This window comes from Paenibacillus sp. FSL L8-0470 (assembly GCF_038008625.1).
GTDB lineage: Bacteria > Bacillota > Bacilli > Paenibacillales > Paenibacillaceae > Paenibacillus_AQ.
The window spans coordinates 1,486,740-1,541,571 of the sequence record NZ_JBBOZM010000001.1 but is presented as its reverse complement, the minus strand read 5'-3'; the positions used below and the strand labels follow the sequence as shown (position 1 = coordinate 1,541,571).

67 protein-coding genes and 1 tRNA gene (2 of these 68 only partly in view) are annotated in these 54,832 nt (G+C 49.2%); 9 read left to right on the top strand and 59 right to left on the bottom strand.

The window, feature by feature from the left end; translation table 11 throughout:
* From NST99_RS07260 to NST99_RS07100, 33 genes are all read right to left on the bottom strand, one after another.
* A protein-coding gene (locus NST99_RS07260; protein ID WP_341090723.1) for a holin crosses the window boundary here: on the bottom strand, nt 1-281 show its 5' portion. The gene continues 7 nt to the left of window position 1, outside the view; the window shows 281 of its 288 coding nt (coding positions 1-281); its start codon is at nt 279-281; the stop codon falls past the left edge of the window.
* An 11-nt stretch (nt 282-292) separates the two neighbouring features.
* Nucleotides 293-1,210, bottom strand: a complete 918-nt coding sequence (locus NST99_RS07255) for a peptidoglycan recognition protein family protein (RefSeq protein WP_341090721.1) — start codon at nt 1,208-1,210, stop codon at nt 293-295.
* A gap of 12 nt (nt 1,211-1,222) precedes the next feature.
* Nucleotides 1,223-1,732 carry a phage holin family protein gene (locus NST99_RS07250; RefSeq protein WP_341090719.1) on the bottom strand — a complete coding sequence of 170 codons (510 nt, stop codon included), beginning with the start codon at nt 1,730-1,732 and terminating at the stop codon, nt 1,223-1,225.
* A 92-nt stretch (nt 1,733-1,824) separates the two neighbouring features.
* Nucleotides 1,825-2,031 carry a CD1375 family protein gene (locus NST99_RS07245; protein WP_341090716.1) on the bottom strand — a complete coding sequence of 69 codons (207 nt, stop codon included), beginning with the start codon at nt 2,029-2,031 and terminating at the stop codon, nt 1,825-1,827.
* Complete coding sequence (locus tag NST99_RS07240; RefSeq protein WP_341090715.1) at nt 2,024-2,131, bottom strand: CD1375 family protein; 108 nt, start codon at nt 2,129-2,131, stop codon at nt 2,024-2,026. Before NST99_RS07240 ends, NST99_RS07245 begins: the two co-directional genes overlap by 8 nt.
* Nucleotides 2,132-2,602 (bottom strand): hypothetical protein, encoded by a 471-nt coding sequence (locus NST99_RS07235; protein WP_341090712.1) that lies wholly within the window; start codon nt 2,600-2,602, stop codon nt 2,132-2,134.
* A 19-nt stretch (nt 2,603-2,621) separates the two neighbouring features.
* The gene (locus NST99_RS07230) at nt 2,622-3,440 is read right to left on the bottom strand and encodes a hypothetical protein (RefSeq protein ID WP_341090710.1); all 819 of its coding nucleotides are present in this window, start codon (nt 3,438-3,440) and stop codon (nt 2,622-2,624) included.
* A gap of 3 nt (nt 3,441-3,443) precedes the next feature.
* Nucleotides 3,444-6,782, bottom strand: coding sequence for a tail fiber protein (locus NST99_RS07225; RefSeq protein ID WP_341090708.1), 3,339 nt, complete (start codon nt 6,780-6,782; stop codon nt 3,444-3,446).
* A gap of 13 nt (nt 6,783-6,795) precedes the next feature.
* Nucleotides 6,796-7,350 (bottom strand): putative phage tail protein, encoded by a 555-nt coding sequence (locus tag NST99_RS07220; RefSeq protein ID WP_341090705.1) that lies wholly within the window; start codon nt 7,348-7,350, stop codon nt 6,796-6,798.
* Complete coding sequence (locus NST99_RS07215) at nt 7,347-8,411, bottom strand: baseplate J/gp47 family protein (protein WP_341090704.1); 1,065 nt, start codon at nt 8,409-8,411, stop codon at nt 7,347-7,349. Before NST99_RS07215 ends, NST99_RS07220 begins: the two co-directional genes overlap by 4 nt.
* A 2-nt stretch (nt 8,412-8,413) precedes the next feature.
* Nucleotides 8,414-8,815 (bottom strand): DUF2634 domain-containing protein, encoded by a 402-nt coding sequence (locus tag NST99_RS07210; protein WP_341090701.1) that lies wholly within the window; start codon nt 8,813-8,815, stop codon nt 8,414-8,416.
* The gene (locus tag NST99_RS07205; RefSeq protein WP_341090700.1) at nt 8,812-9,105 is read right to left on the bottom strand and encodes a DUF2577 domain-containing protein; all 294 of its coding nucleotides are present in this window, start codon (nt 9,103-9,105) and stop codon (nt 8,812-8,814) included. Before NST99_RS07205 ends, NST99_RS07210 begins: the two co-directional genes overlap by 4 nt.
* 2 nt (nt 9,106-9,107) lie before the next feature.
* Nucleotides 9,108-10,073 carry an XkdQ/YqbQ family protein gene (locus NST99_RS07200; RefSeq protein WP_341090698.1) on the bottom strand — a complete coding sequence of 322 codons (966 nt, stop codon included), beginning with the start codon at nt 10,071-10,073 and terminating at the stop codon, nt 9,108-9,110.
* Between the two features lie 6 nt (nt 10,074-10,079).
* Entirely contained in the window at nt 10,080-10,778 is a 699-nt protein-coding gene (locus NST99_RS07195) for a LysM peptidoglycan-binding domain-containing protein (RefSeq protein ID WP_341090697.1), read from the bottom strand.
* Nucleotides 10,778-13,456 (bottom strand): tape measure protein, encoded by a 2,679-nt coding sequence (locus tag NST99_RS07190; RefSeq protein WP_341090695.1) that lies wholly within the window; start codon nt 13,454-13,456, stop codon nt 10,778-10,780. Before NST99_RS07190 ends, NST99_RS07195 begins: the two co-directional genes overlap by 1 nt.
* A 58-nt stretch (nt 13,457-13,514) precedes the next feature.
* A complete protein-coding gene (locus tag NST99_RS07185) occupies nt 13,515-13,979 on the bottom strand; it encodes a hypothetical protein (protein ID WP_341090692.1) in 465 nt (154 codons plus the stop codon).
* A gap of 242 nt (nt 13,980-14,221) precedes the next feature.
* Entirely contained in the window at nt 14,222-14,629 is a 408-nt protein-coding gene (locus NST99_RS07180; RefSeq protein WP_341090690.1) for a phage tail assembly chaperone, read from the bottom strand.
* A 26-nt stretch (nt 14,630-14,655) separates the two neighbouring features.
* Entirely contained in the window at nt 14,656-15,117 is a 462-nt protein-coding gene (locus NST99_RS07175) for a phage tail tube protein (RefSeq protein ID WP_341090688.1), read from the bottom strand.
* Between the two features lies 1 nt (nt 15,118).
* A complete protein-coding gene (locus NST99_RS07170; RefSeq protein WP_341090686.1) occupies nt 15,119-16,435 on the bottom strand; it encodes a phage tail sheath family protein in 1,317 nt (438 codons plus the stop codon).
* Nucleotides 16,436-16,654: a hypothetical protein gene (locus NST99_RS07165; RefSeq protein WP_341090685.1), complete on the bottom strand. Its 219-nt coding sequence runs from the start codon at nt 16,652-16,654 to the stop codon at nt 16,436-16,438.
* Entirely contained in the window at nt 16,651-17,073 is a 423-nt protein-coding gene (locus tag NST99_RS07160) for a phage tail terminator family protein (protein ID WP_341090684.1), read from the bottom strand. The genes NST99_RS07165 and NST99_RS07160 overlap by 4 nt, the downstream gene beginning before the upstream one ends.
* A 2-nt stretch (nt 17,074-17,075) precedes the next feature.
* Complete coding sequence (locus tag NST99_RS07155) at nt 17,076-17,483, bottom strand: HK97 gp10 family phage protein (RefSeq protein WP_341090683.1); 408 nt, start codon at nt 17,481-17,483, stop codon at nt 17,076-17,078.
* A complete protein-coding gene (locus tag NST99_RS07150) occupies nt 17,480-17,854 on the bottom strand; it encodes an ABC transporter ATP-binding protein (protein ID WP_341090682.1) in 375 nt (124 codons plus the stop codon). Before NST99_RS07150 ends, NST99_RS07155 begins: the two co-directional genes overlap by 4 nt.
* A 1-nt stretch (nt 17,855) precedes the next feature.
* Nucleotides 17,856-18,233 (bottom strand): phage head-tail connector protein, encoded by a 378-nt coding sequence (locus NST99_RS07145; protein WP_341090679.1) that lies wholly within the window; start codon nt 18,231-18,233, stop codon nt 17,856-17,858.
* Nucleotides 18,208-18,489 carry a DUF7210 family protein gene (locus NST99_RS07140; RefSeq protein WP_341090677.1) on the bottom strand — a complete coding sequence of 94 codons (282 nt, stop codon included), beginning with the start codon at nt 18,487-18,489 and terminating at the stop codon, nt 18,208-18,210. Before NST99_RS07140 ends, NST99_RS07145 begins: the two co-directional genes overlap by 26 nt.
* Nucleotides 18,490-18,526: 37 nt before the next feature.
* Complete coding sequence (locus NST99_RS07135) at nt 18,527-19,546, bottom strand: major capsid protein (protein ID WP_341090675.1); 1,020 nt, start codon at nt 19,544-19,546, stop codon at nt 18,527-18,529.
* Between the two features lie 21 nt (nt 19,547-19,567).
* The gene (locus tag NST99_RS07130; RefSeq protein ID WP_341090673.1) at nt 19,568-19,900 is read right to left on the bottom strand and encodes a hypothetical protein; all 333 of its coding nucleotides are present in this window, start codon (nt 19,898-19,900) and stop codon (nt 19,568-19,570) included.
* A gap of 22 nt (nt 19,901-19,922) precedes the next feature.
* On the bottom strand, nt 19,923-20,549 hold the full coding sequence (locus NST99_RS07125; protein ID WP_341090671.1) for a phage scaffolding protein: 627 nt from the start codon (nt 20,547-20,549) through the stop codon (nt 19,923-19,925).
* A 142-nt stretch (nt 20,550-20,691) separates the two neighbouring features.
* Entirely contained in the window at nt 20,692-20,847 is a 156-nt protein-coding gene (locus NST99_RS07120; RefSeq protein WP_341090670.1) for a hypothetical protein, read from the bottom strand.
* A 174-nt stretch (nt 20,848-21,021) separates the two neighbouring features.
* Nucleotides 21,022-22,827, bottom strand: a complete 1,806-nt coding sequence (locus tag NST99_RS07115; protein WP_341090667.1) for a minor capsid protein — start codon at nt 22,825-22,827, stop codon at nt 21,022-21,024.
* A complete protein-coding gene (locus NST99_RS07110; protein WP_341090665.1) occupies nt 22,824-24,266 on the bottom strand; it encodes a phage portal protein in 1,443 nt (480 codons plus the stop codon). The genes NST99_RS07115 and NST99_RS07110 overlap by 4 nt, the downstream gene beginning before the upstream one ends.
* 20 nt (nt 24,267-24,286) lie before the next feature.
* Complete coding sequence (locus tag NST99_RS07105) at nt 24,287-25,564, bottom strand: PBSX family phage terminase large subunit (RefSeq protein WP_341090663.1); 1,278 nt, start codon at nt 25,562-25,564, stop codon at nt 24,287-24,289.
* Nucleotides 25,551-25,991, bottom strand: a complete 441-nt coding sequence (locus NST99_RS07100; RefSeq protein WP_341090661.1) for a terminase small subunit — start codon at nt 25,989-25,991, stop codon at nt 25,551-25,553. The genes NST99_RS07105 and NST99_RS07100 overlap by 14 nt, the downstream gene beginning before the upstream one ends.
* Nucleotides 25,992-26,447: 456 nt before the next feature.
* Here NST99_RS07100 and NST99_RS07095 point away from each other — a divergent pair, with 456 nt between their 5' ends.
* Complete coding sequence (locus tag NST99_RS07095) at nt 26,448-26,696, top strand: helix-turn-helix domain-containing protein (RefSeq protein WP_341090658.1); 249 nt, start codon at nt 26,448-26,450, stop codon at nt 26,694-26,696.
* Nucleotides 26,697-26,872: 176 nt separating this feature from the next.
* Here the strand turns inward: NST99_RS07095 and NST99_RS07090 are convergent, their stop codons facing one another.
* The 10 genes from NST99_RS07090 to NST99_RS07045 all read right to left on the bottom strand — a co-directional run bounded on the left by NST99_RS07090 (nt 26,873) and on the right by NST99_RS07045 (nt 35,695).
* Nucleotides 26,873-27,694, bottom strand: a complete 822-nt coding sequence (locus NST99_RS07090; protein WP_341090655.1) for a toll/interleukin-1 receptor domain-containing protein — start codon at nt 27,692-27,694, stop codon at nt 26,873-26,875.
* A gap of 339 nt (nt 27,695-28,033) precedes the next feature.
* A complete protein-coding gene (locus tag NST99_RS07085) occupies nt 28,034-28,636 on the bottom strand; it encodes a DUF1492 domain-containing protein (protein WP_341090652.1) in 603 nt (200 codons plus the stop codon).
* 22 nt (nt 28,637-28,658) lie between these two features.
* Complete coding sequence (locus tag NST99_RS07080; RefSeq protein ID WP_341090650.1) at nt 28,659-29,591, bottom strand: zinc-finger domain-containing protein; 933 nt, start codon at nt 29,589-29,591, stop codon at nt 28,659-28,661.
* Entirely contained in the window at nt 29,592-30,971 is a 1,380-nt protein-coding gene (locus NST99_RS07075; RefSeq protein ID WP_341090648.1) for a DEAD/DEAH box helicase, read from the bottom strand.
* Complete coding sequence (locus NST99_RS07070) at nt 30,968-31,246, bottom strand: VRR-NUC domain-containing protein (protein ID WP_341090645.1); 279 nt, start codon at nt 31,244-31,246, stop codon at nt 30,968-30,970. The genes NST99_RS07075 and NST99_RS07070 overlap by 4 nt, the downstream gene beginning before the upstream one ends.
* Nucleotides 31,247-31,528: 282 nt before the next feature.
* Nucleotides 31,529-33,937, bottom strand: a complete 2,409-nt coding sequence (locus tag NST99_RS07065) for a virulence-associated E family protein (protein WP_341090644.1) — start codon at nt 33,935-33,937, stop codon at nt 31,529-31,531.
* Nucleotides 33,938-33,962: 25 nt separating this feature from the next.
* Nucleotides 33,963-34,115, bottom strand: a complete 153-nt coding sequence (locus NST99_RS07060) for a hypothetical protein (protein ID WP_341090643.1) — start codon at nt 34,113-34,115, stop codon at nt 33,963-33,965.
* A 12-nt stretch (nt 34,116-34,127) separates the two neighbouring features.
* On the bottom strand, nt 34,128-34,652 hold the full coding sequence (locus NST99_RS07055; protein WP_341090642.1) for a hypothetical protein: 525 nt from the start codon (nt 34,650-34,652) through the stop codon (nt 34,128-34,130).
* 118 nt (nt 34,653-34,770) lie between these two features.
* Complete coding sequence (locus NST99_RS07050) at nt 34,771-35,202, bottom strand: hypothetical protein (protein WP_445745016.1); 432 nt, start codon at nt 35,200-35,202, stop codon at nt 34,771-34,773.
* A 187-nt stretch (nt 35,203-35,389) separates the two neighbouring features.
* Nucleotides 35,390-35,695, bottom strand: a complete 306-nt coding sequence (locus NST99_RS07045; protein ID WP_341090639.1) for a DNA-entry nuclease — start codon at nt 35,693-35,695, stop codon at nt 35,390-35,392.
* Nucleotides 35,696-35,773: 78 nt separating this feature from the next.
* On the opposite strand from NST99_RS07045, the gene NST99_RS07040 reads away from it, so the two are divergent.
* Complete coding sequence (locus tag NST99_RS07040; RefSeq protein ID WP_341090638.1) at nt 35,774-36,316, top strand: hypothetical protein; 543 nt, start codon at nt 35,774-35,776, stop codon at nt 36,314-36,316.
* 1 nt (nt 36,317) lies between these two features.
* On the opposite strand, the gene NST99_RS07035 is transcribed toward NST99_RS07040, so the two are convergent.
* From NST99_RS07035 to NST99_RS06985, 11 genes are all read right to left on the bottom strand, one after another.
* Nucleotides 36,318-38,288 (bottom strand): DNA polymerase, encoded by a 1,971-nt coding sequence (locus NST99_RS07035; RefSeq protein WP_341090637.1) that lies wholly within the window; start codon nt 38,286-38,288, stop codon nt 36,318-36,320.
* Nucleotides 38,276-39,142 carry a DUF2815 family protein gene (locus NST99_RS07030; protein ID WP_341090635.1) on the bottom strand — a complete coding sequence of 289 codons (867 nt, stop codon included), beginning with the start codon at nt 39,140-39,142 and terminating at the stop codon, nt 38,276-38,278. Before NST99_RS07030 ends, NST99_RS07035 begins: the two co-directional genes overlap by 13 nt.
* Before the next feature lie 27 nt (nt 39,143-39,169).
* On the bottom strand, nt 39,170-40,369 hold the full coding sequence (locus NST99_RS07025) for a DUF2800 domain-containing protein (RefSeq protein WP_341090633.1): 1,200 nt from the start codon (nt 40,367-40,369) through the stop codon (nt 39,170-39,172).
* Nucleotides 40,369-40,872: a hypothetical protein gene (locus tag NST99_RS07020; protein ID WP_341090632.1), complete on the bottom strand. Its 504-nt coding sequence runs from the start codon at nt 40,870-40,872 to the stop codon at nt 40,369-40,371. Before NST99_RS07020 ends, NST99_RS07025 begins: the two co-directional genes overlap by 1 nt.
* Before the next feature lie 125 nt (nt 40,873-40,997).
* The gene (locus NST99_RS07015; protein WP_341090631.1) at nt 40,998-41,282 is read right to left on the bottom strand and encodes an AbrB/MazE/SpoVT family DNA-binding domain-containing protein; all 285 of its coding nucleotides are present in this window, start codon (nt 41,280-41,282) and stop codon (nt 40,998-41,000) included.
* A 70-nt stretch (nt 41,283-41,352) separates the two neighbouring features.
* Nucleotides 41,353-41,574 (bottom strand): hypothetical protein, encoded by a 222-nt coding sequence (locus NST99_RS07010; protein ID WP_341090627.1) that lies wholly within the window; start codon nt 41,572-41,574, stop codon nt 41,353-41,355.
* On the bottom strand, nt 41,540-42,154 hold the full coding sequence (gene yyaC / locus NST99_RS07005; protein ID WP_341097580.1) for a spore protease YyaC: 615 nt from the start codon (nt 42,152-42,154) through the stop codon (nt 41,540-41,542). The genes NST99_RS07010 and yyaC overlap by 35 nt, the downstream gene beginning before the upstream one ends.
* On the bottom strand, nt 42,112-42,240 hold the full coding sequence (locus tag NST99_RS07000; protein WP_341090625.1) for a hypothetical protein: 129 nt from the start codon (nt 42,238-42,240) through the stop codon (nt 42,112-42,114). The genes yyaC and NST99_RS07000 overlap by 43 nt, the downstream gene beginning before the upstream one ends.
* Before the next feature lie 4 nt (nt 42,241-42,244).
* Complete coding sequence (locus tag NST99_RS06995) at nt 42,245-42,436, bottom strand: hypothetical protein (RefSeq protein ID WP_341090624.1); 192 nt, start codon at nt 42,434-42,436, stop codon at nt 42,245-42,247.
* Nucleotides 42,426-42,707 (bottom strand): helix-turn-helix domain-containing protein, encoded by a 282-nt coding sequence (locus NST99_RS06990; RefSeq protein ID WP_341090623.1) that lies wholly within the window; start codon nt 42,705-42,707, stop codon nt 42,426-42,428. Before NST99_RS06990 ends, NST99_RS06995 begins: the two co-directional genes overlap by 11 nt.
* Complete coding sequence (locus tag NST99_RS06985; protein ID WP_341090622.1) at nt 42,694-42,924, bottom strand: helix-turn-helix domain-containing protein; 231 nt, start codon at nt 42,922-42,924, stop codon at nt 42,694-42,696. The genes NST99_RS06990 and NST99_RS06985 overlap by 14 nt, the downstream gene beginning before the upstream one ends.
* Before the next feature lie 195 nt (nt 42,925-43,119).
* Between NST99_RS06985 and NST99_RS06980 the strand changes: the two genes are divergently transcribed.
* From NST99_RS06980 to NST99_RS06970, 3 genes are all read left to right on the top strand, one after another.
* Nucleotides 43,120-43,755 (top strand): LexA family protein, encoded by a 636-nt coding sequence (locus tag NST99_RS06980; RefSeq protein ID WP_341090621.1) that lies wholly within the window; start codon nt 43,120-43,122, stop codon nt 43,753-43,755.
* Nucleotides 43,748-44,146: a hypothetical protein gene (locus tag NST99_RS06975; protein WP_341090617.1), complete on the top strand. Its 399-nt coding sequence runs from the start codon at nt 43,748-43,750 to the stop codon at nt 44,144-44,146. The genes NST99_RS06980 and NST99_RS06975 overlap by 8 nt, the downstream gene beginning before the upstream one ends.
* A 220-nt stretch (nt 44,147-44,366) precedes the next feature.
* Nucleotides 44,367-45,587 (top strand): tyrosine-type recombinase/integrase, encoded by a 1,221-nt coding sequence (locus NST99_RS06970; RefSeq protein WP_341090614.1) that lies wholly within the window; start codon nt 44,367-44,369, stop codon nt 45,585-45,587.
* An 84-nt stretch (nt 45,588-45,671) separates the two neighbouring features.
* On the opposite strand, the gene NST99_RS06965 is transcribed toward NST99_RS06970, so the two are convergent.
* The 3 genes from NST99_RS06965 to NST99_RS06955 all read right to left on the bottom strand — a co-directional run bounded on the left by NST99_RS06965 (nt 45,672) and on the right by NST99_RS06955 (nt 49,083).
* A tRNA-Gly gene (locus NST99_RS06965) sits at nt 45,672-45,742 on the bottom strand.
* Between the two features lie 73 nt (nt 45,743-45,815).
* Nucleotides 45,816-47,942: a putative bifunctional diguanylate cyclase/phosphodiesterase gene (locus NST99_RS06960; RefSeq protein WP_341090612.1), complete on the bottom strand. Its 2,127-nt coding sequence runs from the start codon at nt 47,940-47,942 to the stop codon at nt 45,816-45,818.
* A gap of 181 nt (nt 47,943-48,123) precedes the next feature.
* Entirely contained in the window at nt 48,124-49,083 is a 960-nt protein-coding gene (locus NST99_RS06955) for an aldolase catalytic domain-containing protein (protein WP_341090609.1), read from the bottom strand.
* 241 nt (nt 49,084-49,324) lie between these two features.
* On the opposite strand from NST99_RS06955, the gene NST99_RS06950 reads away from it, so the two are divergent.
* From NST99_RS06950 to NST99_RS06935, 4 genes are all read left to right on the top strand, one after another.
* Nucleotides 49,325-49,567, top strand: a complete 243-nt coding sequence (locus tag NST99_RS06950) for a FeoA family protein (RefSeq protein ID WP_038587302.1) — start codon at nt 49,325-49,327, stop codon at nt 49,565-49,567.
* A complete protein-coding gene (gene feoB / locus NST99_RS06945; RefSeq protein ID WP_341090608.1) occupies nt 49,564-51,576 on the top strand; it encodes a ferrous iron transport protein B in 2,013 nt (670 codons plus the stop codon). Before NST99_RS06950 ends, feoB begins: the two co-directional genes overlap by 4 nt.
* Nucleotides 51,577-51,619: 43 nt before the next feature.
* On the top strand, nt 51,620-51,802 hold the full coding sequence (locus tag NST99_RS06940; protein WP_341090607.1) for a FeoB-associated Cys-rich membrane protein: 183 nt from the start codon (nt 51,620-51,622) through the stop codon (nt 51,800-51,802).
* A 110-nt stretch (nt 51,803-51,912) separates the two neighbouring features.
* Nucleotides 51,913-52,059, top strand: coding sequence for a hypothetical protein (locus tag NST99_RS06935; protein WP_341090604.1), 147 nt, complete (start codon nt 51,913-51,915; stop codon nt 52,057-52,059).
* A 90-nt stretch (nt 52,060-52,149) separates the two neighbouring features.
* On the opposite strand, the gene NST99_RS06930 is transcribed toward NST99_RS06935, so the two are convergent.
* On the bottom strand, nt 52,150-53,655 hold the full coding sequence (locus NST99_RS06930; RefSeq protein ID WP_341090602.1) for a leucyl aminopeptidase: 1,506 nt from the start codon (nt 53,653-53,655) through the stop codon (nt 52,150-52,152).
* A 149-nt stretch (nt 53,656-53,804) separates the two neighbouring features.
* A protein-coding gene (locus NST99_RS06925; RefSeq protein ID WP_341090601.1) for an ATP-binding protein crosses the window boundary here: on the bottom strand, nt 53,805-54,832 show its 3' portion. 76 nt of this gene lie beyond the right edge of the window; only the last 1,028 of its 1,104 coding nucleotides appear in the window; its start codon lies off the right edge, out of view; the stop codon is at nt 53,805-53,807.

Below are 54,832 nucleotides of genomic sequence, written 5' to 3'. Positions count from 1 at the left end.
CTTGAGTCTTTAGTGGCTCCTTCTCTATTACTGAAGGCCAGCTCAAATAACCCCGTTGCAGATAATCCTGCCAGTCCACCAGCCCAAAGCCGCAGCACCAACGTCAGATCCGTAAATGGGTAAGACGCAGCTCCCACCAATAGGCCAATGATTAGGCCAACAGCCGGTAGTACATTACGCCGCACATTCAACGTACGCTTTACAGCTTCCACCCCTGCCAAAACGAAAACCGAGATCACTGACGCAAATAGCAATACATTCGTTAATACTTCATTTTGCATAATGCCCTCTCCTATTCTGTTGGCATCCCTGCAGCACGCCGCAGATGATTTGCCGTATTGTTGTAATATGTCATGGCCGTCTTATCGCCTTTAACCTTCGCCGCAATCCAGCCCGGGGAAAGCCATCGAAACACCAATTCCTGCACATTACTCTTCGGCAGCTGTGTAAATGGTGCTGTTGATCCTGGCTGTAATGGTATGCGGGCAGCCAGGCGCAGGTTATTGGCGAGATTATGGAGGTGCTGGGCAGTCAAAGCATCTCCAGCCTTACGCACGGCATACCATGCCTGAGAGATGTAATCATCAATGAGCGTCTGAGCCACATTAGCCGGCAGTTGCACAGCTGCAGGAACCACAGTTACAGCTGGCTGCTCTTGCATTTCCTTGGCGACGTCATACAGCAGATCCTTAAGCGTCTTTCCGGCAGTCATCAGTGCCTGATCAACGTCGCTCTTACGTGTCGGGTCCAATTGCTTATGGCTAGGAATGTGCGTCAGCGGGTTAAGCCTCCATTTGTCACAGCAATAGGCCAGATACCACACGAAGCGGTCATATGCTGCTTTGAAGTCAATCTTGCCCCCATAACACAGCTCCACACCTAGAGCAATGTCATTAGCATCGTCACCGTAGAGCTTATTGTCTGTAGTCACGTTGTAAAGAACATGCCAAGCCTTCTCCGCCGGATTCAGACCGGTTCCCGTCGGGATGATCTCCAGGATCTTCTTGTCGTCGATAAAGACTTGTGCGGAGGCTGAGCGGTTAACCAGTGTCTGAAAATAGTTGAAATGGTTATCCGCTGAAGCTCCAGGGTTTCCGGTATCATGAGCAACTAAAAAGCCCGGCGTCCCCGATACTAACCGGGTGCCGGGCCGAACGTTCTGGCGCTTGTTAATGTAGCGCCGTTCAATCGAGTATTTGTTTTTGATCATGTTATTCCCTCCCTATGCTGATTGGTCGTTGTCTGGATGTTCTGGCTTGGCCGGGTTGTTTTTGCTTTTATCTTCACTGAGTTGAAGCAAAAAATCTTTCATCGCCTGCGGCCACGGCACACCAATAACACCGAAATTTTCAATGACAGATAGGCCCTCTCGCCCGGCGTAATAAAGTATTGCGGCCAATCGAAATACCGGCGCTCCAGGTTGAACCCAATCGTCAATTAAGGCAGCCAAACCAACAACAAAAAGGACGGTGATTTTACGCACACCGCCCCAAAACATAATATCGCTGCTGACTGTCTTAGTCTTAAATGCTCCTGCAACCCCACTGACGTAATCAGCCAGCATGAGCACAACAAGAAATTCTAATGGCTTATCATATCCTCCCAACCAGCCCGCAGCCATTGCAAGTAGCCCGGCCCCTGCGCTGGTTGCACCTGTGACAATCTCCCGGCTGCCCGATCCTATGGCCGCCGTGTAGACTGTAGTAACGATATTTTTAATATGATTGAGCATTCCCCCTGCTCCCCTCTGTCTCTAATGAAAACAGTCCCCGGATCGGCTCCGAGGGCAAAATAAAAACGCCTCATTGGGCGCCATCGTTAAATCTATTTAGCTGGTAATGGTTCGCCGTTTTCGTCAAGATCACTCGCGGCCAGATAGGTCTTAACCTCCGGCTGCAGCTTGGCTGGCACTTGAGCATAAGTTTTGAGCCCCTTAATAATCAGCAGCGCATAAATAACAGACATGGTATCACCTCCTCTCATGAGACGTAGACCGCCGGACACCAGCAGCCCCGCCAACCAGTTACGCATTGTCACTCAACAGCGCGGCAACATCCTCGCGGATTACAGCCGGTACTTGTTCCAGCTTTTTAAGTCCCTTGCGGATCAAGCTTGCATATACTTGTGTCATTTACTTAGCACCTCCAGTCAAGGGTAATACCAGCTCGTACAGCTCTGTTAACGCCAATTGCGCACTTACAGCCTCTTTTTGTGCAGAGAGTAACTGCTCATAATTATCAGCGAGAGCCATCTGTGTGCTGGATAGCTCTGTTGTCAGGTCCTTGATCTGCTCGGTTAAGGGCTTCTGATAGACTGGTTCCGTGGGTTCTTCTGGAGCTTCTGGGTTTGTATATAAAAACTCCAGTTCTTCTGTCTCTAAATTCACGCGAAATCGTCCCCAAGACTCGCGAAACTCAACATTATATTGACCGAACTCTAATTCAATCATTCCTACCGTTTCCTCTACACGTTCATTAAGCACCTTGAAAGATGCAAAATCTTGCTCGCGAGGTGTTTTTACAACATCCCCGACTTTTTCACCAGTATCAAGAATTACATTTCCTGTCGCTTTGTCATAATAAATTTTTCTTCCGATTTCCATCTTAATGACCTCCTATTTTTTATTCAACTGCCCGCCATGTGATTGTCCATCCGGTAGCAAACGGTACCGCAACGGTAAATCCCCCTGCAAAAACTGAATTTTGGTTGAAATTTGTAGAAAGCGGTTGGGTTTGATTTGAGTTTGTTACACAAGCGTACCACTGTCCAAATGAGTAACCTGTACGTGTGTGGTTGCTACCATTGCTAAAAGCAACCTCTACTGAAGCGGGTGTAAATCCAAGTCCGTTTACGGTATGTGGTGTACCATTGTCTACGAATGTTCCTGAGGCCGAGCGCTTGCCTTCTACTAAGTTCCCAGCAACACCAAATATATTTTTCCCACTACGAATATTTGATGCAATTAAATCGCCATCTGCAGATTGGAGTTGTGCTAAAGTTACCTTTATTTCACCAGCCCCCGGCCCCCCTTTACGGTATCCCTCGCGTGGATAAACAGCCAATGACCCATCTGGCCATTGCGCTGTTCCTATAGCTACATCATCACCCGCACTAATAACAGGCAGAGTTCCCTGAACGCCGAGTATAATTCTGTCTGATCTCCAGTTTACGGAGTTAAAGTTTGGATCGTTATTTCTTATCCAAACATCCCCTTGGAAAGCTGTAATAGGATCAGTTGGATATATAGGTCTGAAATATATCGCACCGTTTGTTGCATATGTTTCTTTGGACATGTGGTGATTGGCTGAACCACCATCTCCATTTGAGCTATTTTTTAAAGGCATCGTACCCGGTGCGATATATTTGTCTTTGGCACTATATGTTTTACCCGATACCACATCGCCAGGATCTGCTGTACCCGGTACCCATAGAATTGACATTTATTATCCCTCCTGTGTAATGATCGCCGTGACCCAAGTAACATTTGGTACTGAAGTCACCACGGCCACATTAACCCAAGTTCCAGCATTGCAGTTCAATGTAGGAGCTATAAAAGTGTACCGTCCGCCCCCCATCGCGGTACTTGGTAAAATCACGTACTCTCGTGCAATGCTATTAGTGTCAGTGTACTTAACCGATATCTTAACAGTCGCCGAATTGTGTAGAGTTAGGGCTGATTTTACCGTAATTACTGCATTCGCTGCTATCGGAACCTCATAGTAAGCGACAAGCGTTTCACTAGTGGTGGAGAGCGGAGCTTCCTTAGCAACCACTCTATTAGCAGCTACTCCTGGAATTTTCCCAGTGGCATCCGTAGTAACAACATCAGTCCAGCGACTCCAATAATTGGCTTCGGTTCGTGTTCTAAACCTCTTCCGTGGAGTATCAGACCCGACGTTTGTAGCTTCTTGAACCATATAGCCGCTGGAGTTCCTGTACACATTTAACAAACACCAGTCTAACCCAGGACCATTAACATAATCGTTGCTTGCTCCTAAGACGTACATGCCCAGTGCGGTTTTATTGTTTAGGTCTTCCCCTGAAGACGGCAAACTTCTGCTAACAAATGAGTTGCCTGATTCACTAGTCATTACTTCTACCCATGGACTCCAGAGTCCCTGATCTGTACGAGTGCGGTAATACTCAAAAGAGCCAAATACCTGAGTAGCCGTTTGCTTGACGAACCCCCCACTGCCTTGAGCTCTCGAAACTGTCAATACGTAGTATGAGTCCACCGGCGGACGGTGAACATAAGTTGCGTACCAGTCACTTAGGAGCATGTAAGATCCGTTGCCGTGGTAATCATTTAAATCTGAACCAGCTGGAACGCCTCCTCTTTCTTTAAAAAGGCCAACATCATTTTCGGCACTGTACGTTCTAGACCAAGTGCCCCAAACACCCGCTAATTTTCTTCTGTACCACATTCCTGTTCTATTGACGTCAGTAGCATTGATGGGTATGAAAGTTTGCATGGCATAAGAATTGTCAGCGTTCCAGCTAGTGTGCGTAAGATAGCCCTGATTGCTTCCATCTGTTCCAGCCCAAAGACTGCCCGTCCATGATGCAGTGACGACATAGGAGCCATTGTGTACAAGTGTATTGGCATTACCTACAGTTTGCCCCACTCCGAACAAGCCCGATGTGTTTGCACTATTTAGGCTCTTCCTCCAAGCCGGGTAGTAACCCACCCCATTGTTAACGTAAATAAATTCACTACTGTTTGTATCGGCGTCCACAGCGTTGGTCGTAGGTGTCGTAATACGGATTGTATAATTGTCAGAGAGCAGGGAGCCAATTACTTCTACAACCGCCCCTGCAAGATGTATCTTACCAAGGCCTGTGTCGGTAATGTGGACATTATAAGCATAAGACCAATCGCCGCGCCCCACCCAGTATCCTCCCTCGGGTGAATGTGCTCCCATATTCTTAAGCATCGCAATAAACTCAGGAGTCGTAACGCCCGCATCAGTCCCACCAAAAGTAACGTATTTTCCTGTCTTGGCAAATCCTAAGGCGTCCGTACCTGTTAGTACCGTATCCCACGCACCCCATGTGTCGCTGCCGTATAGCGCTTGGCGGTACCTAATTGGAGCAGATATATTATACGGATAAAAATACTGAGTGACTGCGGTAGCCCCTACCCTATCGTTACCCCTGACTGAAACAACGGTGCCATAAACTGCGGGCCATCCCGGGCTATTGTTGACAAAGAAAACTGTTTCTCCTCCGGGGTAGGTGCCTGGGGCGTCAGTCGCTAGTCTAAAATTTTCGGCACTTCTTGCATCCACCCCATCAAATATCGCAGCTCTATTTTGGACGGCGACATTGAGCCATGGACCCCATTCCGTTTCTGTGCGCGTTCGATACCATTTCCCATATGGTGCGGTTGTTTGTGTAGCTTCCTGCACAATGTAACCTTGGCCGCCGACATATACGTTCAGGATACCCCAAGGCGCTGTTAATGGAGGACGGTTTGCGGGGACAGCCCCGTAAATCTGATATATCCCTGGTTTTGTGTATTGGTTATAATCTACATCTACAATCCCATTAGTTTTAAATATTGAATCTCCAGATACCTCTATCCAGTTCCCCCATACTCCCCCAACCTGAATGCGCTCAAACGTAGTTGGTTTTCGTGTGGGAGTTCCATTTAATGTAGTGGCCCGCTGCAAACGGTAGTCCCACTGATTATTAGAATGAACATATGACTCAATGTAAAACCAATCTGTTGAGGCATTTGGAGCATTTACAAAACTTTCTCCGTCAAAAAAACCGTTTACTGTTAAATCATTTAAGTTATACCCAGTAGAAAGATTAATTACTGTCCCAGTCGGGGTTGTTAATCTATGCTTTTGGATCAGATAACCACTTCGCGTAACTGTATCATCTGGTATAGTTTGTACTGCCCTAGGTAATATTGTAGCAGCGCCAGTGTATACAGTACCTTTACTCCACGCAACATAACCATGAGGAGACATCTGTTTAATACTAACAACATAATCGTTTCCGTTGCTCGTCCGGGCTTCAATCGTGATTTTCAAAGTTGAAGCACTAGAATCCCAAGAAATCGGAGAAATAGAAATTGCATCTTGTATTGGTCCAGTTACTTCTGTATAAGCATCAGTTTGATAACTTATTGTTCCCCCGCCATCTGTTATGATTTCATAGCGCTTTGTTAATTTCCCCGCAGCATTACCATTAACCCACGTTCCTGCAACTGTAACTTCTACAAAACCAGCGGTTAACCCCGTGTGAACTAGGTTTATCTTTTGATTTGGGACACTATGGGCGAATGAGAATGTAAATACACTTTCTCCTAATTTATTTCCACCCAAACTCAACCCGCTTCCCATTACTTGGCCTATTTCATTTAGTGCTGCTACACCACTAGCTGCACCTTTTTCTGTTTTGGGAATACTTGCGCCATTGGCATTAGTTTCAGCTGCTACGGCTCTGTCGTACGCCGTTTTAGCAGCAGCCGCCGTTGCTGCAGTAGTTGTAGACGTACTTGTAACACCATCTGTTAATTGAACAACACCCTTTGCTCCTGTAGTTGCATCAACTAGTTGGGCTGGTGTAACCTTACCATTCGCACCAAGAGTTGCAACTCCGTTTACTGCACCCTTTTCAGAGTTTGCAACTTTACCAGTTTTTACGGCTTGTACTTCTGAATCTATTTTGTCAAAGTTTTCATTAAGCATTGTCTCAATATTAAATGTGTCGTCGCCGTCTGTTGCCGGGTTTTTCTTATATAGATTCAAATTCGGTGTATTACTTGGCATGAGGTGCCTCCTTTCATATTTGATCTAAAAACGGCGCGAAATCGGTAAGCTTGTGCTGCTGCAGTTGATTGATAGTCATGACATTGTTGATCTCTCTGATAAGGAGATAACGGTATTTGTAATCCAATACCATATGAGCCGGCTTGAGATCCTCTATGGCCTGCTTAAGATCATCCAGATTTGCCGGGATGCCCAGCGTATCAACAAAGGTGATGATGATCTTATAGGCTGCTGGCTCAACAGCAACATCTACCGTACCGCCGTCATAAGCCTGTGCAACGTTCTTGATCATTTCGCCTGATACCTTACCGTAACCGCGCATTTTGGATATAATTACGGACCGGCGCTGCTCGTCCGGCTTGTTACTATCCACGACAATCTGCAGCTCATTCTCATACCTCTCCAGCGCCCAAGTTGCGTATTCTGGATATGCCTGATTAAGCAACTCTTCTACTCGCGTGCCGAGCAGATCAAACTCCGGTCCCTCAGTGTTCATCAGCTCATCCATCTCAACAATCCCGCCATAATAACCCGGCAGGTAACTCTTTAACCGTTCCGCGCCGCTCATATCGCTGTCACCGTCACCGTACCCAGTACCGGAACTGCATCCGCTGGGATCTCAATATTGATAGTGCCGCCATTTACCTTGAGATTGGTATAGTCGATCACCGGTGGTATGTCCAAGATAAGACTCTGTATCCGTGTATACCGGACAAGAGAGTCCGTAAAGGCCAAACTGGCCAGATACGCCTTGGTGGCTGCCTCCAGCTGAGTTTTAACTTGAGATGTGGTCGCTCCGGAAGCCAAAGTTACGCTTACTGATATATTGATAGACACCTCGATAGCGCCGACTACCGTAACCACAGCTCCGATAGGTGCAGTACCATTTCCCATGCCATCCTGTGTTGGATCAATGTAATCCTGGACGGCAGCAACAACGGCCGCAGAAGGCGAGCGCATATCATTGTTCAGCAGCGCGACCTTCACTGTCCCGGGACCGTTCCACAATGGGAAGGCTTTCGCCCGTCCTACCCCGCTGATCTCCCGGGCCCATTCCTCATACTGATACCGGTTACCGCTAGTGATTGGCTTCGATATACGCTCCTGATACCGTTCATAGAGAGACGCGTCAGTCTCTCGGTATACTCCCGGGATGAGTACTTCTGTCAGCTCGGCACGCGCGAGATTATTGATATAATCGATCGGCAGCAGACTCCCGAAGGTTTGATTGCCGGCAGCTCCGGCCGTCTCGGCCTCCATGCGGTAATCTCCAAGCGCCAGGCGGGCAATCGCCTTATAGTTGACGTCTCCAATGGCAAACCGGCTGCCAATCGGAATATCCATCAGCGTATTAGCTGAGTCATAAAATAGCCCTCTCAGTTGCGTTTTGGTTGCAGCCTTACGGGTTACACCTGACCAGGCAATCGCTTTGTCCAGGTAATCGCCGGTGGCCGTATCCGCGAACCTCAAATTTGCGTTCAGGTCCAGCTCCACATACATCTGCGCCAACTCCACGGCTGCCGGGGCCAAGGCATCGTATATAATGCTGCCTTCCCGTTTATCAATATCCGTTGGGACACGATCTAGCATCCGCTGCAGGATCGTATCAAAGGTCTGATCCTCGAACATCGCTACACCTCCAATCTGTCTGTATAATTTCCGTAGTCACTCTCTACGTCAAACAAGACGAGTGATGAATCACCGTCATAGGTAAATCTGAAGTTGGTCACAGAAACAATACGGTCATCTTGCATTAGGGCCTCTTTAGCCCATCTTTCAATCTCCGTTTCGAACACCGCCCGGCCCCTCACCGCTCCAACGTCAGCCTCGCTGCCGTAATCGTCGCTATAGATCAAGTGCTCGAAACGGGTAGTGGTCAGGATTTTAAATACGGTTTGTTTGACCGCATCCAGTCCGTCCACCGTCTGGGCTCCTATACGCCCGTTTAAGAGGTCCAACTTATATGTGAGGCTTGGCTGTGGGGATTCCTCCATGTCCTCATTCAGTAGCACGTCGTCACTCTGAGGGATCATCCGTTCACCACCCTGTCCATGATTACATAGCGCTGGCCACCCTGCATGCGGATCAGCAGTAACTTGTCTCCACTTGCCAGCGGTTTACGGATCTCTATTTCCTGTAAACCGATAGCAACGGTAAGCCCCAGCAGTGTCTCCGGGATAATTAAAAAATCCTCTGTAAGTGAAAGCCGGTTATCGACTAGCACCTCAAGAGGATTTACTTTGGTGACGACTCCAAGTTGTACTTGCACCGGGCCCGCTGCGTCTACGGCCTCCTGGGCCGCACGTTTAATTGCTTCCAGCATAATTACACCAGCCTTAGCTCCAGGTCCATGGTGTGTAAGCCACCCTCTTTTGAGTGGCTGCACTCATCGACCAGGAAGAATTTATTAATATTCATTTTTTTAATATATAAATTGACGTAGCAGCCCGCCCTCATGCGGTAATCTCCAAGAGCCTCTATGCTAAGGGTTCGCTTCTCTCGGTTCTTCATAAACAATTGCTGAGCCAGTTGCTCTGTAATCTGGGCTTGATTCAGCTTCTCGTCCACGCTCTCATACAGCTGCAGCAGCCCCCACTTGGCAATGCTGGCGCTGTCCTTGGTGACATAAGTCTCCCGCTTGCCGGTCTCCTTATTGTCACGGTACAGGACGATTTGATTATAGGTCTCATCGTCAATGTTACGACTATAGGAATAGTCCGTCATCAAGCTGTCATCGCCGATCACGAAAGGAAACCGCATGCCGGAGACATTCCGCAGGGTCAAGCTGCCGAAGTCATCATAGAATACGTAATTGTTTCCGAAATTTATCAACGTCTCGTCCAGCGCCATACAAATCATGTCTATGAACGTTTTGTCATCCCGGATCTGCGATGGAATGATGTACTTGCTGTCCTCCAGGATGCCGGTCTTGAGTTGCATGTCCTTGGCTATCTTCTGGATGACCTGTGTGGCCGTCTGCTTAGCGAAGACATAGGTCCCGCTATTCATGAGATAACGAACCTGATCGTAGGCCAGGATACTTATTTCCTCGGTCTTTCCGGTTTCGATGCTGAAGATATATCCATAAAAGACCTTTTGCCCCTCATCGGTATACCTGACTACATCACCGTTGTTCAAGTTGAATTTTTTATCCTGCCAAGGCCCCTCGTCTATAAGGGTAAACTCAAGGGAGGCAGGCTTGCCAATCCGGACGGTCTTCCAGGCTATATCCGTAACGATGCTGGATACATCCCATACCGTACCGTTTTTATTGTCAATCAATAGTTCCATGTATCATCACCCCGGGAGCTTCAGTACACTGCCAATTTTCAAAGTCTTCAGCTGCGCATCCGTCAGCCCATTCAGTTTTTGAATTTCCTTCCACCGTCCGCCGTCCCCAAGCTCCCGTTTGGCTATTTTCATCAGGGTATCCCCGGCTTTGACCGTGACACTCTTAGCCTTGGACCGCTCGTCCGCCCGCTTGGGTGATTCCTTCGTTGTCGTCGTTGTCTTTATACCGGCTGCTGTGGTAGATGTCTTTAGCTTCACTTTCTTGGCCCCATAAAAAACGTACTCCTTCAAGGTGATTTCATATTCAAAATCACCTGGGCTCCCGGCAACCTCTTTATAATTGAACTCCTCGATACTGGCAGCGATGTTAATCTTGAGGCCTGTTGACGTAAATATGAACCGGATTGGCTTCCGCTTGTTCATCCAGTCCTCAATATACCGAATGTAATCGGCGGGCTGGCCCCAGTTCGTAGATGATACATAACTTGGCACTGCCCCACCTTTAGCAATAGACGGAAAAAAGCTGCTGAAGCTAATTTCCTTGAGCTTCGCAGCCTTTATCACGTTGATTTCACCAAGGTCCGTTATATCGTAGGTTTCGCTGTCTCCCTCCCCGCCGATCTCGATTTCTTCCGGCAGAACGGGGATCTCAAACCAGATGGCCCGGTTGTTAAAACTTAATTCGATGCTGTAACCATTGCTCATCAGGAGTACACCCCCTTAGCGGTGCTGGCCACTTCTTCAGTGAGCATAGCGCCAATCTTCTTTACAATGGAATCCACGTTTGCCTGATTGTTCACTGGACCCGTCTTGACTTGGATCGTAGGTGTCAGCGTTACAAAGTTCTGGATGTTCTTCATCTCCGCGACATCCCGCATGATTTTGAGGTCCTCCTTTGAGATATCAACCGGCTTCTCGATCTCACCCACTGCTTTTATCTTTTTGTCTTTGCCCTTTTTGTCGCCGGCTTGAATTTTTGCTGCGGTAGCTGCTCCAGGAGGCAACTTAGTAAATGAGTCTGCAGCATTCTTTGCAGCAGCATTGGCAGCTCCGCCATCATCTCCTCCATTAAAAAAACTTGATCCCAAGTCATAACCAGCATCCCAGGCTTTTCCATATTCAAGCCTTGAGTCAATCATAGGCGCTGCGCGCTCTAGAGTAATTGCCTGTTCATTTTTGCCCCACTCAAGCATGCTATCTTGCAAGGACGATAGTCCTGCTGTCCAATTCGTCCCAAAGATAGCATCGATAATTTTTGTAACTACTTTTCCGAGTGAAAGGAACCATGAAATAATCTGACCGATCAAGTTCTTCACAGCATCTCCAAAACTATTAAAGCCGCCATTGAACACATTAAGTACCCATTCGATGATAGAAATCCAAGGCTCAACGAATGAGGTCCACAAAAATTGAATTATAGCGTTAATCACACCTACAACCGTATTCCAGATAAAGGAACCGAGTATTGCGAAGGCGCCAACGATGATTCCAGTCGCAGATAGGGAAGTTCCTGCAAATTTATTAATCGCAGCTATTACAAGATAAAAAATTGCAATTAAGGCTATAATCCCAAGAATAATCCATGTGATTGGACTCGCTAGTATTGCAGCGTTTAGTCCCCATTGAGCTGCTGTTTGAGCCGCTGTGGCAGATGTCGCTGCAAGTGTGGCACCAGTCAAAGCAGCCTTTATGCCCGCAGAAACAATCTCAGCTGCAGAGGTTATGCCGGTCCATATGGAGATTGCCATTATAGCGCCTTTATACAACCCAAGTGCGGTAACGATACCGATAATAATAGGCGCTAAAAGGGGCCACGCGCTTGACATGAAGTTATATACTTCTATCAATGATGTTAACAAGTTATCAGCAAACACAGCAGCATCAGCAATTCCGTTTTTAAAGCTTTCTATAAATGCTGCCCCGCCCGGACTGTTCAACATATCATTAATGCGCTGAATTAGAGGGCCGAAGGTTTGAAGAGCTGAGTTTTGCAGTTCATTCATCATATCGCCAAATGTCCTTGGCATAGAAGCAAACTTTGTATTAATGTCATCTGCTGCGTTGAACATGGCAGCCTTAATGATATCTGCGGTGATCGTCCCATCGGCGCTCATTTCTTTCAGTTGTCCCTTTGTTTTACCTGTAACATCGGCAATCGCCGCCGCCAGCATGGGAGCATTCTCCATGATACTCCGGAATTCGTCCCCTTGAAGTTTTCCAGCTGCCATAGCCTGCGACAACTGATACATACCGGCCTGCTGTTCCATCGTTCCACTGCCACCAACCCGGAAAGATTTCTGCATTAGCTCTGTAAATGCAATGAGTTCATCATTTGACTTAAAGGCATCCCCAGCCAGCGTACCCATTCTCCCAATAACTGCAGCCATGTCGGTATAACTACCACGAGCACGGTCAGCAGATTGAAAGATTTGTTCTTGTAATTGGGCGGTTGTCTGCAGCCCATTATTAATCAAATCGAGCCGCGCACGAGTATTGATGTATGAATCTGAAACATCCGTCAAGGATCTAACGCTATGCAATGCGCCTTGAATCAAGTAATATGCACTCGCCACATTTTGTAATTGATCCCACCAGCTTCGAGTTGACTTGCCTGCACCAACAATCTGGCGGTTATTTTGTCCTTGCAAATCAACAATTTGCCGCTCTAACCTTGCAATACGTTCTAAAGCTGCTGTAAGCTGTGTGGCATTGGCAGAATCAGATCTAATTCTATTATTTAATTGATCTATTGATTGTGCTAGTCGTGCGACCATTCGCTGTAAACTTGAAAACAAGGTTCGTAAACCGGCAGGCATCTCAAGTTCAATGTTTGCTCGTATATCCCGAAGGTTAGTCTCGATCTGCTGGCGGATTGCTTGAGCTCGCTGCAGGATATCCGCAGTATTAAAATGTATTTGAATTGTTGGGCTTAGCCCAGATAATTGCCGATTCAAAGACTCTGTGTTCAGATTTTCAAATTCTAAATTCACTGCAACAGATGGGTGAACTCCTGCAAGATATTGAGCCAATCTATCTTTTAATGAGACAGCTTCAGCCATCGCCCTTGACGTATCCAAAGTAACCTGGACAGCCATATCAGATAGGCGCGACCTAATAGCAGATTGAATTCGAGACAGGTTTTGCATGATGTCCTGCGCATTAATCATTATATCCATAGTGCGAGGGGCTGCTCCAAGTGATGAACGAACTTGCTGCAGCGCAGTCTCCGCAGCCGAAGCATCAACTTTCAATTCAAATGGCGCCTCTACAACACGCTTAAGGCGTTCCATTCGTGTGGTTGTCTCAATTACCTGATTGGTCATGCGTTGGAACGACTTACTTGCCTGGTCCATAATTTGAATTGTTGCCGATACAGTTGTCATGTCTTCACCTCCCCCTTGAAGAAAATAAAAAGCCGCCTAATGGCGACTCTGCGATATTTTATAATTGAAAAGACTGTTTAGGGTTATCTGAAATAAGAGGTCGCAGTCTATCAATAAACTTCGCTGCCTGATATGAAGAAGGGTTGTCCCGAAACATTAAAACCGAAATCTCATTTGAAGAACTTATATAGTTAATTATTAGATAAGGGGTTACTGTGCGCTCCTTTTTACTAGTCGCTCTTGCGCCAACTACCAACCCAATAGGACCAAATAAAAGGCCTCCAGCAATTCCCTTTGCCGCACTACTATTGACAATATTTGCGATCTCAACATCGGTCTTAAAATCAACTGCCTTAATTTGGGGCAAATTAACTACGAATTCCGATCCACCACCTGTGATTACCATTCTTCCTTGGATCACACTGATATCACACTGGGTATCTTCGGCAATTGGTAATCCGCCTGCGTGATACAAGACAGCTCTGAATCCATCCTTAGTTTCTTTTTTCTTAAACATACCCACACGCACAACCTCCTGTGCTTTTTAACTATATTCTACCATACAGGTAAAACGATAAGTGAGTATTAGCTGTTATTTCTTAGATTTCGCTTTTGCTGCTTCTTTTTTTTCTTTTTCCACTTTTTCGTTGATTGCAGCCATCACAAAGGCCCTTTCCCGTGAAGGAAGGGCCAAATACTCATGAGGCCACTTTTTTAGCTTATGGAGGACGTAGTAGGCGTAAGAAGCCTCACTATCCTCCTGGATTAGTTTTTTGCTTCTTCAACCAAGTCGGACATATCTACGTCAAATCCACTCAGCTCGCTGATCCGCTGTGCCAGCGTAGCGACTTCTCCTGCCAGCAGCACCTTCTGAACGTATTCATCGGGTGTATTACAACCAAGAGATTTGATACTTGCTGCGTCCTTGAAGTTCGGTTCCATGGTATTCCGAATTACAGTTTGAAGATTAAATCTACCAGAATCAAATTCAATCTTCTGTCCTTTCCTTACATTCGTGCAACCTTTCCGCAAATCATTGAACTCGGCATCAGTCATTGCCTTGATTTTAAACAGAAGTGGCTTTCCGTCTTTGTCTTTGAAGCGCGGGGAAACCGCGACTTCCTCTGTCAGACCGTCAACTGGGTTAGCATTCAAAAAATCCTGCAAGTTCATATCAATCATTCCTCCTGTAATTTAATTTAGTTAGCTGGTGCGTTAAACATTTGACCCATGTCGATGTCTTCATATGTGAAATCCACATCTTCTTCCAGAGCTTCCGATTCTGTATCAAGGGAAACCATGACCACACTGTCAAGGTTGACCCCCAGTAGAGTTACTGTTTGTGAACCAATTGTTGACCCCGGATCTTCATTAACTACCGTAATATCAAAGTTGGTATCCCTACCGGTTTTGATATAATCGATCATCAGCTTTCGAAAAAGACTTGTCACATAGTAAATTGTCATATTACCAGTGCCAGACCATCCTGTAGTTTTATGCTGTGTGCCGCGACGACCGAGAGTTTTCACTTCAGCCTTATTTTTTTCAGCTTTAGCTTCTATTGTTTTAATATAGAACATCTCTTCAACTTGACCGTTAATCGTAGCATAAGCTCGGCCCTCTTGACCGCTGATTGTATCTCCGGCTTTCAAAAATGACATCTTATTTCACCTGCACTTTCATATAGACTTTTTCGATGGAATCCACTGGCTGAATGTTAGCCTCAACAAAGATTGCATCAGAATCCACTCCCGGCAGCACCGTGATATCCGTCTGAGCATCAAAGTTCTGGATTGCTGCAATCCCCTGTAATGCATCCAGGTAGACAACAATCTCTTTCCGAAACAAGGCCCGACCATCCACGTTGTTATCTACTTTACCAATGTACGATGCCTCGAAGATCCGTTTCAGGTCATTCGCAATGCCATCCATCACCCGGATAACACGGTTCTTATGAAATGATTTATTTTTCTTGGGAGTATAGCTTAGGAAAGTGTTGATATCCTGTTCTACCACTGCCCGGTTATTTGACGGCGTGAAGAGAAATTCACCGGCAGTTAGGGCCGCTTCGATTTGGGCGTTAGTATAACGCGGAGCTACATCCACCGCATCGTCATAAGCCGCATAGGTCAGAGATTCATTCATTTCTGCTCCAGCCGTCGCTCCCGCTACCCACGCCGTTGCCTGGACCGCTGTCAGCGTCGTGCCATCAGATAGCACTACACCATTTTTCACGCTGATTACGCCCTCATTATCAGCCGTAGGGTAGTTTTCCAGAACGGCTTGTACCTTCTTACCCTCATTATCCCGCAGCCGGCGAATAAAGGCAGCGTACACAGCCTTGAGGGCGTTGTCTGTGGACGGCAGGGCGACTGTTTGAAATTCGTACAGCTCCAACGCCGCGAGATAGGCCGAATGGTCCGCATTGGTAACCGCACCGTTGGCCCCGCCCACCAGTGGCGCCCCAGCCGTTGCCGTGAGTGCACCGGTTCCGCTCCACACAATCCAGTCATTTGCTTTAAGCCCTGCAATATCGGCTACTACTTGGCTATCCACCACTGCATTCTCTAGCAGTGTCTTAACATCGAATTTGGCGCTGTCGTCAATATTCGTCTGAACAACCACTTTCAGGGCATTACCCCTCAGGCCGCCGTATTTCGCTGTAGCTACCAGATCACCGGCGGTTACCGCTGCCTTTGTGCCCTCATTAAGCTTGTATAGCAGTACGGTCTTAGCCCGTTTCAGAGCCTCGCGGACCAGCAGCAGCTCCGGGGCCGTCAAATCATATCCAAGCCGAGTCAGTGTGTCTTCGCCGGCTACAATCGGTGTAATTACCTTTGCTGCGCCCCAGGGCAGAGACAGCGCCAAACTGGTAATGCCCCGGCTACCCGCAGCACCCAGCGTTCCACCAGATGATTCCACGTTAATGTAAACGCCTGGTCTTACTTTGTTCTGTAGAGTCCATGTGCCTCCAGCCATTTACTTCGCCTCCTTCTTTTTAAAGTCATCAATCACTCGTTGAGCCTCTGCTGCTGTGTACAGTTCATCCGTCTCCAGCAGCGCCGCCAGCACGTCCTTGTCCTGGTAGGAGTATTTAGCTGAGGACAAGAATTGCTCTTTGGTATACGAAGCTGTAGAGCCCTCTACTGCGGGTTGGCTTTCTGTGCTTGTTGCTGGCTTAATTGGTTTATCACTCACTTGATACCGCCTCCTTGTGTCATACTCTGCATTTTGATATTCGGATCATTTGTCCGGATTACATGATAGTTGTACTGAACGAAGAAATGCAGAACTCCGTCCACGATTTCATGCCGCATACCGGTACCACGATAACCACCCTCGCTGCCCCTCACATACTCAATTTCTGAGTAAAGCCTCTCAGCCATGAGCTCGCATTCCTCCCGGGGAGCAGTAGACTTCCGATCTGGAAAGTAATGAACATCGAAGGGATTGAACCTCCGGTACCTCCGGTTAATCTCCCGGTTCTGGCTGGACTCTATGAGCAGCACAAAAAAGCACGGCTGCTGCATACCCTGCTCCACGGCTTCGTCATAGACCGGATACTCCGGAGTAAATAACGATAGCTTCTTTATGAGTGCATTTTTAATATCCTGCATGCTCACCGCCCCAAGTGCTTCTCCATGTATTTTTTCAGCTTGCGCTCCATAATTCCCGGCAGCTCCCGCTCCAGCTCTTGCACGGACAGCGTCAGCATGAACTTACCATTAACCCAACCGGTGCGGAGCCGGGTGACATGGCCGAATTCCACATATAGCGCGTACTCTACGTTGTTCGTGATCTCGACATGTACCCCGCCACCCGGAAGCTTCACCGCCTGGCCGATCTGCCAGCCGCGCCGAAGGTCTCCCGTCAGTACAGGAGTCCGCGCTATGGTCTTTGCCAGCAGCCGTCCGGCCAACTCCCGGATGCAGTCCTCCATGAATTCCGGGAACTCTTTCTGCATCCGCTGCAGGTTCTTCTGAAGCTTCTTCACATCGCTGAAGTCAAACTTTCCGAGCCCGCTCATGCATTCTTCACTTCCCGCAGCTTAATCTCCTGGTGGGTAGCGTATCGAAACGGCTGCCCTGCCTGCTCCCCTTCAAAGATCATCCCGTTTTGTACCACCGTAATCCGGCTACCGGGCTTTATGATTACATCGGGGGAGATAAACAACTTGGCGTCATAATTGATCTGATCAGCAGTCACCGTCTGTGTGGCTGCCAGCAGGGAGGACTGTGAGAGTGCGCACGGCTCAGCAGACAACACCATCACCGGCTGCTGCCGCGTTTTGCCGGATACCGGGTCTTTGACATTCTGCATCTCGAAAACGGTACACAGCCCTTCATAGGTGCTCTCCAGGGCTACCCTCTCAGCTGCTATATTCCCGAAGCTTGGCATATTACCACCTCATCCTGCGGAACGCGACCAGCTGCGCTTCATAGTTCCGCACAAATGCCGCCCCGCTGCCGACCGTTACTGTAGCCTTAGCTGATCCGAATGTCGTCGTTACGTCCCCGCGCTTAATGCTGGTGACCGCAGGGGCAGTCTGTTCAAACTCAGTGGGGTACTTGGCACGATAATAATCCTCTGCAATTTGCAACACCACAGTATCCAACTCCTTGGGGATTTTGGTGATGTTGCAGAACGTCTTTATTCCCTGGACAATTGATTCCAGGGCAAACGTCAGCTGGAAATCCTTTGTTGTCAACTCAATAGGAATGCCTAGCAGCTGCTTCAGCCTATCTAAATATTTAAGATGCTCCTCCACCAGCTTCACCCGCCTTCAGGATCACAGCAAGTACATCCTCCCTCTTGGTCGCTTCGCCCAGGTCGATGCCGTGCTTTTTCGCATAATCTTTGAGCTCAGGCAATTTCATCTCTGGAACAGGCACCGGCACAATTTCGTCAGCTTCCAAAACCGTTACATGCTTCTCAAGGCGGGCAAACTCCTTCTCAGTTACACTGAAGGACTCGCCTTTCTGGAACAGCTGACCATTATGCCGGATCGGAATATCAATGACTTCAACTTTCACGCAGCTTCCTCCTTAAGGGCGGCGAACCGCCCATTGATTAAAGTACTGTAGCTTGGAACACTTCATCGGCAGCTGGGAACGAAGGCAGCGCTGTCGCTACAGCTTTAGTCCAAGTGCTCACCGGATCCATTCCGTCTTCGTAGACCATGGCCAACACGTTGCCGACCTTCGAGATGTCGATCTGTGGATCACGGGCCAGGCGGATTTCTTCAGCAGTAGGACCGTAGATCGTCTCACCTAGCGGGCCATCAGGGAGCATGACGAACTTGTTCTGCGGGAAGTAGCGCAGCTGCTCATACGAACCATCCGCCTTCTGTTTCCGGTAGACTTCCTCATAAATTGCAATCGTCGGCAGCTCCAGCTGTGTCAAGAAGGCGTTCAGGTCAAGTCGTGTTGCCACTCTCGCCGCATTGCTACCAAATAAAGCGCCAATGACTTTCGGATGGCGAAGCAGGGCCGACAATGCAGCGGCAGAGGTCAGCACACGGCGTGGCTTAGTGCCCAGCGTAGTATACCAGTCCTGCATCTGTGTGATCGGATCGCTGGCAGGGTCACTCCACAGGTCCGTACCAGATAGGATTTGCTTATGATTGGCCGGCACCTTATAATCCAGCGTAACATTCAGGCCATTTTCATTCAGAGTCACTGTACCATTGGCCGCTGCCTCCATACGCATAACCTCAACCCGCGCACGTACCCCTGCGGTCAGGACATCCACATCGTTGTATACCTGACGCATCAGGTACTGCTGCTCGGCAGGCGTACGCGGGTTCTCCAGCGCAATGATATCCTTTTCCTTCATCTGGATTTTGCGCTTAATCAGGGCAAGCTCCAGCGCCTGCTTGGAAGATTCTCGGCTTCCAATCTCAGCCTCGGAATCGAATGAATGAACGGACGCAACAACAGGGATGCGTCTTGCACCTTTAATCTGGTCAAATTCCAGGGACTCCCGTTTGACCTCCGGGAACAAGGTTTCGCCCAGCAAAGCAGGGTACTGACGGTTTCCGAGATAGTTCAGAATCTCGGGTTGGCTAAACAGCTCTAATACATTTGGCATATTATTATTCTCCTTCCGCGATTACACGCTTTGTTTGAATTTGATATCTGACTTAGCTGCAAGCGAGGTCTTAGCAGCAGCTGCAAGTGCGACCGGCAAGCGAGCCTCCAGAATCCAGGCATCCACCAATACAGCCCCTGGCTGCGGCCCCTCTGTGACATCTGTATCGGTAAATACGATTCCGATAGCTGTGTCATCATTGGCCGGGTATGGTGCGCCGGCTTTAACGATCTTGCGCCCTTTCGCGTTAGCAGTTACCCCCGCATCACTGATCTGGTAGGTGTAGCTGACATATTTCGCACTGGCCAAAAAGTTGATATCTTCAGCCTTTCCGTAATCCTTGATATATGGCATATTCGTTAGTCTCCTCTCTGATTTAACCCCATGGGTTATTTGCAGCTTCCGGTGCTTTTCCGGCCTCGTTGGCAGCCTTGGCAAAGTCAGCGGCTACACTGGACTCACCGCCACCTTTAGACTGATCCTTGCCATCAGGCGACTTGAAGCCCTTGAAGGTCGGCCCCTTGTTCTCCTGTTTTTCCGCAAACAAAAAGCCCTTGCTCTCTCGCAGGGCCTTCACCTGGTCTTCCAGCCCGCCCTTTACGGTGCCGCTGTCATCCAGTTCAATCCTTGTTTTATCCAAGAGTCCCGCAACAATATCCGGATCATGAGCTTCACCAGCCAGTGCCAGTTTCAAGGCTGTGCTCAGCTGCAGATCCTTCACCTTCGTTTCATAATCCGTCTTGGCAGTCTTGTTCTCATCCTGCAACCTCGTGATTTCCGCTTTTAGCGTTTCGTTGTCACCTGCAGACTTCTTCAAATCTTCCAGTTGCCCGGAAACCTTGTCACGGTCCTTCTCAGCCTGTTTCTTGGCCTCCGATACATCGTTATACTGGCTCTTTGGCACAAAGTGTAGCGGCAATGTCTTTCGAACCTCCGCATCGATCTTGTCGACCTCAGTGTCCTCGATGCCCAATTTCTTCAACAGCTCTTTTAACCAGTCCATCTATAATCAGCCTCCATTGATTTTTATAGCTGCTCTCCAGCTAAGGATTGGGCCGTGATGCTCCGGCCAACGAGCAAATAGGCCACGGTAGTCTCACCCCCGGCCCAATATAAAAAGCACCCTCGCGTAATGGAGAGTGCTTCTATCTTAAGAGTTCATTCAATTCTTTCCGGTACTCTTCAATGCTACGCGCCAGTTCGTTAGGATCTCCACCGCGTTCATCAATAGCTATTTCTTCAGACTGTTTATAATCTTCAAGTAGCATCTCAAAAAGCGCACGGATCTTTTCCTTATCCATCTGATCACCCTTTCAGGTTGCAAAAAAAAGCACTCCCCTGATTGCGAGAGTGCCTTCTATGATTGATCTTTGTTCTTATCCTTCAGATGATCGGGCAGCGGTGGAAGCTGCTTCATCAAGTGCTCAACAAATTCATCACCGGTCTTACTAAAATCCGGACTCAATGGTACGTCATCATATTCGCGGATCGGTTTTTGTTGCCGTGAAGTCTTCTTCATATACCCACCCCATTTTCTTTGCGAGTTTTTGCAGCACCTGGTAATCAAAGTACTCAGCTTGTGCTGTTTTTGACATTGTAACATACTTCTTATCCTTTTGTAACAAGGTATCAACCTCTAAAAATATTGATCGAAGTACGCTACGAAGCGCCACGCCGTCAGCACTGGATTCCGTTGCGCTAACAAAGCTTATTCCTCCGTTATGCCCGGCGGCAATCACTGCTTGAACCGAGAGGTAATCCGCCAAATTCGTGGAGTCCATTACATTCACCCGTGTGCCGCGTGGATGGTTATGGGTCAAGATAACAGATCGCGGTGGAGCTGCCCGGAGTTTTCGATCTACTTCAGGAGTGAATTCTACCTTATTAACAGAACCGGATAGGCGGGCAATTTCTTCGCCGGTTGTCTTATCTAACATCACAACGATTTCTTTAGCTTGCTTGTATCCGCTTCGGGCAACCTCGCGATTCACATCTGCTACTTTCTCCAGAACATCATCTGTCAAATCAGGAAGGGCTGTGAAATAGCTGGCACGCGGATTATACTTCCGGTTTACTACACCCCGCCGCGGCTCCTCAACTCCGGTTTCAAAATCATCCATTGTAGGCAAGGACATGGATTGTTGCTGCGGTATCGGCACATCCTTTGTCGGCGCTCCAGGAATATCAATGGTAGGCAGCGGTGTTTCTGGTGACTGCTTGGCTGGAGACTCTACTGTGACCGGTTCAGCCGCTTCAGGAGCATATTTCTTCTCCCACTCAGGATAGGTAATATCCTCCGGCACCTTGTATGTCTTGCCGTCATCGTCACGGGCGACCCGCTCCTTGATGTTGTCATCATAGTGCGGGATAGTCGTGGACCGACAGTATACATGCATAGGTGGGAAGTTAACACCTGGTTGAGCATCAGAGACGTCAAATACCTTACTGTCCAGATCCCGGCAGGTGGTGGATGTCCGCTTGTCCAGGGTAGCAGTATAGCGGTACTCTTCCACGCCCAGTTCCTTGTACCCGGCCAGGCGGGATTGTCCAGCGAAGTAAGCGGACTCTGTAAGGATCAACCGCTCGGCGGCCATCCGGGACACACCCAGCCGATCCTGCAGCTGTTGGATCATCTGCTTGGGGGTTTTCCCGCTGATCAGCCCCTGCGTGAAGATGTTCCGCAGCTCTCCGTTCAGCCGGACCCTGTCAGCCCATATCCGGCTGCTGAAGTTGCTGCCATCTGGAGCCCAGGGCGCGGATAGAATGGCTTCAAGCTGTCGCTTGTCTATCTTCGCGAAAGAAGCGCCGATGCCGATGCCCTTTTCCAGCTCAAATATGCTGCGGTAGTAACCATCCTTATAGACGCTTCCCAGTAGCTCCGTGGTGCCCGCCAGTCGCTTTGCAGACAGTTCTTCGATATGTTGCTTCATCTGCAGCTGAATCGATTCCAGCCTGGTCACCCGCACCCTGATGCTGGCATTCTCCATTTCCTTCATCCATCGCTGATCAATGGCGTTCTCTTTGCCACGGGCAATGTAATCCTCTACGGTCCAGCGGAATTCCTTGAGCTCGCCGGCTTTGAGCACCTGCTTAGCAGCAGACAAGCTGACAATGCCGTTATTGTCCGCAAATCGCTGGTAAAAGTTATTGACGTCCGTCTGGATCGATATCTGGGCCTTCCGGTATTCCTTTTGCATCGCCTTCGTAAATGGAACACCTTTATTCAGTAGTGACTCATTCAGCTGTTCCATCCGTCCAGACCAGTAAGCGTCCGACTTCATTCGGCATCAGCTTCTTCCGGCGGCTTAGACTGTTTAGGTAGTCCGTAATCCTCCATCTTTTCCAGTTCCGCCTGCTCCTCAGCTTCAATCCTTTTCAGTTCTTCCTTGGTGTTCGTCACCCATGGATGGTTGGCAATGATCGTTTCCTTGGAGATAACGCCCATGCTATTGCTGGCGTCCGTAATCGCCTCCGACTCGTTGATCGGCATGTCCCGGTTGAAGATGAACGAAACGATTTCCTCAGAGTAGTCATTCCCGGTGCTGGCCTCCAGGTGCATGTTAATAAACCAAAGCAGCTGCTTGAGTCCGGCCTGGAACTCGTTCTCCATATCGTTACAATCCAGATCCAAGTCCTGATACAGGGAGCGGAGCGCCACGCCGGAGGGAGCACTGGCAAACTTATCGGACTGGGTGTCGACCCCGCGCCCAAACTCGAAAATGTCCTTGCGGGTCATCTCCATGTGATTGCGATACGCCTCAGTGTCCAAGTCCAGGCTAATTGTATCCACGCCCCCATCACCATCCACGAAAGCCACACGGAAGCGGGATATATTCTCGCGAAACTCACCGCCGCCCTGGCCACTGTAGTTCTTGACTACGTAGATGCTGTTTGGCAGATCCTCCAGGTTGTTGCTGTTGGCCGATTTCTGCTTGTCGTAGTCATCGACCTGCTTCTTGATCAGCTCGATCAGCGGCTGCTCCTCAGAATTGTACTTGAAGCAAACAAACGGTATCCGCTCCCAATTTAGAGGCCGTTCAGCGGTACCCTCAATCACAGTAAGATGATTCCGCTTCTCCAGCAGCCTCAGCTTCCCTGCTTCCTCTTCGTAAATTCGGACACCGTCAAGATCCCACCATTCGATCCGTTTGACGGTTTGCTTCTGCTTGGCCACATACCCCTCAATCTCATATGGACGGATAAAAGCAGCCAACTCGGTATGGGCAGCATCCTTCCAGATCGGCAGACACTCTTCCGGCTTCATCCGCATAAACGTCAGCTCGCCGGTGTCGGTGTAGTACGGATGCAGCCAGGCCTTTCCGCAGTTTACGGCATCCTTGCCCACATTTTTAAACAGTAGCTTGAAATCATCGTTGAAGATTAGATCCAGCTCGGCTTGATACGCTGGGTCCTTTGTCTTTGGCAGAAACGGCTTGGACAGCAAGTAGCCTGCCTTCTGGTCCACCAGCTTCCGGACAAAACCATGAGGAATCCGGTTATCCGCAAGGTTGTCAGCTGCCACCAGCCTGCCCTCGGCATCGATTGTTTTCCGGCGCTGCTCCAAAATGTCATTCTTGATCCGATAATACTTTTTGCCGACCAGCATCTGCTTCCGTTCATCGGACCGCTCCCAGTCGCCCACCTCTGCCTGGATGATCTCCTCCAGCGTCATCGGTGCATTGGCGTCCAGGTTGGCCAGAATCTCCTGTAATGTTTCCATGGTTTACCTCCTTCCCTGTTTTATTTCTTGAACGATACACCGGAGCGGTCCATATCACCCTCCAAGGCATAGCGGCATTGGTCAATACTGTGATTGTCCTTCTCCTCCAGCTTCGCCCTTGGATTACCGTCAGCATCGGTTTGATAATCAATATCTTCGAACTCCTTGGCTGTATGCGGCGTCCGCTTCGGATCAATCACGATTTCTTCTAGATCGTCCAGCCACTTCTCACCATATTCCACACTGCCGGGGCCCTTCTTGGCTCCTCGAATGCGAATACCATAAGTCTTCATCTCATCGATGGACTTCGGCTCAGCGTTATCGGCTGTCGTCATAACGTCATGATACTTCCGCGCCTTGATCCACTCGGCCAGCTCCCGGTTGCTAATCTTAACCCCGTACCGCTCATCCAGAGCGTAGAGCCGGCGGCGTGTCTTGTCGTAATGCCAGCGGCCAAAGGATACCGGGTCCACACCATAGCCCCAGTCCGTACCCTGCCGGATGTTGTCGAAGCTCTTGATCTCATCGTCCGTAATTTCACGGAAGACTAAGTTATCAAACGGCACAACCCCGCTGCCGATGGCCTCGCCAAGGTATTCCCACTTGTAGCGGAGGGATAGGCCGTCCTTGTCGATCTTCCCCTTGGTCTTGGCCTCCTCTGCCTCTTCCAGAAAAGCCTTGGACAAATGAGGGTTATCCAGGTAAGTGGAGTGATGCACATAGGTGTTAGCCTGTTTAAACTGGGATTCATACTTCTTGTTGGTCCAGTTCTGCTTGCGCTTCGGCGGGTTGTAGCTGTAGTAGAACGCATAAAAAAGACCATCCGGAAGCTCCGCACGTAGCACAGAGTTTTCGATGGTCGTAACCTCTTCTTCCGTTTTAAATTCGGCCAATTCCTCAATCCACATGATCGCAATCGGAAACTTGCTGACCTTGATGGATTTGAGCTTTAGCGGGTCGTCAGCTCCTCGGAAGATGATCTTATTGCCACGGGGCAAATAGATCAGTTGGAGCGGCGATTTCAGCACACGCCAATACGCCGACACACCCAGGATCTCGATAGCTTCCTTCAGTTGCTCAAATACCGATTCTTCCAGTGTTCGTGCGACTTTCCGGATGACCAGCGCTGTCACTGGGTACTTCATCACATCCTTGACGACCTTCAATCCGATGTGGGTTGACTTGGCCGATCCGCGCCCTCCTTTCAGAACATGGCGCAGGTAGCGGTGCGAATTGGACGCCTGCCAGAATGATTTGAACTGCGGCGTGACGATCTCCGACAGCTTAACCTGATTCATCGGTGCCATCCCCAATATCGTCGATGATCTGAACACCCATGGTGCCATCAATCTGCTGCCGGTCCACCCACATGCCGTATCGCTTGCCTAATAGCTCTGCAGCCTTGATACGATCCGAGCCGTCTAGCTCCTTCTTGACCAGCTTCTGCTCTCCCATGCCTAGGCCAAGCGGGAACTGCTCCTGCTCTTCACCTCTCAAGACGTTGGTCAGAAACTCTAGGACTTCATCCTGCTGGGCGATCCGCTTGCTATCCTTCTCAGCGATCCGCACGTCGATGTATTCACGGATATGCGGCTTATTCAGGTTCTCATGTCCGATATCTTTGGCCGTCTTCTTGCTATAGCCAGCTCTGGCCGCCGCCTCAGCGGCATTGCCGGTCTCGATAAAGTAATCAGCAAAGCGCTTTTGTTTCTCGGTTAGTTTCATGGCATCTCACCCACCTGCTTTCTTCTGGAGTACAGCAAAAAAGCCCAACCTAAAAAGATTGGACTTATTTCATTTAGATACTTTACAGATGTAAAGTATCATGGTATAATTATATACATAGAGGAGGTGATAATGATGAAGAAACGAAGAGAAAGACGAAAAGAGGATAGAGAGTTGAACCTCAAGCTGGCGATTGCAGTCGTCACCTTGATAAACTCCATCCTCACCCTCATCATCCTGCTGACCAAGTAGGAAAACCCGAAACCTTGGCCCCGCAAGGGGCTAAGGCGTAGGGGATGAAAAACAAGGGCCGTCTTTCCTTCAGTATATCACAAATGCTAAAATAATAACTTACAGGGAGCGATGAACAATGACAACGAAAGCAAAAATAACCACATATGCCACGTATGCCGCCTTGGTAATTAGTATAGCCAACACTGTTCTATTGCTGGTGAAATGGTGATGTACACTTTCAGCAGCAAAGAAGAATTGGCCGAATGGATCTCCCGTGAAGTCTGCGGCGTCTCGGAAGCAATGGAAATACTGGAATCTTCACGGCAGAACATTCATGGATTCGTGAAAAATGGAAAGCTCAAACCGGTTAAAGAGACTAAAAATGAACGCCTCTTCTTCCGCTCCGATCTGCTGGAGCGGAAGGAAGCAGCCAAGGCTTACCATACGAAGAAGGATGTGCCCGGTGAATAAGCCGGGCTTTTTTTTAATTCTCACTACCGCACACTGTATATTTCAGCGATTGCTTTATATTTCATGCCGGTCATATAATCCTGCTCGGCTAATTTTGATGTCTCAGCCATGTTACATTTTCACCACCTCCTACGTTGTGTTGTTTCGCTGCAAAATAAAAAGCACCCCGAAGGATGCTATGAATTTAGTGACGAAAGTAGCCTTTTATTTGTCTTCTTGGAGCCGCTTTTGTCTAGATAGGTGATTATATCTTCTAGCGAATTAATTGAGGATGTTACACTATCCATAAAGCTTTCAGAAAAAGGACCACCATCTAAATTCTTGTAGCAATCTCCTAGCACAGTATGAATACTTAGTAAGTCATTTATTATAGCTGTAGGGGTAGACAAATTGTTATTGATTTGGTTGTTATTCGCTTCTTTTTTTATCCACTTTTCTTGTTCGAGTATCTTTGAAACAATGACATTTAATAATTCTTTTTCTGTTGGCTCAGATTCTTCTGAGGATTCTCTCGCAATTTCAGTAATATTACTAATTTGTCCGTCTAAATCAGGCCACCATACATCAAAAGCTTTTTCTAATCTGCTTACATCTAGCTTCCCTTCACTTTTTGAGTTATTAATGCTTTTTAATAAATTAAAAATATCTTCTTTTTCTAAGCTTCTAGCTGATTGGAATTGTTTGAGTGGTCCCTCATTCAGTATCATTACATCCGTATGATATAAAATTGGTACAACCTTTGAATCAAGTGTTTTTGAGAGGGCACCAGCTTCGTAATTTATCCAAGGGGCATTTATGTTTGCTGGAGTTACGAAAATCAAGCCGAACACGGATTCTTCTAGATTATTTCTGATATTATTATTCCACATTTCTCCCAAAGAGATGTCTTTGGAAGACATATATGGTTCAGCATACTGTAGTACATTCGGTAGCCACTCTTTGAAAATGGCCGCTAGTTGTCTGCTTTCATTTCCTGACCAGCTTAAAAATATCCTCATATTAATAAATCCCCCAAATTTTGTGTTTTCGATGTTTTTTACATAATACTATTTTCCCATAATTGTCCAAAATAGTCCATGAGTTATTCCATCGAAAACAACATGATGGATTTATAATTTATTACGAATGTGCTTTAAACCTCAAGCCATCCGGGCTTCGGCGCACGATAACAGAAATTATTTTCGATTTGCGGATTCGACATATCAGATCATCCTCTCAAACTCGTATTTGAACGAAAAAAGAGCCGCCCGAAAGCGACTCTTACCCGTATTTATAATTATCTCACAATATCATTTTAGCATGGAATTTTTAGAAAAACAGGTCACTGCACTGGACATTTAACTGGACAACTTTGAAAACTCATCCAATGCCCGTTTTCTCCAGCGATAATATGTCTTCTCTACGACTGCCAAACGCTTGCAGGTTTCAGGTACGTCCATGTCTTGAATATACTTCAGTCGCAGCAATTTAGCATACTCCGGCTTATACCCTTCCAACAGTGACAGCAGATCATCCATACGCTTGATCTCTGCCTGCAGATCCTGCAGCTCGCTCAGCCGGTCCAGTACCTCGTCCAGATCGTACTTGCTGCCGGCGCGGGCATCGATCACTTTGGCAATCTTGGCCCGAAGCTCCTGCAGCAGCTCGTCATCCTCCTCATACGCGCCAATGTCGGGAATGGCGTTTCGCTGTGTCCGAATGCCTGCCGGGTAAAATGTCAGATAGGCGTGCGCTGTAGCCTCAAGCTCCTGTTCACGCTTACTCAGATACATATAGCTGGGAAGCCCCCGCAGCCGCCGGTGCAGCTGCTGCAGGTGGTCCTCCTCGATCAGACGACTGATCTGGATCCCGCCGCCAACACTGTACATGCCCAGGGCCTGAATGCGGGCCTGCTTCTGCCGGTAACTGCTCAATTGCTCAATGGCTTGCTGTTCTTTCATGATGCCTGACCCCATTTCTGTGTTATTCTCCGGATGCAGCAAGCCGGTTCAGGATCCAACGCGCCCGGGTCAACTCGGCAATACTCCGATCAAGCAGGTGCACCTCACTGGCTGGTTCAGGCACTCGACCCGCTGCTTCACGAAGCTCCGCAATCTCGGCCAGCAGTATCTCCTCTTCCTCCGTCCAAGCATCGCGCTCTGTAATCAAGCGATGCAATTCCTCCTGAAGCTGGTTATTCCCAGTTACCAAACTGTCGATCTCCGTATGAAGCCGCCCGATCTTGGTCATAGACTCCTCAGCTGCTTTGCCGGCCAGGGCACCGGCATTATCGGCTTGCCCTCTCCAGTATTCAACCTCTTCACGCAGCTCCTGAATTGCCTGCAGGTGTTCCCCGATCTTGGCATTCGAAGCCATGTTCCGCTGATAGGCTTCGTCGAACATCTGCTTGGCTTCGGCCAGCTCATGGGTCAGCTGCTCAATCTCCTGCTTGGCCATCTTGTACATTTCGGGTAGGGGATCAGGCGGCAGCGTCTCCTTTTCGGGAAGCAGTTGGGTTTTGTCAGGCTCAGCACCTTTCCCCTCTTCAGCCCATTTGTTCATGTGATTATAAATTGTCGCTTCAGACACACCTTGCTCTTTAGCAATCCGGGCAATTGACTTGCCAGCATGACGCTCTGCAAAATACTCCTCTGCCGATAGAGTGAATTTAGGTTTAGCCATAACTTCCTCAACCTCCAGTTTGATCTGTTTTCGTGGTCTAACCTTGCCACTAAGCTCTTGCCCAAGCTCAACAAGTTGACTGCCGACAGGGCAATTACTTTTACAATGCTTATCCAAATGTGCTGATCTGCTGCCATATTCTTTGTTAAAATCGGCTTTCACCTCACAGCTCTTACAATGGCCATCAAGGAGATCATCGATCTTGCGGACAGTCTCTGCCCGGTTAGAAGTCATCTATCTCACCCTCTCCACTCTCGCTTTCAGTGCAGTTAGCAGCCTATCCTGTGTGGTCGCCTTGGCTTCCAGCGCTGCCATCACATCCTCATCCACGCCACCCTGTACCACCAGGTGGTGAAGGATGACCTTCTGCTTTTGCCCTTGCCGGTGCAGACGGCCATTTGCCTGCTGATAAAGCTCCAGGCTCCAGTTCAGCCCGAACCACACAACATGATTGCCACCGTCCTGCAAGTTAAGGCCATAGGCTGCGGAAGCTGGATGCGCCAGCAGCAGGTCCACCTGGCCATTGTTCCAGTCCAGTTGATCCTGTGGGGTCTTCAGCTCCCGGATCCGTAAGCCCGATTTGGCCAGTGCCTTGTGGATCCGCGCCAGGTCATGCTGATAGCTGTAAAAGACTAACGCTGGTTTCCCGTTCAGCTGCTCGATCAGCTCCATGAACGCCTCGATCTTGCAGTCGTGCAGCTCCATGATGCGGCGGTCCTCGTCGTACACCGCACCGTTACACATCTGCAGCAGCTTGCCCGTCAGTACGGCTGCGCTGGTCGCTGTGATCTCGGTATCCTCGACTTCCAGAAGCAAGTCCTTCTCCATTCGCTTGTACTGTGCCGCCGCCTTATCATCCAGAACAACAGGTATAACGTTCGTGATGCAATCCGGGAGATCCAGATAATCCTCAGCCTTCATGCTGATACATAAGTCTGCGATCTGCCGGTGGATCACCTCATCTGCTCCTGGCTTGGCCGTGTAGCCGTGCCCGTTATAGTTCTTCTCGAAGTATTTCGTCCGGTATCCCGTGATGTTCTTCTCCAGCCGTTTGCCCTGATCCAGCAGGAACACCTGAGCCCACAGGTCAAGCAGTCCGTTCGGTGCCGGCGTTCCTGTCAATCCAACAATGCGCTTGATGTGCGGCCGTACCCAGGTCAGACTCAGGAAGCGCTTTGCCTGATGGTTCTTGAAGCTACTCAGCTCATCCAGCACCACCATGTCAAACGGCCAGGCGTTCCGGTAGTAGTCTGCCAGCCATTTCACATTGTCCCGGCTAATGACCCACACATCGCCGGGCGTGTTCAGCGCCCGGATCCGCTTCTGCTCACTGCCAAGAACCGGGATGATCCGCAAATGCTTCAGGTGCTCCCACTTGGCCGCCTCGTTACTCCATGTGGCTTCTGCAACCTTTTTGGGTGCAACTACCAAGGTGCGGCGAATAGCGAACCGGTTATATTTCAAATCGTTTACCACGGTCAGCGTGATTACTGTTTTCCCAAGACCGAGATCCAGGAAGAGTCCCAGCGCTTCGTCCACCAGCAGCCGGTTGATGCAGTACCGCTGATAGTTATGCGGGTTGAATACATTACGCTGCTGTGCTGCTGGGCTCATTCTCTTACCTCCTGCAGAAAAGCGTCCACATCGTCCTTGCTGTCGATCACCCACACCCGGCAACCCAAGGTATCCAGCTTACGGTGCTGCACCAGCTGCAGCGGCGTCGGCTTCTTGTCGGGTGCCTTAAGCTCAACGAAGTGCACCCGGTTAAACGGTAGAATCACAATCCGATCTGGCACACCTGCATTACCTGGGCTGGTCCATTTGTAGGCAATGCCACCGGCATCCTTTACTTGCTTGCGTAAATATTCTTCAATATCGCGCTCTCTCATGTTGCAAACCTCCTCGACATTGACTGACACTTTCTAAAAATCCCTATATGTGTGTATATAGGTGCGTCAGGCGTTATACGTGTATACCTAATATCTATAATTCTTTAATTTCTTATTTAATTAGATTTAAGTGTCAATAGTGTCAATAAAGTATAATAAAGCCTTGTGCATCAAGGGTTTTAGCGGTTGACAGTCTTATTGACACTCTTATTGACACTCTAAAATCTGTCAATCGGCCATTATTGACACTTCAAAATCTGTCAATGTCGAAGTGTCAATCTGTCAATGTGCCTTTTTTCGGCGAAATCCCCTTTGCAATTCGTAGGGGCCGAATAGTCCGCGATAGTCTTCCCAACCTGGTATGGTCGACAAAATCCCATTGATCTCGCGGGCGTCCGTTTGCTTCATAAACTTAATATCCGATTTGAAGCACTCGCACCACACCTCTGCAGCACATACCCGATCCCGGGGCCCCGCCTGCCCTTCATGGGGCCTCCCAAATTCGCCGCCCCAGTATATAAGCCGCGTGGGCACATCACGCTTTTGCCAGTCTTCCGGAACCGGACGCTCCACGAAAGCTTTAATGATACCCTCTTTGGCATTGCTCTCCCTGTGGGCCTCCTGCTGCTGCTTGGACAAGTCCTCAGCCTCTCCGGATAAATACAAGGGCTCTCCCAGCTGCCAGCGCACAAAGGCTTCCGCGTAAATCTGATCCACTTCCGGCTCCAGATCCCGGAACACGCTCTTAATAGAAGGAAGCTGCCCCACATCCACCGGCCAGAAGCGCCGATTGCCTGTACGATCACGTAGGAACTCGCTGTCATTCGTGGTCCCGAAGAACACGCAGCGCCGCGGATACGGCATCGTTCGTTTTCCATAGGCTTCACGGTAAATGTCTTCAGTACGGCTCAGGAACTGCTTGACACTGTTCGTCTCGGCCTTGCTCATCCCCGTCAGCTCGCCCACCTCGTTGATCCAGATGCCCTGAATCATCTCGCAGGCCTCTTTCCCTTCAAAGGTGGTCAAGCTATCGGAATACCAGTGCTTGCCGAGTAGCCGCAAGAAGGTGCTCTTCCCTAGTCCCTGCGGACCGGCTAGGATCGGCATGTAATCATATTTGACGCCTGGCACCATGGCTCTGGCCACAGCAGCCGTCAAGGACTTACGGGACACGGCCCGGGTATACACATTGTCTTCAGCGCCTAAGTAGTCCCGCAACAGCGTATCCAGCCGGGGCACACCATCCCAATGCAGGCTCTCCAGGTAGCGCTGAACATCGTTGAACCGACGCTTGTGCGTGATGATGGTCAGCGCGTGGTTGATCTTCGCTTCCACCGCAATGCCGTACACCTTTTCGGTATAGTGGTAGATCCCCGCGTCATCCGAAGAAGCCCACGGCCGCCGCTCCGTACGGCCATCCCATGGAAGCGAACCGAGCACAAGCCCCCGATTGGCAAACTCATCAAAAGCAATCTTATCCCGCAGCACAGGGTCATACTCCAGCACAATCAGCACATTGTCCACGGTCTTCAGGTACATTCCGTTACTGTTGATCTCTAGCTTCTGCATCCAGTTCAGATCCTCTGGAGGCACTGGGAATGCGGGACCGGCACCGTTAAACTCAGTCACGGCCTTTTCATATCGCTCCTGCTTCAGCAGCCCGGCAACGGGTTCCAGCTCCAGGGCGAACGCCGTCATGGCCGTATAAGACGGGAGTTTATTCGTAGGTGTACCCGCCTTGGCCTCATCATCCTGAGCCCCGAACCGGTGCAGCCGCACCAGGTCAAAGCTGTTGACCAGGCGGCCGCTGGTCGGATCCGTAGCATGATGGCTGTACAAGAACTGGCCATCGTCATATACCACAGCCCCGCCCACCGTGGATCCGCCGGCAAAGGTCAATCTGCCTGTGCCGTCATCGGTCTCCAGGTACGCGCCTGGCAAGAACACAGCAATGGCTTGATGAATGTCATAGGTCCGACAGAACGCGCCGACCACACCCGTCTTACTCGAGGGATCGCCTTGCTTTGCAGCCAACCGGACATGGGCCTCACTGGCTCCCGGCACTTGTGGCCACTCCTGGATGTTGCGCCAATTGGTGTACATTCCAAGCAAGCCGTCTGCCGAAACAAAGGGCTTATCGCCATAGGCATACACAAATTGACTGTCTGCGCTGCAGCTTGGCCAGTACATCAGCCGTGAAGCTTCGAAAGTAGTCGGGTCACACAGCTCAATCCCGATGATTTGGCCGAGCTTCCGGGCCAACGGCTCGTATTCGTCTACGGAAACCGTCCGATCTGTGGGAACCAGCACTCGCAGCCGTGGCCGCCCCTCCTCATGCTTGCGCGTTGAGTAAACCGCATAAGCACACCCCAGGGCATCCAGCCGCCGCAGCACATCAGGCGTGCCACCTGGTGGGATACTGTCGAGGTCAAGGGTCAGCACGTCCCGGCTCAGCACGGCAGCAGCCTTGCGGCGGCCACCGTCAAGCGTCCCGGCAACGAAGCCACCCACGTCCTTCAGGTCATCCTGCTGACTCTTTGGCATCGCCAGATATTGCGTCAGCGTCTCCGTGCCTCGTGTGGCCACCCGCAGCCGTTCGACTAGCTCAGACCATAGAAGCGTCTGAGCTGGCCAGTGTGTAGCGCGGCGGCTGCCGGCCGCTGATATGGTTATCGATCTGTTAAAATTCACAGGGCATACCGCCTTTAGTCGTTAATCATTTAATAGGTTCGAAGATTTTAAGCTCGATAGGGGTACTGTACATTCCGGTGCATGCCGGACAAAGTGGCTCCTCTATCTCGTCACCCTCAGCCTGCTCAAGAGCATAACGCTGATGGCATTCATCACATTCAAAAGCTTCCCATTTCATTTTGTTTCTCACCTACTTGAATGTATTTGATTTAAAGATAATGGCATTTATGTCACCGTGTAGTTCTTCAGTTTTCCGCTTCCCACGTCTCCCAGCCTCTTCAGGAGACACTTTCCCTTCTGTAGCAGCACGCTCGTAACTCCAACCGTGCCGTACTCGCCAAGCGAAGCGTTTATATGGAATACCGTTTTCTCTCGCAAGGATGATATACTCTGCAGGATGAACACGCATAGCCTCAAGACCAATCCTTGCCGCTTTTGCCCGGTCCTCCTCTGTTGCTATCGGCTGTGTCGCTGCCCGTTCTTCTGACCAACCGCCTTTTAGAATGCGCTGATAGAATAGCTTGCGGGGAATCCCATTCGCTTCAGCTACTTTCCGCCACTCTGACCGATCTTGCATCGGGCGCGGTGGTGTAGTGGTTGCCCGATCTTTATCCCAGGCCCATGCACGAACACGGTATTCTAGGCGCATTCGGCTTATTCCATTGGCTTCAGCACGGGCGTATTCGTCAGGTGTGATGTAGAAGTCGTACCCCATTTGCGTTGTCGCCTCCTTGGCGGCGGTGCCGGCAGCAAGCGATACACCTCACCGATCACCGCGCCGTTATCGTCTGTGATAATATCCCAGGGAATCTCCTGGAAGAATGGATCCGGAATCATAATACTTTGCCGCCATGGCGCTGTGGTCGCGTGGCATTATAGGTCATCTTCTCGGCGATTGCCTTCTCCAAATCGATGCCGTAATGGCCGCAGGCGTCCATCACCCGAATCACGATGTCAGCCAGCTCAGACGGAATACCACAAGGCTTCCAGTAAACCGACCTCTGATTGGCATGTGTAAGCAGTAGTCCGCCCTCTGTCTTCTCTTCGTAACGAAAACTTGCTGGCTGCATGCCTGCCCGGAAGTCCTCCAGCGCTTCCGAAGCCTCGCTGTGTATCAGCGCGAGGACTTCACCGAAGCTAGGCTCTTTATCCCACCAGCCTTTGTTGACGGCAGTGTCATGGGCTTCCTTGACCAGCTCATTAATGGAGTGGCCACGCTTCAGCACAACCGGATTCCCATCATCCCAATGTCCGTTTGCTTTCATGATCTCAGCAACATCACCGGCATACGTTTCATCCAGGTTAATGACGATGTAGGAGTTATAAGGCTTACCTTGCCGTGTGCGGGCAGCGTCAATCATGTTCAGCAGCCCATAAAACTTTTGTGCCTGATCTGCTGGCAGCAGGGTGTCGATGTCTTTAATTTTGGCAACTGCAAATTTATAGTCCATATCAATTAGCCTCCAATTTTTGTTTATAACAATTCCGATAGAATTCCACTTTCCCATTGCTTTTCAGCTTGTAGAATTTCACCCGGCAGACAGGCTCTGTCTTTCCAAGAGCGAAGGAGAGCGTTCGGGCACTGTCCACCCCATAGAAGGTGCAAAGGTATTCCAGATCCTCAGAGCTCCAGGGCTCACCGTGACTAAAATGAAATTCTGGATGATACTCCATCCTGCCACCGCAGTCATAGGTAATGCCATCAAGGACATCATCCGGATGCGGAGCCAGCGCCCCGCGTATAAATCGCTGACCCATAAAATCACCTCCAAATGGAAACTGTTTATATGAAAGCTCGTATAGATAATCAGAATACAAAATATAGGAGAGATCATAATGCATACTTCCGATTGGATCGCTTTAAGCAGTGCAATTATTTCCTTACTAGGCGTTTTCGCCACCTCAATTTTCAGCATGCTACTTTGGAAGGCTACTAAAAGAAGCACCAAAGCTGCAGAGGAAAGTGCTATAGCTGCTCTTGCTTCAACTCGAATAGCAGAAAACATGGAAGATCAAAAGGCTAAACTGGCCTTAGCATTGAAGAGCCAGTATTTAGTTGAATTAAAAAGGCAAAGCATGGATATAATGGTCGAGCTCAACAAAATAAAATTTCAGAAACTAAAGAATAGCCGTTTTTTCAACAAATCAGCTGAACCTAACATCCCACCGGTATACATAGCTGAATTATTTGATGCACAAGATCGATATATCATAAATGGAGCTTGGCTAAAACTAGACACTTATCTATTCAACAACTGGGAAGAAGTGGAGCCCAGAGAAGAATACAGAAAATTAAAATTTGGAATAGATGAACCTATCCATATGGGTGAGGTAGATGACTTGTTAAAAACTTTTAGAGAGGTCTTCGATATGAAATAACTTAATCTTTCATATAAAATTCAGTTACGAAGCCCGCGCCCTTAAGCGGCAGTCCTGGAGCCCAATCTACCGGATCACTCATCAGCGCCAGTATCTCATCAAGATCCTCCGGACGGTCCGACTCAATGCCAAGCTCATCATGCACATGCAGGACCGTGTCATATCCAGCCTGCTCTGCTCTGACCAGCGTTACGGCCAAGCAGTCTCGTGCAATTGCCTGCACAATGTTCTCCACAAGCTTGCCCCCATATGTGGATATCAGCGTCCACTTGCCTGTCTTCTGGTCCGGTCCCATGTAGTGCAAGGCGCTCTTTCCGAAATCATTCTGCGCAAGGCGTGGCTCTACGTAATAGAGCTTGCGACCACTTGGGAGCTGAACCGTAAAGAAGTCCAGCCTGTTGCCGTGATGGCTCTCCCGGGCGAAGATTATCCCACGAACACCTACCGGCATTCCGGTTTCAATCACCTGGATAGCTGCCTTTTCAAAGGCAAACCACAGATCACAGATACGCCGATTGGCGTTGCGCCATCGTGTCACGATCTCCGGCAGCTCCTCCTCAGACAGCCCCATATCCAAGGCACCCATTTGAATCAAAGCACCCACAGCGCCCTGATAACCCAGCGCCAGCTCCGACACCTTACCCTTTTGCCGTAAGTCCTTACTGACTTCATCCAGTGGCACGCCGAACATGGCTGATGCTGAGGCTTCATAGATCTTGCCGTGTGTGGCGAATACGTCCAGCCGCCACTGCTCTCCAGCCAGCCAGGCGATAACGCGGGCCTCGATAGCGCTAAAGTCAGCGACCAGGAGTTTTTTACCGCTTGGAGCTACAAATGCTGTCCGGATCAGCTGCGAGAGTGTGTCCGGCACATTGCCGTACATGAATTTGAGCATGTTGATATTCCGATCCGCGACCAGCTGCCGAGCATATGCCAGCGTCTCCATCTTGTTTTTAGGAAGGTTGTGCACCTGCACCAATCGGCCCGCCCATCGTCCAGTCCGGTTGGCCCCATAGAACTGCAGCAGCCCGCGCACCCGGCCATCCTCACAAGCTACGGTCTTCATGGCCACGTACTTTTTGGTACTGGTCTTTGATAGCTCCCGGCGGATTTCCAGCACGCGCTTCGCCCTGCCTTCCTCCACCGATTCAATCAGTCCGGATACGGTGTCTTTCTTCAAATCCTCAACCTCTTCGCCGATCTCCTCAGTAAGCCATTTCTTAAGTTGTTGGACCGACTTCGGATTATCAAGGCCACTGAGCTGTACGGCTTCCTTGGTAAGCTCTGCAGTAATCTGTTCATCCACTGCCAGCGCGCCCTCAACCAGATGCAAGTCACATGCAATGCCGCGGGCGTTGATCCGCTGGTCCAGCTGCCACAGCTGCCACTCCATATCCGGAACCGGGAACACCGATAACCGGCGCAAGATCTCCATTTCAGCCACGACGTCACCAATACAATAATCTTTGAAAAGCTGCCATTTCTCGGGCTCATGGTGCGGCAGCGTCCGAGTACGGTATCCATTTGCTTTCGCGGGCTTTTTCACCGGCACACAGAACGTCCGGATCAAGGATCCACCCACGCCCATCTTGCGCTTATCCTGTGGCAGCCCCAGCGCTTCGCCAACCTTACCCAGCCCTGCAGGGTATCCGCAGTACAGACCGTGAATCTGTGTACAGCGCCACTGCTCAATCGGTGAAGACCAGAATTTATTGAGGCTGTACCACTCAAAAGCGGCGTTGTATGCGTGTTTAATGACGTTTGGATCGCTTAATGCTGTGATAACTTGCGGCGGAATCTGCTCACCCTGAGCCATGTCTACAATCTGTACAGGGCCACCATTGAAGGAGTAAGCAAAGAGGAGGATTTGAAAAGCAGGGGACTGTACATATCTGTACAATCCCGCTTTCTTGATGTCTATATCGCTGTAGGTTTCAATATCGATGGAGAGGTGCCAGATTAGATCCCCCATACGCCGCCACCTGGCAACGATCTGCCTGTGATCGGGTCAATCTGTTGCGCCGGCGGCTGCTGGCCGTAGCCTTGCTGTGGCTGTTGTGGTGCTTGACCATAGCCCTGCTGTGGAGCCTGACCGTAACCCGGTTGTGCTGGCGGCTGCTGGCCATAGCCCTGTTGCGGTTGCGCCGGAGGTTGTTGGCCATATTGCGGCTGCTGCGGGGCTTGGCCGTAGCCCTGCTGTGCTGGAGGCTGTTGACCATAGCCCTGCTGCGGTGGGATTTGGTCAAAACCCTGCGGTGCTGGAGCCGGGGTATAGCCTACGCCCCCACCATTTCCGCCGAAAGCCTGTTCCGCGCTGATCCGGCCGCCAAGAGGTTCGCCGTCAGCAAGCTTTTGCACGGGACCTAGACCAGCACCTACACCACGGTTCCCACTGTTGGCGTAGGGGAAGAAGTTAATGTTCACACGGCCATACACGCCGCTATAGATCTCAGTCTGATTGATGATAGGGTTCATGTTCATGTCCACCACTGCCTGCTGCTGCTTGCTGCTGGCAGTGAGCACCCAGTGCCCTTTGCACTCTGGCCCAAAGGGATCCCCATTGGGTCGAACACCGTCACCATCGTGAATCGGCGTTTTTGGCTGCGGCGGACGTGCGCCGCCCCAAGTTGCCGATACGCCTTTTTGTATAGCGGCTTCAATAGCGGCGTTGATCCGTTGCATGGTCGCGTAATCTGATTTCGGAATCAGTATAGTAGTGCTATACTTCGGCTCTTGGCCAGGCTGATTGGCGTGCGGCTGAAACAAATGTACAAAGCTCAGTCTGACCTGTCCTGTGGTTACTGCAGTTGCATCGACTTGATTCATAGTTGTGTGACCTCCTGTGATTTGGGTTTATGATTGCTCCGGCGGTGTGCTGAACACATCCTCCGGTTTAACTTGATTGGTAACGGCTGGTCGTTTGTCATCTGCGGGCGCAAGTGTCGGTGCTCCAGAACGTTTAATGACATGACCCGGCTCCTCCAGCAGTTCCTTATAGACTTTCTTCTCCAGCACCTTTTCCAATGCCGGCGGCGTCAGCGGTCTACGCTCATAGAGCACGGCTTCGTCAATGCCTTTATCCTTTAAGTGGGCAAAGGCAGCATCTAGATCCGCGTATTCACGGGTGCCTCGCCCCTCTACGGCCTTCCACCCTGGAAGCTCTGTACCCTTGAGCACTTCAGCTAAGGCGAGGGTCTTAATGGAGTTGTACCAACTGACAATCCCCTCACCGCGCCGCAAAGCGTCGGCAACCTCTTCCCAGCTGATCAGCGGCGGCTTCTTAGGTACGATCGTTTCAAGGGACAGCAGGCTCTCCACCCGGACGCGGCATTTCTCCTTCGCCCGGCAGAAACCGCAATGGCTGCCTACTACAAATGATCCTTCGCCCTTGAACGCCTGCATTGCAATCGGCTTGATACTCTCACCCCAAGCCAGTAGATCCGCTGCTGACAGTGACCACTCGGAAGGCTGCTCCCATACCTTCGGCTGCACGATGGCCAGATGCACGGTTTCAATCGGAAACGACAGCGAGAAGGCTTTAAGCGCACCAAGTGCATACAGCTTCATTTGCGGGTTATCCTCTGCCGGCACAGGCACGCCTTGACCGTTCTTATAGTCGATCACATGCAACTGCCGACTACCGACAATAATGCAGTCAGATGTACCGAAACCTTCCGGTGCATAGTCGCTATAATCCACTTTGCGCTCGATGGCCACGAATGGCGGCGAAGGGAACGAATGGACAACCTTCTGGACATAATCCAGGTAAGCATTCGTGTGATCCTCCATAACCGGCTCATACAGCTCATGGGCTTTAAACTTCTTCAGTGCCGCATTGTACGTCCGGGTAGGCATCTGATCCGTGAATGCCTTCCGCAGCTTCAGCTCGCTGATCTCATGAGCCAGCGTACCGCGCTTGGCGGCCTCGCTCTCTGAATCGGGAAGCGTCTCTTCCAGCCTGGCACTCGGCGGGCAGTGCAGCCAGCGGTGCGATCCGCTGGCCGACAGAAGGGCATGCGCCCGTTCTGCGTGTGCAATCTCCCCGGCCGCCATTAGATCTTGGCTCCCAAGGACCGCAAGAATGTGGCGAAGTCGCCGTAAAACTTCGGATCAAGCGTGGTCAAAGAAGAGGCACCATGCTGCTGCAGCCAACCGATCAGCTGGCCAGAGTGTCCAGCGTCCATGACTGGCTGAGTGGCCACGCCAAGTTGATCCAGGGTGTACGCTGGTGTAGAGGTTGGTACTGCACCTGTTGAAGGCTGCTGGGTAAAGCCTTGTTGTGGTTGCTGGCCATACTGCGGCTGCTGGGCTGGAGGCTGTTGGCCGTAACCTTGCTGCACGGGTACACCAGACTGCTGCGGTGCTTGCCACTGTTGAGGTTGGCCGTAGCCACCCATTTCTGGAGTAGTTGCAGGCGGCACTTGAATTGCAGAAGCCTGAATAGGTGGTGCAGTAACCTCTGCAGGTGTGGACCCAGACAGTAAAGAGTGAAAGGAAACCAATTCGGAGACGGCTTGCTTGGCGTTATCGCCAGTGATATTAATTTGTACGGGCATGATGATCCTCCTCGGATAATAGGGATGTAATACAATGAGTGCAGACCTCGCGGTCATTCCAATTACGGATAAAGCGGGTATTTACGATATGGCCACAGACTTCACAGCAGACAACATGAGACAGCTTAATGACTGCTGGCAAAGCCATCGACCAGCTTTTTCTCTTCACGGACAATAAGTTTAATGCAGGGCTTGCAGACTAGCTTTTCCGGATAGAGACTTACAAGTTCGCGCTCCACATTGCCGCACAAGCAGCATCCAGGTGTGTATTTCCGAAGAATGATCTTTTCACCCTCCACGAAGATCTCCAGACCGTCTCCCTCTGCGATATTCAAGGTGTGGCGAAGTGACTTAGGAAGAACAACACGGCCAAGTCCATCCAATTGACGAACAATTCCAGTAGCTTTCATATTGAATCTCCTTCTGATCAGTGGTACACTGACCTCATAATGTAGTGTTGATGCAGACGGCCACCGGCTCCTACCCCGGAAGGTCGTCTTTTTCGTTTAACTTGGCATCACCCCTTCCAAGGTTATCGTCTGCCTTGATTACCACAGCGCCAATACCCTCGCATAAGCATTTGTTACCGCAATACAGATCCTTGCCGTGCTGTACCACTCTTTGGCCAAAAAAGATTTCAGCCTGACAATTCGGATTGCTGCAGAAGTCAATGACTTCTAGTGGACCGGTTACTCTGCTCACTGGCCTGCCTCCCTTCTATTCCACTAGCGACCTCAGTAAGCGCTGATATCCTTTTTCGTTTCAGTGCTAAACAGATCGCCCTGCCGATTGCTGTGGCCATGTCGTCTACTAGGGCAAGACGCGTGCTCTGGAGGACAAAAAACCCCATATACCCACCCTCATTCACAATTCCCTTGATGTGTACGTCTCCGGCAGCAGGCAATTCTTTATTGACCCCAGCGCCAGGCTGTAACGGTCCTTCTTTGATATCAATCCGACCGATGCTTTCTGATCTACCAAGACAAGAGTCGATAGCAATGACGAACTTTCCGTGTAGGGAATCAAGACACTCTTGAAGATTTACTGCGTGACACGGGTCATGAAGAGTGCCAATTACATTTGGAACACCGCGCCGCTTAAGATAACGACCGACCAATGGGCCTAAAGAGTCGCCTGTTGAGCGATCTGTGCCGATGCACAGGAACGCTACTTTCGACGCATCGGCGGGAAGCAATACTTCCAACTGCCGGCTTAGGGCCTCAATCTCCTTACGTGTTTTCAACGGCCCGCCTCCATTTCTGCAATCTCGCGATCCAGCCACCAAACGGCTGCTTCCGGCTCTTCAACGATCAACCGACCATTCTGAATCTGCCAACGTTGCCGGCGAAGCTCCAAGCGTCTCAACATCAGGTCAGCTGACTCGGAATTTGCTTTCATGGCCTGCCTCCTCCAGCTTCAGTGCTACCAGCGTCTCACGAGTCAGGTAATTGGCTTTGCCCAGACTTGTTACATGCTTGAGGTTACGCTGCTGTAGCATGGCGTTGATCGCGCACTCTAGATGGATCTGCGCAGCGGCCAGTTCGGCATGAATGTTAATGATCATGCGTGGTCTCCTTTTTGGTTATCCATCGATTCAATGAATCTTGTTTGAAAAAGATTTGACCGCGTTGCCAGAAATGAGGCAGCCCGTCTTCCTTGATCATCCTCCGTACTGTTTTATCTGAAACCTTTAGGTACCGGCAAGCTTCGGAAATATCGAAGATGTTCGAATACAGTTGCCGTTCAATTTCGGGCTGCAGCTCTGCAAGTATTTCTTCTCGTAATCCCTGCTTGATGTCAATACGAATGGCTTCGATCAGATCAGCGGTTGTCATCTTCTATAACAGCCCCCTTCTCGCGGACCAGTTCGTCTAGCGATACTCCCAAAGCGTCAGCCAGTTTTACTAGCGTTTCGGCGTATGGGCCTTGTCTTTTTTTTCCTATGTTGTACAATGCAGATACGGCGACTCCGCTTTCTTTAGAAAGACGGTAGATTGTCCAGCCTTTCTCTGTGATCAGCCTATCCACGTTATTTTCGATTGCCAGCCCCACGTTGCTCACCTCCTGAAACAATAATATAACTCAATGACGTTATACACAAATGCATTTATAACTCATATACGCCATATAATCCTTCTTTATCTTCTATTTCCGCTATTTTTCTTGACAAGCCTAACTAAATCGATATAATATGACTTTAATGAGTTATAACTCATAAGAGACATAGTATAGAGAGGATTTTGAGTGGTGAGTACCATTTCCGAAAGAATACAGAAGCTTATGGATGAGAGTAAAATTAGTAAATATAAGTTGGCTAAGGATACCGGAATTCCGTACACTACCCTTTCTCAAATCCTCAGCAATAGAACAGAAAATCCTCAGGTAAAATCATTACAAATAATAGCTAATTACTTTGGGAAGCCTCTCGGATATCTGACCGGTAGCGAAACAGAAGCGCTTAACCCAAGCAAAACATTTGATATGGACATGTCGACAGTGGAGATGGTTCAAATTCCGATTTATGGAGAGGTCAGAGCAGGATACAACAGCCTTGCACAAGAGGATATTGTTGGTTATGAGATAGTTGCAAAGGAATCAATTTCGGATGGGGAGTATTTTTTTCTTATAGTCAAAGGTGATAGCATGATCGAAGAAGGAATAGGTGAGGGCATGAGGGTGCTGGTAAAGAAACAAAGGCATTGCCAGCATGGAAAGATCGGGGTTGTCATCGTTAACGGTGACGAAGGAACACTGAAGAGAGTGTTTTATGAGGGGGATAGCATAATCCTTCAGGCGGCAAATAAAAACATCCCTCCGAGGGTTTTCCCTATTGATGAAGTTCTGATCCAGGGTCAGGTTACAAAGGTGGAGTTCGATGTATAGACTTAGTGTGATTTATAGATACAGCGAAGGAGTAGAGATACCTAAATGGCTTATTGTAAAGCCGAAGAATGGTTTTGATTGGAGCGCAGAAACTGCCTACATATCCCTTAATCAGCCTTTTGAACGAACATCGCAAGAAGAAATTAATGACGATACACTAGGGATTTCTATATTAAACACTGAATTGATGATTAACACAGAGTTGCCAGAACATATCGGTATACACTTTCCATATGTAAAAAAGAGAATTAATAAGCTTCGCGGCGAACCATTAGCTCCATCCTTCAAGCTTTTAGAAATTGAGCAGTTTGTCATCCAGATGTCTGATTTGCAGATAATAATGCAAACGAGATCCTTAGATATTTTATCTTGCAATTGGATTGATTTTTAATTACCCATAGTAGGCTATTTTTTTGTCCATAAAACAGAACATATGTTCTTGAAAGGAGGTGAAAAACCAATGTATTACAAAGATGAAAGTTAAATCCCCGTTGCCTGGATCTAATTTTCCAGCTTATGAATGCATCTATAAAGATGGGATAAGCTTATCGACGAATTGATAGGAACTGGATGAAGAGTTGTTATAGCATATCTGAGGATGGTGAATTAGGATGCCCTGGACAGAACATCTAGCAGGGAACAAGTACAAACTGGTGGCCCGCGACCCGTCAAAGGTCAATCGCCCAAAAAAATCTATTGTAGTTGAGATTCCAGCGGAAATTGCCCGATCTCAGACAAAGACAGAGCGATGGCTTACGCTGGAGTTGGCGAAGTGGACGGATACGGTCGAATCCGGTTTGATACCGAGCAAAGGTAAAGATAGTAAATTCACATTTCGAAATTTCGTCCCTAAATGGAAGAAAGGTTACGCAGATCAGAATATGGGCGGCTATACCGTGAAAAACACAATGGCTATCGTGGACGGCAGGCTGATGGAGACCTTTGGTGATATTAGGATGGACAAGATCACCACGCTCCACCTGGTCACCTATTTTGCGGAACTTACCAATCAAAAAACTGATGCCCCGCTGGCCACAAATACAAAGCTCAATATTTATAAAGCAGCCAAGTCCATTTTTGACGCCGCAGCTGACTGGGGGGTGCTATCTCACAACCCCATGGATGGGGTAAAGCGCCCCGGACAAAGTAAGAAGGAACGAAAACAAATCCGTAGTAGAAAGAAGCACTATTCTTGGGCTGAAGTTGAGCAGCTCCTGATTGCGCTCTATAAGCTTCCTATCAATTGGCGGCTATACTTTACAGGTTGTATGCTTGGCGGCTTCAGACGAGGTGAGTTGCTGGCCGTAGAATGGAAAGATGTGTCTCACGAAAGACAAGCAATTTGGATTGACAAACAAATAACCTTGGACGAAGATGGCAACACAATTGTAGGTGAAGTAAAAACAGAGTCCAGCGAGGGCTGGGTAGGAATGCCCGCGTGGTACATGGAGGAATTAAAGCGATTAGAACGAATTTGGCGTAAAGAGAAGCTGCAGTGCAGAAAGTGGAAAGGGGCCGATAAACAGTACTTGTTCCATGGAGGCAACGGACTGCCCTATTATCCGACCACGCCGACGTTGACCTGGAGGAGATTTTTGAAGAAGCACGAACTTCCGCACGTAAAATTGCACGGCCTCAGGCATACTGCTGGTATGCTACTACGGGAATCCGGTTCTGATCTTAAGACAATCCAGGAACGGCTCCGTCATGCCAAGCTAGACATGAGCGCAGAATATACTCATGAGTCCGATATTATTAACCGGGAGGTAGTCGATAAACTTGAAGGGCTTAATCCAAAAAACATCAAAATTGCCCCATCAATTGCCCCATGAACAAAAAGTAGTCAACGGTTTGTCGAAAAATTCGCAAAGAAAAAACCCTTGTGGCGCAAGGGCTTAGGTAAAGATTGTGATAAAAGCGGGTGATGGGAATCGAACCCACGCTATCAGCTTGGAAGGCTGAAGTTCTACCATTGAACTACACCCGCAATGCAAAGTGAAGACAAAAAGTATTGTATCATTCCTATGAATAAAATGCAACCCTATCGGCTCACAGAATTTCTACGAAGACGGTGATGGGATTAAGGGTGTGAGGAAAGCCTGTTCAAATTCGGCCGCCTTGATTGGCTTGCTGAAAAGGAAGCCTTGCGCTTCATGACAATGCTGCTGGCGTAAAAATTGCAGCTGCTCCTTGTTCTCGACACCCTCAGCGGTTACCTTCAACTTCAGATGATGCGCCATGGATGTGATCGTCGATACAATCGCCGCGTTGTTGCTGTCTTCCATAACCTCTGAAACAAAGGAACGGTCGATCTTAAGCCGGTCGATTGGCATATTCTTCAGATAGTGCAATGAACTATAGCCTGTCCCGAAATCATCTATGCTGATGAACACACCCAGCCGTTTCAGACGGTTAAGCTGATCAAAGGCGGTTTCTTTGTCCAGAGTCATACTTTCGGTAATTTCCAGATCGACATAACAAGGATCAAGCCCGATCTCCTGCAAAATGGCAGCAATTTTGCCGTCCAGGTTCGGCTGAAGAAACTGGCGCATGGACAAGTTGATCGAGACACATATCGGCCGGTACCCTGCTGTCTGCCACTGTTTGTTCTGGAGGCAGGCCGTTCTAAGGACCCATTCACCGATTGGAACAATCAGCCCGCTCTCTTCGGCAATCGGAATGAAATCGATTGGCGACACAAGTCCACGCTTGGGATGCTCCCAGCGCAGCAGTGCTTCCATGCCGACAATTTCTTCGGTATCCAGCTGCACCTGCGGCTGATAGACGAGATAGAACTCATTGCGTTCCAGTGCCCTGCGCAGATCATTCTCCAGCTTGAAGCGTTCCTTGGCCTTCATTTGCATGGCCGGGGTGTAGCGGCGGATTTCTACACCCTGTTCTTTGGCATTATGAACAGCGGTATCGGCATTCTGAATCAGTTCTTCTGCAGTGTCCCCGTCCCCAGGGTAAATACTCATTCCGAGACTTAGTGAAATGTGATATTCTCCAGACTCAAGCTTTACCGGTGTTTCGAATAACCGCAAAAGCTCAGTCGCCCGGACCAGACAGTTCTCCACACCGGTGCGGTCTGTCATCAGAAAAGCGAACTCATCGCCACCCATGCTGTACATTTCTTCGTTTGACTTGACTTCATTTCTTATGCGCTCTGCAACCAGCTGCAGCAGCAGATCTCCAGCGTAATGACCAAGTGAATCATTGATGTTCTTAAAGTGGTTGATATTCATAATCAAGAACGCTGAGAATCCTTGAGTCTTGTCTTTTTCGCCGCGATGAACGATTTCTTCAGCGTGCTGCATCAGACACCTTCTATTCGGCAGTCCTGTTAATTCATCATGATACGCCAAATAATTAATCCTCGCTTCCGCCTGTTGGTTCTCATGAAAAGGCTCTTCAATCGTCAACCGGTAGACACCGGTAAGCAAAAGGTAATAGGCTACTCCGCTGCTTAGCATTCCAAAGAGATAGTCCATTTCGCCGATACTGAACAGATTCATAAAAAAGACCTGGCCCATGGCGAAGAAGATCAGCGCACGGATAATTATGAGCAATGACGCCGATTTTTCAATTTTGCCCGGGTACACGATAATAGCTACTCCAAGCAGATAAACAAAAAGCACAGCCATATCCACGATATGCTTTAAAGTGTTTATCCATGAATAATCCCACTGTTCCGCAGCAATAGAGTGGCTGAAGATTAGTCCCCCCAAAGAAAGCACAATCAGCAAAATAGCAACACTGAAGACCTTCTTCTTGCCTCTAACAGATACCGGCTGATCCTCTCTGCTAAAAATAACTAGGATTCCAAGTGCACTTGCCAAACGGGAGAAGGTGAGCAGCCAAAGCGATTGTTCTGAAGTAATGTACGAAGAAATCCCGGGAATACCTGCAAAGCTTAACGTGTGTAAGAAATCAAAAATACATACTCCAAAAAATAAAGCAGAGGTGTAAAGTCTTGCCTTGGATAATTTATCGGAGAAAAACAGCCAGCCCTGAGCAAAAATTGCGAAACCAAAAGCAATATTGCAACAGCCGATCATAAGATAGAGGGCCGAAAGCCAATTCTGATTCTCAATATTACTGAGCGGTGTACGAAAAATTTGAATTAGAAGGAACAGCACAGCTCCTACTATAGCCGCTTGAATGGTCTTTCTCTCTTCTTGTCTCATAAGTCCCTCGCGTCTGAAATGATATCTATTTATAAATATACGGATAAATTTAAGTCCTATGTATAAATATCGGCTTGGCTACCCCATAAAGTTACATTCTTGTTTCTTTATTATAAAAGAAAAAACAGCAAAAAAAGCACCTTCCTCTGATATAGAGGTCAGTGCTTCTGCAGGATACCGATTATTTATCTCCGAAGTTCACCTCAGGAGTTGTAAGCTTATCATAAAATTCTACAGCCTTATCTTTGTCTTCCGAAGAACGCAGCGCCATTGCAGAGCGCGGATGCTCATCCAGTGTGCCGGTGATCATGTAAGGAATAATATATCCCCATTCTTCCTTCTCCCGCAGAGGAATCATCAACCGCTCAACGACATCCAGAACCGGCCGCAGCGTATATTTTGTATTTTTCAGATGGGTAACCAGCAGCTCGGTCGGGCAGTTGCCTGCGGCGCGGCCCATGCCGTAACAGGAGGCATCAAGCAGCTCTACACCCTTCTCGGATGCAATAAGCGTATTGGAGAAGGCCAATTGAAGATTGTTGTGGGTATGTACGCCCAAACGTTTATTCGGCAAATGCGTTCTGAACTTTTCCACCAGATAATGAATATCATTATGATCCAGGCTGCCGTAAGAATCCACAATATATACAACGTCAACCACGCTCTCGCGGATTTGTTCAAATGCCTCCAGCAGCTCATTCTCCATCACGTTAGACAAAGCCATAATATTGATCGTTGTCTCATACCCAAGATCATGGAAGGTCTGCACCAGCTGCAAAGCCTTGTCCACATCCTTGCTATAGCAGGCTACACGGATGAGATCCAGCATGCTTTCACTGCGCGGCAGAATATCATTAACATCCACGCGGCCGATATCTACAAGCGCGGAAAGTTTGGTGTTCCCCTTTTGCGGGATGACCTTGCGCAGGAAATCATCGTTCAGAAAACGCCACGGACCTGCTCCCTCTGCTCCTTTAAGCAGCTTCGGTGAATTTTTATATCCGATTTCCATATACTCAACACCGGCCTCGTTCAATCCGGCGTACAGATTCTGCACAAATTCAACACTAAAATCCCAATTGTTCACCAGTCCTCCGTCACGAATGGTGCAATCTACAATTTTACTCTGATTACTCTTCACTATTTGTTCTCCCTTCCACATATCCTTCATTATTGCCGCCAGCATAGACTTACTATGCAATCATTATCGTACAATCATACTTTAGTGAAGAAGAAGTTGTAAAGAAAATTCCAGGTTTCTTTCATATCCTTTTTCACAACAACGTAACAATGACATATATCACAGTAAATCTCTATACGAAATGCTACAGTACAAGAAAATGAATGAGATTGATTATCAGTCTCTCTCGGAGGGATAGAAAATGGCTTCTACATCCTGCTCCTTACTGCGCTTACAACCGGGCTCTACAGGCTCCATCCATAAAATAGAAGGAATGAACCCCATATTACGGCGCCGTCTGGCTGATCTAGGGGTATCCGAAGGCGTTAATATCCGGCTCAAGGGAAAAGGGCCTTTCTGGGGGCCTGTTACTCTGGAGTGCAACGGCCAGCTGTTTGCCATTCGGCGGAAGGAAGCCTCCCGCATTGAGGTGAATGTATCATGAGTTCAATAGCACTTTTGGGAAATCCCAATACAGGGAAAACCTCACTTTTTAATACACTTACTTCTTCCTATGAATATGTAGGGAACTGGGCCGGTGTAACCGTGGAGAAAAAGGTCGGCAGCCTGAAAAACGGCGCAGGAAAGCTGATCGACCTGCCCGGAATCTATTCGCTGCATCCGCTCTCCCGGGATGAGGGTGTAGCTGCCCAATACCTGATCGATGAATCGCCGGAGGCCCTGATCAATATTGTGGATGCCTCCCAGTTGGAACGGAACCTGCTGCTTACCCTGCAATTACTGGAATACGGCAAACCTACTGTGCTGGGTCTGAATATGATCGACGTTGCCAAAGCACGGGGCATTGTTGTAGATCACGAAATATTGCAAGAGCGTCTCGGCATTACCGTGCTGCCCCTGATTGCCAGAACCGGCAAAGGAAGCGGACAAGTGCTCAGCGTTCTGGAGAAAAGAACGACAATCCCCCCGGTCAACTTCAAACTTGATTATGGTGAATTGGCTGAAGCAACCATTTCTTCGATTGAGCAGGAATTACAGCATACCCCGGGCTTACCAAACCGCCGCTGGGTCGCGCTCCAGCTGATGGAACAAAATCCTGTCGTCCTTGAACTGCTCAAGAAACGTGTAAATACGGACCGCCTGTTGATGATTTGTGACAACTGTCAAAGCGAACTACAGAACAAGAAGCTGGCATTGACCCTTCCGCAATGGATTCGTTCCATCCGTATGGATCATATTCGTGCCGTATGTCTGGCGGCGATGGATACTACAGCACAGAAACCGCATAATCTGACAGAAAGACTCGACTCCATTTTGACACACCGTTTCTTGGGATTGCCTCTGTTCATCGCCTTTATGTACGCGATGTTCAAAACAACCTTTGACTGGGTAGGCGGACCTTTATCGGATATTGTAGACGGATGGATTTCCGGTCCGATCAGTGAAGGCGCCACTTCCCTGCTTCAAACCATTGGAGCTTCCGGCTTCACGCATGCGCTTATTGTAGACGGTATTATCGGCGGTGTTGGTGGTGTAGTTGTTTTCGTTCCACAGATCTTCATCCTGTTCCTGATGATTTCCTTCCTCGAGGACTCCGGTTACATGGCGCGTGTCTGCCTGTTGATGGACAGCACGATGGAGCGGATGGGTCTTAACGGCAAAGCCTTCATCCCGTTCATTATCGGCTTCGGCTGCAATGTGCCTGCCATTATGGCTGCGCGCAGTATTGAACAGCCCAAAGACCGTATGCTGACCACACTGCTGATGCCGCTCATGTCCTGCTCAGCAAGACTGCCGGTATACCTGCTGTTTGCAGCGGTCTTTTTTCCGGCCCAGCAAGCCACGGCCGTACTGGCAATGTATGTCATGGGTGTCGTGTTTGCCCTAATCCTATGTAAGCTGTTCTCCAAACACCTGTTTAAGAATGAATCGTCTATCTTTATTATCGAACTTCCTCCTTACCGGATGCCGCAGCTCAAAGCGCTTGGCCGCAGTACCTGGGAGAAGGGCAAGGGCTTTCTGCGCAAGGCGGGAACTATTATCCTCGCCGGCTCGGTAATTATTTGGCTGATGTCTTACGCAGGTCCCGGCGGATTCAACGTTGAAATGGATCATAGCTTCCTGGCGAAATTCGGGGGAATGATTGCACCACTGCTATCCCCGCTTGGCTTTGGGACCTGGCAGGCAGGCTCAACGCTTGTACCCGGATTCCTGGCCAAAGAGGTCGTAGTATCTACCATGAACATCATTTATCATGCTCCGGATGCTGCTGGACTGGAAGGACAAATTTCCCAAGTCTTTACTCCGCTAAGCTCAATAAGCTTCATGGCCTTTATCCTGTTGTATATTCCTTGTCTGGCAACTGTAGGGGTTATTAAGAAGGAAACGGCGTCTTGGAAGTGGACCTTCTTCTCCATGAGCTACTCCCTCGTACTGGCATATATTGTATCTCTGGTTATTTTCCAGGGCGGACGTTTATTGGGATGGTCGTAGAATCTGCAACAAACAGATTTCTTGATGAAAGCGGGGCTTGGCAATGATAATAAATATTTTAATTATAGCGGCTGTGTTTGGTTACTCCGGCTGGATGATTTACCGGCATGTTCAAAAGGGCAAACAGGGGGCTTGTGCTGGCTGTGACAAGGGGAAAACCTGCTCGGCGGCATCCCTGGACTCTCCGTTCTCCTGCGGTGGAGGAGTACCCAATAACAAGCTTTAATCGTCAGCACGGACGGATAGGAAGAAATAAACGGGTTTGAATTCCCCGCCATACGGGTATGTTTGTTATAAGCAACTGCAACGAAGACCAATACCCAAGGAGGAATAACCATGAACACCAAAAAAACGTTATTTACCACGGTAGCATTGGGAGCAGCCTATTTACTGAAAAATAAAAATACCCGCGACAAGATCATGAACGGCATACAGTCTTTTACTTCTCAAGTAAAAGCCAAAAAATCCAGCGGAACCGTATAGGCCACTCTGCCGGATGAAGGATCAGCATTGGAAAAGCCGTAAAGCTCCGGATGATGGAGCTTTACGGCTTTTGTTTGATGTGATCATCCTCTAGGAATGGGGCTGCTGACTTATTCCCAGCAGATATTCCAGCAACGTCCGGACCATTACACCCGTGGCACCTTTCGGATTAACCCCCCGCTCCCTGGAGAGGAATGCCGTTCCGGCAATGTCCAAGTGAATCCAGGGCAGTCCTTCAGCGAACTCGCCGATAAATAATCCGGCTGTTGTAGCCCCCCCGAATCTCCCGGCAGCATTGCGGACATCCGCGACCTCGCTTTTCAGCATCTCACGGAATTCGGGATACACCGGCAGCTGCCATATCTTCTCCCCGGACAACCTGGAAGCCTCCATGAGCTCCTGCATAAAGGTCTGGTCATTGGTAACGGCTCCTGTAGCAACATCCCCCAGTATGGACAGCACAGCCCCTGTGAGGGTAGCTACGTCTATGAACCGCTCCGCTCCCCACTCCCGGGCATAGGTGAGTCCGTCTCCCAGTACTATCCGGCCTTCGGCATCGGTATTTAGCACTTCAATGGTTCTTCCACTGAGAGAGGTCACAACATCACCTGGCTTAAAAGCACTGGCTGAAGGCATATTTTCGGCAGAAGGAATAACTATTACGGCATTGAGCTTCGGGCGCAGCCTGCCCAGCGCCTCTGTCACCCCAAGCACGGCTGCAGCACCGCCCATGTCGCTGATCATCTCTTCCATGCCTGGTGCTCTCTTCAGTGAAATGCCGCCGGTATCGAAAGTGATGCCCTTGCCGACAATTCCCACGACGTCCTTCCACTCGTTTGTTCCCTGATAACGAATGACGATCATCCGCGGCGGATGAATGCTGCCTTTGCCGACAGCAAGCAAGCCTCCCATTCCCTTCTGTTCAATCTCCCGTTCATCCAGCACTTCAGCGGGAAATCCATAACGTTCAGCCACATCAATCGCCGCGGCCGCAAGCGCAGACGGTGTCAGCTGATTGCCGGGAAGGTTAGTTAGGTCCCGGGCCAAATTGGTTGCTTCGCCAAAGGCCAGCCCCCGCTCGATCCCCTGACTCCAGCTATTCCCCTCAGCTTCTTCCACCTTAAGCTCACTATGGAATGTAATGGAGGTCAACCCTGCAAACGCAGGCTGCTCCTGCTTATAATGTTTGCGCCGGTACGCCCCCAGTACAAAGCCCTCTGTAAGCGCCTGAGCAGTCATTTCCGGCTCTTTCACCTTTAAGCCGGCAGGTAACTGGATCACGAGTGTTGCCGCCTTCAGCCGTAATGCAGCCCGGGATACTTGGGCCGCCAGCACCCTGATCTCCTCTGCGTCGAAATCTCCGCTGCCGCTCCCCGCCAGCAGAATGACAGGAATTTCAAATGCCTCCCCAGCAGGCAGTGTATAGGTCTGGTTCAGCTTGCCCGTAAAAAGCCCGGCTTTGACCAGCGGATCCATTCGCTCCTTCCACTCCGTTGCAAGACTGCCCGCCTCAATTTCAGTTTGTGAGACTATATAACAAAGAACATCGCCCTTTATGGCAGCTATTGAACTGCCGCAGCTCCATTCAATATTCAATAGAACTCCTCCAATCATCTTCCATTTTAATAATCCGCTAATAACGCAGATAAGGCTGATTCCTGCACTTAGCTGTGCAATGCAGGAATCAGCCTCTTTCGCTTATTAAGTATAACTCAGTTTTGTCCAAAAATCCGCCCAGAACCCTTTTACTGAATAAGCGGCAAAGAAATGACAAACCGGGTGCCCTCGTTGACTCTGCTGCTTACAGAGATGCAGCCGCCATGATTCTTGATGATCCTGTCACTTACGGACAGCCCAAGCCCCGTCCCGTTTTCCTTCGTCGTAAAGAAAGGGTTGAACAACCTGTCCAGTGTTAAGATATCCATCCCTTTGCCGTTGTCGGAAATAAAGATACGGACCTCCGCCCCTTCCCGGCGTGCCCCTACCTCAATCTTTCCAATTTGGTCATCGTCTCGCTCTGTAATCGCTTCCATTGCATTTCTAATCATATTCAGCACCACCTGCTTCATTTGCTTGACATCACCGGAGATGATCATATCGCCATGCAGCGTGTGGAGATTAATCTGGCAGCCTTTCATCAAGGCTTCACTCTCTGTTAGCAGGACAACCTCTTTAAGCAATGCCGATACAGGAATCATGCTGACCTGCGGGACCGAAGGTTTGGAAGAAGTCAGAAATTCATGAATAATGTCATTGGCTCGGTCAATCTCAGCCAGTATAATTCTGCCGTATTCTTCTTTGCCTAATTGATGCAGATGAGGATGAAGCAATTGAATAAATCCGCGGATCGCAGTGAGCGGATTACGAATCTCATGGGCGATAGAAGCGGACAGCTTGCCCAGCATAGCCAGGCTGTCATTCTGGTAAGCGGTTTGCTCGATCAGCTTGTAATCGGAGATTTCTTTGAACGTAAACAAATAACTGCCCTTCATTTGCTCTCCGCAGCATAAGGAAACCCGCCAGTAACGGCCGTATTCATCTACGAACTCATAGCTCTGCTTCCCCTTTTGCACCATCTCCCGATAACTCCGCAGTACCTGCTTCTTCTTAAAGCGGCTGAGCTGGATGTGAGATAGCAGATGAGCCATCGTGCAACCCAATAGAGAATGGCGGTTCAGTTCAAGCATGCCATACATTTGTTTATTAACAAAAGTTAGAACTCCCTCTTCATCAAAAAGTAAAATCCCACTGTCAATGTGCTCCAGTACATCCT

Excerpts from the sequence above, each read along its gene's own strand:
- feoB (WP_341090608.1), top strand. The coding sequence starts at position 49,564 with ATGAGTTCAATAGCACTTTTGGGAAATCCCAATACAGGGAAAACCTCA.
- NST99_RS06935 (WP_341090604.1), top strand. The coding sequence starts at position 51,913 with ATGAACACCAAAAAAACGTTATTTACCACGGTAGCATTGGGAGCAGCC.
- NST99_RS06960 (WP_341090612.1), bottom strand. The coding sequence starts at position 47,942 with ATGAGACAAGAAGAGAGAAAGACCATTCAAGCGGCTATAGTAGGAGCT.
- NST99_RS07205 (WP_341090700.1), bottom strand. The coding sequence starts at position 9,105 with ATGCTGGAAGCAATTAAACGTGCGGCCCAGGAGGCCGTAGACGCAGCG.
- NST99_RS07000 (WP_341090625.1), bottom strand. The coding sequence starts at position 42,240 with ATGTTGAGACGCTTGGAGCTTCGCCGGCAACGTTGGCAGATTCAGAAT.
- NST99_RS07230 (WP_341090710.1), bottom strand. The coding sequence starts at position 3,440 with ATGTCAATTCTATGGGTACCGGGTACAGCAGATCCTGGCGATGTGGTA.
- NST99_RS07125 (WP_341090671.1), bottom strand. The coding sequence starts at position 20,549 with ATGGACTGGTTAAAAGAGCTGTTGAAGAAATTGGGCATCGAGGACACT.
- NST99_RS07040 (WP_341090638.1), top strand. The coding sequence starts at position 35,774 with ATGCATACTTCCGATTGGATCGCTTTAAGCAGTGCAATTATTTCCTTA.
- NST99_RS07060 (WP_341090643.1), bottom strand. The coding sequence starts at position 34,115 with ATGAAATGGGAAGCTTTTGAATGTGATGAATGCCATCAGCGTTATGCT.
- NST99_RS06940 (WP_341090607.1), top strand. The coding sequence starts at position 51,620 with ATGATAATAAATATTTTAATTATAGCGGCTGTGTTTGGTTACTCCGGC.
- NST99_RS07250 (WP_341090719.1), bottom strand. The coding sequence starts at position 1,732 with ATGCTCAATCATATTAAAAATATCGTTACTACAGTCTACACGGCGGCC.
- NST99_RS07055 (WP_341090642.1), bottom strand. The coding sequence starts at position 34,652 with ATGGGGTACGACTTCTACATCACACCTGACGAATACGCCCGTGCTGAA.
- NST99_RS07225 (WP_341090708.1), bottom strand. The coding sequence starts at position 6,782 with ATGCCAAGTAATACACCGAATTTGAATCTATATAAGAAAAACCCGGCA.
- NST99_RS07025 (WP_341090633.1), bottom strand. The coding sequence starts at position 40,369 with ATGGCGGCCGGGGAGATTGCACACGCAGAACGGGCGCATGCCCTTCTG.
- NST99_RS07150 (WP_341090682.1), bottom strand. The coding sequence starts at position 17,854 with ATGCCAAGCTTCGGGAATATAGCAGCTGAGAGGGTAGCCCTGGAGAGC.
- NST99_RS07095 (WP_341090658.1), top strand. The coding sequence starts at position 26,448 with ATGGTGATGTACACTTTCAGCAGCAAAGAAGAATTGGCCGAATGGATC.
- NST99_RS07015 (WP_341090631.1), bottom strand. The coding sequence starts at position 41,282 with ATGAAAGCTACTGGAATTGTTCGTCAATTGGATGGACTTGGCCGTGTT.
- NST99_RS06995 (WP_341090624.1), bottom strand. The coding sequence starts at position 42,436 with ATGATCATTAACATTCATGCCGAACTGGCCGCTGCGCAGATCCATCTA.
- NST99_RS06990 (WP_341090623.1), bottom strand. The coding sequence starts at position 42,707 with ATGACAACCGCTGATCTGATCGAAGCCATTCGTATTGACATCAAGCAG.
- NST99_RS07160 (WP_341090684.1), bottom strand. The coding sequence starts at position 17,073 with ATGCAGGATATTAAAAATGCACTCATAAAGAAGCTATCGTTATTTACT.
- NST99_RS06975 (WP_341090617.1), top strand. The coding sequence starts at position 43,748 with ATGTATAGACTTAGTGTGATTTATAGATACAGCGAAGGAGTAGAGATA.
- NST99_RS07180 (WP_341090690.1), bottom strand. The coding sequence starts at position 14,629 with ATGAACTTGCAGGATTTTTTGAATGCTAACCCAGTTGACGGTCTGACA.
- NST99_RS07220 (WP_341090705.1), bottom strand. The coding sequence starts at position 7,350 with ATGAGCGGCGCGGAACGGTTAAAGAGTTACCTGCCGGGTTATTATGGC.
- NST99_RS07240 (WP_341090715.1), bottom strand. The coding sequence starts at position 2,131 with ATGACACAAGTATATGCAAGCTTGATCCGCAAGGGACTTAAAAAGCTG.
- NST99_RS07175 (WP_341090688.1), bottom strand. The coding sequence starts at position 15,117 with ATGTCATTTTTGAAAGCCGGAGATACAATCAGCGGTCAAGAGGGCCGA.
- NST99_RS07170 (WP_341090686.1), bottom strand. The coding sequence starts at position 16,435 with ATGGCTGGAGGCACATGGACTCTACAGAACAAAGTAAGACCAGGCGTT.
- NST99_RS07105 (WP_341090663.1), bottom strand. The coding sequence starts at position 25,564 with ATGAATCAGGTTAAGCTGTCGGAGATCGTCACGCCGCAGTTCAAATCA.
- NST99_RS07035 (WP_341090637.1), bottom strand. The coding sequence starts at position 38,288 with ATGGGGGATCTAATCTGGCACCTCTCCATCGATATTGAAACCTACAGC.
- NST99_RS07235 (WP_341090712.1), bottom strand. The coding sequence starts at position 2,602 with ATGGAAATCGGAAGAAAAATTTATTATGACAAAGCGACAGGAAATGTA.
- NST99_RS07080 (WP_341090650.1), bottom strand. The coding sequence starts at position 29,591 with ATGACTTCTAACCGGGCAGAGACTGTCCGCAAGATCGATGATCTCCTT.
- NST99_RS07120 (WP_341090670.1), bottom strand. The coding sequence starts at position 20,847 with ATGGATAAGGAAAAGATCCGTGCGCTTTTTGAGATGCTACTTGAAGAT.
- NST99_RS07130 (WP_341090673.1), bottom strand. The coding sequence starts at position 19,900 with ATGCCATATATCAAGGATTACGGAAAGGCTGAAGATATCAACTTTTTG.
- NST99_RS07255 (WP_341090721.1), bottom strand. The coding sequence starts at position 1,210 with ATGATCAAAAACAAATACTCGATTGAACGGCGCTACATTAACAAGCGC.
- NST99_RS07020 (WP_341090632.1), bottom strand. The coding sequence starts at position 40,872 with ATGCCCGTACAAATTAATATCACTGGCGATAACGCCAAGCAAGCCGTC.
- NST99_RS06970 (WP_341090614.1), top strand. The coding sequence starts at position 44,367 with ATGCCCTGGACAGAACATCTAGCAGGGAACAAGTACAAACTGGTGGCC.
- NST99_RS07115 (WP_341090667.1), bottom strand. The coding sequence starts at position 22,827 with ATGAAGTCGGACGCTTACTGGTCTGGACGGATGGAACAGCTGAATGAG.
- NST99_RS07135 (WP_341090675.1), bottom strand. The coding sequence starts at position 19,546 with ATGCCAAATGTATTAGAGCTGTTTAGCCAACCCGAGATTCTGAACTAT.
- NST99_RS07210 (WP_341090701.1), bottom strand. The coding sequence starts at position 8,815 with ATGATCCCTCAGAGTGACGACGTGCTACTGAATGAGGACATGGAGGAA.
- NST99_RS07085 (WP_341090652.1), bottom strand. The coding sequence starts at position 28,636 with ATGAAAGAACAGCAAGCCATTGAGCAATTGAGCAGTTACCGGCAGAAG.
- NST99_RS07215 (WP_341090704.1), bottom strand. The coding sequence starts at position 8,411 with ATGTTCGAGGATCAGACCTTTGATACGATCCTGCAGCGGATGCTAGAT.
- NST99_RS07195 (WP_341090697.1), bottom strand. The coding sequence starts at position 10,778 with ATGAGCAATGGTTACAGCATCGAATTAAGTTTTAACAACCGGGCCATC.
- NST99_RS07030 (WP_341090635.1), bottom strand. The coding sequence starts at position 39,142 with ATGAATCAAGTCGATGCAACTGCAGTAACCACAGGACAGGTCAGACTG.
- NST99_RS07045 (WP_341090639.1), bottom strand. The coding sequence starts at position 35,695 with ATGGGTCAGCGATTTATACGCGGGGCGCTGGCTCCGCATCCGGATGAT.
- NST99_RS07245 (WP_341090716.1), bottom strand. The coding sequence starts at position 2,031 with ATGCGTAACTGGTTGGCGGGGCTGCTGGTGTCCGGCGGTCTACGTCTC.
- NST99_RS07090 (WP_341090655.1), bottom strand. The coding sequence starts at position 27,694 with ATGAGGATATTTTTAAGCTGGTCAGGAAATGAAAGCAGACAACTAGCG.
- NST99_RS07070 (WP_341090645.1), bottom strand. The coding sequence starts at position 31,246 with ATGAGAGAGCGCGATATTGAAGAATATTTACGCAAGCAAGTAAAGGAT.
- NST99_RS07050 (WP_445745016.1), bottom strand. The coding sequence starts at position 35,202 with ATGAAAGCAAACGGACATTGGGATGATGGGAATCCGGTTGTGCTGAAG.
- NST99_RS07200 (WP_341090698.1), bottom strand. The coding sequence starts at position 10,073 with ATGGAACTATTGATTGACAATAAAAACGGTACGGTATGGGATGTATCC.
- NST99_RS07100 (WP_341090661.1), bottom strand. The coding sequence starts at position 25,991 with ATGAAACTAACCGAGAAACAAAAGCGCTTTGCTGATTACTTTATCGAG.
- NST99_RS06950 (WP_038587302.1), top strand. The coding sequence starts at position 49,325 with ATGGCTTCTACATCCTGCTCCTTACTGCGCTTACAACCGGGCTCTACA.
- NST99_RS07075 (WP_341090648.1), bottom strand. The coding sequence starts at position 30,971 with ATGAGCCCAGCAGCACAGCAGCGTAATGTATTCAACCCGCATAACTAT.
- NST99_RS07190 (WP_341090695.1), bottom strand. The coding sequence starts at position 13,456 with ATGACAACTGTATCGGCAACAATTCAAATTATGGACCAGGCAAGTAAG.
- NST99_RS07110 (WP_341090665.1), bottom strand. The coding sequence starts at position 24,266 with ATGGAAACATTACAGGAGATTCTGGCCAACCTGGACGCCAATGCACCG.
- NST99_RS07155 (WP_341090683.1), bottom strand. The coding sequence starts at position 17,483 with ATGAGCGGGCTCGGAAAGTTTGACTTCAGCGATGTGAAGAAGCTTCAG.